The 56,291-nt window shown below is 71.5% G+C and carries 55 protein-coding genes and 1 tRNA gene (2 of these 56 running past the window's edge); 38 read left to right on the top strand and 18 right to left on the bottom strand.

The genetic code is table 11. The features are described from left to right. Both ACFVTX_RS13515 and ACFVTX_RS13510 read right to left on the bottom strand, forming a co-directional pair. Positions 1–605, bottom strand: the 5' end (the start) of a protein-coding gene (locus tag ACFVTX_RS13515; RefSeq protein ID WP_386900907.1) for a bifunctional o-acetylhomoserine/o-acetylserine sulfhydrylase. The gene continues 718 nt to the left of window position 1, outside the view; the window shows 605 of its 1,323 coding nt (coding positions 1–605); its start codon is at positions 603–605; its stop codon lies beyond the left edge, outside the window. Positions 606–727: 122 nt separating this feature from the next. Continuing rightward, on the bottom strand, positions 728–1,828 hold the full coding sequence (locus tag ACFVTX_RS13510) for an acyltransferase family protein (protein WP_386900905.1): 1,101 nt from the start codon (positions 1,826–1,828) through the stop codon (positions 728–730). Positions 1,829–2,004: 176 nt separating this feature from the next. Between ACFVTX_RS13510 and ACFVTX_RS13505 the strand changes: the two genes are divergently transcribed. From ACFVTX_RS13505 to ACFVTX_RS13445, 13 genes are all read left to right on the top strand, one after another. Continuing rightward, on the top strand, positions 2,005–3,531 hold the full coding sequence (locus tag ACFVTX_RS13505) for an agmatine/peptidylarginine deiminase (protein WP_386900903.1): 1,527 nt from the start codon (positions 2,005–2,007) through the stop codon (positions 3,529–3,531). Between the two features lie 56 nt (positions 3,532–3,587). After that, positions 3,588–4,373 (top strand): SDR family oxidoreductase, encoded by a 786-nt coding sequence (locus ACFVTX_RS13500; protein ID WP_386900901.1) that lies wholly within the window; start codon positions 3,588–3,590, stop codon positions 4,371–4,373. 2 nt (positions 4,374–4,375) lie between these two features. Then, positions 4,376–5,155: a potassium channel family protein gene (locus ACFVTX_RS13495; RefSeq protein WP_386900899.1), complete on the top strand. Its 780-nt coding sequence runs from the start codon at positions 4,376–4,378 to the stop codon at positions 5,153–5,155. A 40-nt stretch (positions 5,156–5,195) separates the two neighbouring features. Continuing rightward, positions 5,196–5,711: a phosphoribosyltransferase gene (locus ACFVTX_RS13490; protein ID WP_386900897.1), complete on the top strand. Its 516-nt coding sequence runs from the start codon at positions 5,196–5,198 to the stop codon at positions 5,709–5,711. Then, a complete protein-coding gene (locus ACFVTX_RS13485) occupies positions 5,708–6,421 on the top strand; it encodes a Type 1 glutamine amidotransferase-like domain-containing protein (RefSeq protein ID WP_386900895.1) in 714 nt (237 codons plus the stop codon). Before ACFVTX_RS13490 ends, ACFVTX_RS13485 begins: the two co-directional genes overlap by 4 nt. 40 nt (positions 6,422–6,461) lie before the next feature. Beyond that, positions 6,462–7,181, top strand: a complete 720-nt coding sequence (locus tag ACFVTX_RS13480; protein ID WP_386900893.1) for a Type 1 glutamine amidotransferase-like domain-containing protein — start codon at positions 6,462–6,464, stop codon at positions 7,179–7,181. Continuing rightward, positions 7,178–7,960, top strand: coding sequence for a uracil-DNA glycosylase (locus ACFVTX_RS13475; RefSeq protein ID WP_386900891.1), 783 nt, complete (start codon positions 7,178–7,180; stop codon positions 7,958–7,960). Before ACFVTX_RS13480 ends, ACFVTX_RS13475 begins: the two co-directional genes overlap by 4 nt. A 54-nt stretch (positions 7,961–8,014) precedes the next feature. Continuing rightward, positions 8,015–8,593, top strand: coding sequence for a GNAT family N-acetyltransferase (locus ACFVTX_RS13470; RefSeq protein WP_386900889.1), 579 nt, complete (start codon positions 8,015–8,017; stop codon positions 8,591–8,593). Positions 8,594–8,736: 143 nt separating this feature from the next. After that, positions 8,737–10,161, top strand: coding sequence for an amidase (locus tag ACFVTX_RS13465; protein ID WP_386900887.1), 1,425 nt, complete (start codon positions 8,737–8,739; stop codon positions 10,159–10,161). Positions 10,162–10,219: 58 nt separating this feature from the next. Beyond that, positions 10,220–11,089, top strand: coding sequence for an ABC transporter ATP-binding protein (locus ACFVTX_RS13460; RefSeq protein WP_386900885.1), 870 nt, complete (start codon positions 10,220–10,222; stop codon positions 11,087–11,089). A gap of 76 nt (positions 11,090–11,165) precedes the next feature. Continuing rightward, complete coding sequence (locus ACFVTX_RS13455) at positions 11,166–12,134, top strand: ABC transporter substrate-binding protein (protein WP_386900883.1); 969 nt, start codon at positions 11,166–11,168, stop codon at positions 12,132–12,134. Next, positions 12,106–14,217, top strand: a complete 2,112-nt coding sequence (locus ACFVTX_RS13450; protein WP_386900881.1) for an iron ABC transporter permease — start codon at positions 12,106–12,108, stop codon at positions 14,215–14,217. Before ACFVTX_RS13455 ends, ACFVTX_RS13450 begins: the two co-directional genes overlap by 29 nt. A gap of 41 nt (positions 14,218–14,258) precedes the next feature. Then, positions 14,259–15,212: a siderophore-interacting protein gene (locus ACFVTX_RS13445; RefSeq protein ID WP_386900879.1), complete on the top strand. Its 954-nt coding sequence runs from the start codon at positions 14,259–14,261 to the stop codon at positions 15,210–15,212. Here ACFVTX_RS13445 and ACFVTX_RS13440 read toward each other — a convergent pair. The 8 genes from ACFVTX_RS13440 to ACFVTX_RS13405 form a co-directional block, all read right to left on the bottom strand. Then, a complete protein-coding gene (locus ACFVTX_RS13440; protein WP_386901153.1) occupies positions 15,175–15,591 on the bottom strand; it encodes a Fe-S oxidoreductase in 417 nt (138 codons plus the stop codon). The two genes, ACFVTX_RS13445 and ACFVTX_RS13440, sit on opposite strands and share 38 nt — an antisense overlap. Positions 15,592–15,656: 65 nt before the next feature. Beyond that, a complete protein-coding gene (locus ACFVTX_RS13435) occupies positions 15,657–16,505 on the bottom strand; it encodes an arginase family protein (protein WP_386900877.1) in 849 nt (282 codons plus the stop codon). A gap of 162 nt (positions 16,506–16,667) precedes the next feature. Then, positions 16,668–17,402, bottom strand: coding sequence for a PspA/IM30 family protein (locus ACFVTX_RS13430; protein ID WP_386900875.1), 735 nt, complete (start codon positions 17,400–17,402; stop codon positions 16,668–16,670). A 67-nt stretch (positions 17,403–17,469) separates the two neighbouring features. Further along, complete coding sequence (locus ACFVTX_RS13425) at positions 17,470–19,461, bottom strand: TPM domain-containing protein (RefSeq protein ID WP_386900873.1); 1,992 nt, start codon at positions 19,459–19,461, stop codon at positions 17,470–17,472. 42 nt (positions 19,462–19,503) lie between these two features. Continuing rightward, positions 19,504–21,099 carry a hypothetical protein gene (locus ACFVTX_RS13420; RefSeq protein ID WP_386900871.1) on the bottom strand — a complete coding sequence of 532 codons (1,596 nt, stop codon included), beginning with the start codon at positions 21,097–21,099 and terminating at the stop codon, positions 19,504–19,506. A 146-nt stretch (positions 21,100–21,245) separates the two neighbouring features. Beyond that, positions 21,246–21,318 (bottom strand) — tRNA-Arg (locus ACFVTX_RS13415). A gap of 99 nt (positions 21,319–21,417) precedes the next feature. Continuing rightward, positions 21,418–22,629, bottom strand: a complete 1,212-nt coding sequence (locus tag ACFVTX_RS13410) for an ROK family protein (protein ID WP_386900869.1) — start codon at positions 22,627–22,629, stop codon at positions 21,418–21,420. Then, the gene (locus ACFVTX_RS13405; protein WP_386900867.1) at positions 22,629–23,252 is read right to left on the bottom strand and encodes an iron ABC transporter ATP-binding protein; all 624 of its coding nucleotides are present in this window, start codon (positions 23,250–23,252) and stop codon (positions 22,629–22,631) included. The genes ACFVTX_RS13410 and ACFVTX_RS13405 overlap by 1 nt, the downstream gene beginning before the upstream one ends. Before the next feature lie 40 nt (positions 23,253–23,292). Between ACFVTX_RS13405 and ACFVTX_RS13400 the strand changes: the two genes are divergently transcribed. From ACFVTX_RS13400 to prfA, 8 genes are all read left to right on the top strand, one after another. Continuing rightward, positions 23,293–24,966, top strand: coding sequence for an arginine--tRNA ligase (locus ACFVTX_RS13400; RefSeq protein WP_386900865.1), 1,674 nt, complete (start codon positions 23,293–23,295; stop codon positions 24,964–24,966). Between the two features lie 34 nt (positions 24,967–25,000). Beyond that, the gene (locus tag ACFVTX_RS13395; protein ID WP_386900863.1) at positions 25,001–25,804 is read left to right on the top strand and encodes a DUF2993 domain-containing protein; all 804 of its coding nucleotides are present in this window, start codon (positions 25,001–25,003) and stop codon (positions 25,802–25,804) included. Between the two features lie 143 nt (positions 25,805–25,947). Further along, positions 25,948–27,390, top strand: coding sequence for a diaminopimelate decarboxylase (lysA, locus tag ACFVTX_RS13390; protein ID WP_386900861.1), 1,443 nt, complete (start codon positions 25,948–25,950; stop codon positions 27,388–27,390). Further along, positions 27,387–28,697 (top strand): homoserine dehydrogenase, encoded by a 1,311-nt coding sequence (locus ACFVTX_RS13385; protein WP_386900859.1) that lies wholly within the window; start codon positions 27,387–27,389, stop codon positions 28,695–28,697. Before lysA ends, ACFVTX_RS13385 begins: the two co-directional genes overlap by 4 nt. Then, positions 28,694–29,794 carry a threonine synthase gene (gene thrC / locus ACFVTX_RS13380; protein WP_386900857.1) on the top strand — a complete coding sequence of 367 codons (1,101 nt, stop codon included), beginning with the start codon at positions 28,694–28,696 and terminating at the stop codon, positions 29,792–29,794. The genes ACFVTX_RS13385 and thrC overlap by 4 nt, the downstream gene beginning before the upstream one ends. Next, the gene (gene thrB, locus ACFVTX_RS13375; protein WP_386900855.1) at positions 29,791–30,738 is read left to right on the top strand and encodes a homoserine kinase; all 948 of its coding nucleotides are present in this window, start codon (positions 29,791–29,793) and stop codon (positions 30,736–30,738) included. Before thrC ends, thrB begins: the two co-directional genes overlap by 4 nt. A gap of 439 nt (positions 30,739–31,177) precedes the next feature. After that, complete coding sequence (gene rho / locus ACFVTX_RS13370; RefSeq protein WP_386900853.1) at positions 31,178–33,379, top strand: transcription termination factor Rho; 2,202 nt, start codon at positions 31,178–31,180, stop codon at positions 33,377–33,379. Positions 33,380–33,386: 7 nt separating this feature from the next. Then, positions 33,387–34,460 carry a peptide chain release factor 1 gene (gene prfA / locus ACFVTX_RS13365; protein WP_386900851.1) on the top strand — a complete coding sequence of 358 codons (1,074 nt, stop codon included), beginning with the start codon at positions 33,387–33,389 and terminating at the stop codon, positions 34,458–34,460. Positions 34,461–34,562: 102 nt separating this feature from the next. Here prfA and epsC read toward each other — a convergent pair whose 3' ends face one another. Together epsC and cysK are read right to left on the bottom strand one after the other, a co-directional pair. Further along, positions 34,563–35,135, bottom strand: coding sequence for a serine O-acetyltransferase EpsC (epsC, locus tag ACFVTX_RS13360; protein WP_386901151.1), 573 nt, complete (start codon positions 35,133–35,135; stop codon positions 34,563–34,565). A gap of 10 nt (positions 35,136–35,145) precedes the next feature. Beyond that, positions 35,146–36,081, bottom strand: coding sequence for a cysteine synthase A (gene cysK, locus ACFVTX_RS13355; protein ID WP_386900849.1), 936 nt, complete (start codon positions 36,079–36,081; stop codon positions 35,146–35,148). 118 nt (positions 36,082–36,199) lie between these two features. On the opposite strand from cysK, the gene prmC reads away from it, so the two are divergent. Beyond that, positions 36,200–37,048 carry a peptide chain release factor N(5)-glutamine methyltransferase gene (gene prmC / locus ACFVTX_RS13350; RefSeq protein WP_386901150.1) on the top strand — a complete coding sequence of 283 codons (849 nt, stop codon included), beginning with the start codon at positions 36,200–36,202 and terminating at the stop codon, positions 37,046–37,048. Positions 37,049–37,060: 12 nt separating this feature from the next. On the opposite strand, the gene ACFVTX_RS13345 is transcribed toward prmC, so the two are convergent. Continuing rightward, positions 37,061–38,044, bottom strand: coding sequence for a TetR/AcrR family transcriptional regulator (locus ACFVTX_RS13345; protein WP_386900847.1), 984 nt, complete (start codon positions 38,042–38,044; stop codon positions 37,061–37,063). A gap of 151 nt (positions 38,045–38,195) precedes the next feature. Here ACFVTX_RS13345 and ACFVTX_RS13340 point away from each other — a divergent pair, with 151 nt between their 5' ends. From ACFVTX_RS13340 to ACFVTX_RS13270, 15 genes are all read left to right on the top strand, one after another. Continuing rightward, complete coding sequence (locus tag ACFVTX_RS13340) at positions 38,196–39,131, top strand: ATP-binding cassette domain-containing protein (RefSeq protein ID WP_386900845.1); 936 nt, start codon at positions 38,196–38,198, stop codon at positions 39,129–39,131. Continuing rightward, entirely contained in the window at positions 39,128–39,937 is an 810-nt protein-coding gene (locus tag ACFVTX_RS13335) for an ABC transporter permease (protein ID WP_386900843.1), read from the top strand. The genes ACFVTX_RS13340 and ACFVTX_RS13335 overlap by 4 nt, the downstream gene beginning before the upstream one ends. Positions 39,938–40,026: 89 nt before the next feature. After that, positions 40,027–40,878: an L-threonylcarbamoyladenylate synthase gene (locus ACFVTX_RS13330; protein ID WP_386900842.1), complete on the top strand. Its 852-nt coding sequence runs from the start codon at positions 40,027–40,029 to the stop codon at positions 40,876–40,878. Then, a complete protein-coding gene (locus tag ACFVTX_RS13325; RefSeq protein WP_386900840.1) occupies positions 40,875–42,104 on the top strand; it encodes an MraY family glycosyltransferase in 1,230 nt (409 codons plus the stop codon). The genes ACFVTX_RS13330 and ACFVTX_RS13325 overlap by 4 nt, the downstream gene beginning before the upstream one ends. Before the next feature lie 27 nt (positions 42,105–42,131). Continuing rightward, positions 42,132–42,614 (top strand): hypothetical protein, encoded by a 483-nt coding sequence (locus ACFVTX_RS13320; protein ID WP_386900838.1) that lies wholly within the window; start codon positions 42,132–42,134, stop codon positions 42,612–42,614. Between the two features lie 163 nt (positions 42,615–42,777). Beyond that, positions 42,778–43,575, top strand: a complete 798-nt coding sequence (gene atpB, locus ACFVTX_RS13315) for a F0F1 ATP synthase subunit A (RefSeq protein WP_386901148.1) — start codon at positions 42,778–42,780, stop codon at positions 43,573–43,575. Positions 43,576–43,619: 44 nt separating this feature from the next. After that, entirely contained in the window at positions 43,620–43,853 is a 234-nt protein-coding gene (atpE, locus tag ACFVTX_RS13310) for an ATP synthase F0 subunit C (protein ID WP_022888426.1), read from the top strand. A 28-nt stretch (positions 43,854–43,881) separates the two neighbouring features. Then, on the top strand, positions 43,882–44,448 hold the full coding sequence (locus ACFVTX_RS13305; RefSeq protein WP_386900836.1) for a F0F1 ATP synthase subunit B: 567 nt from the start codon (positions 43,882–43,884) through the stop codon (positions 44,446–44,448). A 3-nt stretch (positions 44,449–44,451) separates the two neighbouring features. Next, positions 44,452–45,246 (top strand): F0F1 ATP synthase subunit delta, encoded by a 795-nt coding sequence (locus tag ACFVTX_RS13300; protein ID WP_386900835.1) that lies wholly within the window; start codon positions 44,452–44,454, stop codon positions 45,244–45,246. Between the two features lie 90 nt (positions 45,247–45,336). Next, positions 45,337–46,977, top strand: a complete 1,641-nt coding sequence (gene atpA, locus ACFVTX_RS13295; protein ID WP_386900833.1) for a F0F1 ATP synthase subunit alpha — start codon at positions 45,337–45,339, stop codon at positions 46,975–46,977. Between the two features lie 47 nt (positions 46,978–47,024). Beyond that, positions 47,025–47,921 (top strand): F0F1 ATP synthase subunit gamma, encoded by an 897-nt coding sequence (locus ACFVTX_RS13290; RefSeq protein WP_386900831.1) that lies wholly within the window; start codon positions 47,025–47,027, stop codon positions 47,919–47,921. A gap of 20 nt (positions 47,922–47,941) precedes the next feature. Continuing rightward, positions 47,942–49,396, top strand: coding sequence for a F0F1 ATP synthase subunit beta (gene atpD, locus ACFVTX_RS13285; protein WP_386900829.1), 1,455 nt, complete (start codon positions 47,942–47,944; stop codon positions 49,394–49,396). A 2-nt stretch (positions 49,397–49,398) separates the two neighbouring features. Further along, positions 49,399–49,659: a F0F1 ATP synthase subunit epsilon gene (locus tag ACFVTX_RS13280; RefSeq protein WP_386900827.1), complete on the top strand. Its 261-nt coding sequence runs from the start codon at positions 49,399–49,401 to the stop codon at positions 49,657–49,659. A gap of 10 nt (positions 49,660–49,669) precedes the next feature. Further along, positions 49,670–50,242: an AAA family ATPase gene (locus ACFVTX_RS13275; RefSeq protein WP_386900825.1), complete on the top strand. Its 573-nt coding sequence runs from the start codon at positions 49,670–49,672 to the stop codon at positions 50,240–50,242. Then, positions 50,242–51,003 carry a YaaA family protein gene (locus tag ACFVTX_RS13270; protein WP_386900823.1) on the top strand — a complete coding sequence of 254 codons (762 nt, stop codon included), beginning with the start codon at positions 50,242–50,244 and terminating at the stop codon, positions 51,001–51,003. Before ACFVTX_RS13275 ends, ACFVTX_RS13270 begins: the two co-directional genes overlap by 1 nt. Before the next feature lie 91 nt (positions 51,004–51,094). Here the strand turns inward: ACFVTX_RS13270 and ACFVTX_RS13265 are convergent, their stop codons facing one another. From ACFVTX_RS13265 to ACFVTX_RS13255, 3 genes are all read right to left on the bottom strand, one after another. Then, the gene (locus ACFVTX_RS13265; protein WP_386900821.1) at positions 51,095–51,910 is read right to left on the bottom strand and encodes a M57 family metalloprotease; all 816 of its coding nucleotides are present in this window, start codon (positions 51,908–51,910) and stop codon (positions 51,095–51,097) included. Positions 51,911–52,076: 166 nt separating this feature from the next. Further along, entirely contained in the window at positions 52,077–52,667 is a 591-nt protein-coding gene (locus tag ACFVTX_RS13260; protein ID WP_386901146.1) for a DNA-3-methyladenine glycosylase I, read from the bottom strand. A gap of 5 nt (positions 52,668–52,672) precedes the next feature. Next, complete coding sequence (locus ACFVTX_RS13255) at positions 52,673–53,164, bottom strand: methylated-DNA--[protein]-cysteine S-methyltransferase (protein WP_386900819.1); 492 nt, start codon at positions 53,162–53,164, stop codon at positions 52,673–52,675. A gap of 211 nt (positions 53,165–53,375) precedes the next feature. On the opposite strand from ACFVTX_RS13255, the gene ACFVTX_RS13250 reads away from it, so the two are divergent. Beyond that, complete coding sequence (locus ACFVTX_RS13250) at positions 53,376–54,536, top strand: DUF4192 family protein (protein WP_386900818.1); 1,161 nt, start codon at positions 53,376–53,378, stop codon at positions 54,534–54,536. Positions 54,537–54,622: 86 nt separating this feature from the next. On the opposite strand, the gene ACFVTX_RS13245 is transcribed toward ACFVTX_RS13250, so the two are convergent. Further along, positions 54,623–56,008: an aspartate aminotransferase family protein gene (locus tag ACFVTX_RS13245; protein WP_386900817.1), complete on the bottom strand. Its 1,386-nt coding sequence runs from the start codon at positions 56,006–56,008 to the stop codon at positions 54,623–54,625. Positions 56,009–56,020: 12 nt separating this feature from the next. Continuing rightward, on the bottom strand, positions 56,021–56,291 hold the 3' portion of the coding sequence (locus tag ACFVTX_RS13240) for an Lrp/AsnC family transcriptional regulator (protein ID WP_386900815.1). Its footprint extends 212 nt past the window's final position; the window shows 271 of its 483 coding nt (coding positions 213–483); its start codon lies beyond the right edge, outside the window — the gene reads right to left on this strand; its stop codon occupies positions 56,021–56,023.

Here is a 56,291-nt window from a genome sequence, read left to right as displayed (position 1 = left end):
GCGCCGTGCTCGAACGGACGGATCAGGTACGGCGTCGCGATCGTGTTGTCGACGATGAGGGGGAGCCCCGCCTCGTGGGCGACGTCGGAGACGCCGCGGATGTCGAGCACGTTGATCTTCGGGTTGCCGATCGTCTCGGCGAAGAACAGCTTCGTGTTCGGGCGCACCGCGCGACGCCACTCTTCCGCGTCGTCCTGGTTCTCGACGAAGGTCGTCTCGATGCCGAGCTTCGCGAGCGTGTACTTGAAGAGGTTGTACGTTCCGCCGTAGATCGACGAGGACGAGACGATGTGGTCGCCGGCCTGGGCGATGTTCAGCACCGCGAAGGTCGACGCCGACTGGCCCGAGGCGAGCAGCAGCGCGCCGGTGCCGCCCTCGAGCGCCGCGATGCGCTCTTCGACGACGGCCTGCGTCGGGTTCTGGATGCGGGTGTAGATGTTGCCGAACTCGGCGAGCGCGAAGAGGTTCTGCGCGTGCTCGGCGCTGTCGAACACGTACGAGGTGGTCTGGTAGATCGGGGTGGCCCGCGCCTTCGTGACGGGGTCGGGGGCAGCGCCCGAGTGGACCTGCTTGGTCTCGAAACGCCAGGCGGCGGTGTCGCTCATGGGTGGCTCCTCAGAAGTCGGGTGGGCGGCCGGGCCGCGGGTGTTGCAGTCACGTTAGGCGGGCGCGCCTGCGCGGGCAACGGATGCCGCAACACGGCGTCACGGGCGGTGGGGCGAGCCGCTCAGTGCCGGTCGGGCTCGGGCGGCAGCACGAGCGTGCCGGTCGCGGTCGAGGGCTCCGGCCGGAACATCCAGCGGGCGCGCGGTTCGACGAGCGGCCGGAACACCCGCCGCACGGGTTTCAGCGAGAGCACGATCGAGATGCCGATGCAGAACAGGATCATCGCGGGCAGCACCCAGAACGGCTGGTCGCCCGCGAGGACCTCGGTCTCGCGGAAGGGGAACAGCACGAAGCTGTGCAGCAGGTAGATGTACATCGTCGCGCCGCCGAACTGGGTGAACCAGTGCGCGCCGCGGGGCATGAGGAGGAGGAAGGCGACGGTGAGCACCATCGCGAGGAGGAGGAGCACGAGGCGGATGCCGCCGGACCAGGGCTCGTCGTAGCCGATGGCCTCGTACGACTCGTCGTAGAGCATGAAGCGGCGCAGCTTCAGGTCGCGGAGGGTCTCGATGGTCATCGGCATGAACGCGAGCACGAGCGCGAAGAGGGCGATCGCGCCCGCCCGCCACCGCCAGGCGACGGCGGGGCGCAGCTCGAGCCAGCTGCCGGTGAGCTGCCACTGCCGGAGCTTCCACCCGAACACGAAGAACGGCAGCATGCCGAAGGTGCGGGTGAGCGCGAAGGTCGAGTCGATCGTCTCGGCGTAGCCGGCGCCGATCGAGATGGCGATCGCGATGAGGAGCGGGGCGCGCAGCAGCACGAGGTAGGGGAGCACGATCCGCCAGATCGCGAGGGCGATGAGGAACCACAGGGTCCAGGATGCGGTCGTGTAGTCGAGGGAGAACTCGCCGCCGAGCACCCATCGGAGGATCGTCCAGATGGTCTCGAAGATGAGGAACGGGAAGACGATGTCGGTGAGCACCTGCTTGAGTGCTCGGGCGTTCGGGGGGCCCGATTTCGCGAAGTAGCCGCTGACGGTGACGAACACGGCGACGTGGAACGAGTAGATGAACAGGTAGACGCTGTACGCCGAGTCGGATTCGGCGATGAGCGGCAGGATGCCGTGGCCGATCACGACGAGCGTGATCGCGATCCATCTGGCGTTGTCCCAGAGGGGAACGCGCCTGCGCGTCGGCTTCGGGTGGTCGAGCCTCGTGTGCATCGTTCCATTCAAGCGCAAGCGATGGCCGACCGTCGAAACGGCCGGTCGATCGGCCGGACCGCTTGACATCGGCGCGCGGGGGCGTCAGATTGTGAGTCTTGGATGAAATCCAAGAAATGGCGGAAGCCGTCGACGATCGAGTTCCACGACGAAGTGGACGAGGGAAGGAACCGAGTGTGAGCGAACACGGAAGCACGGAGCAGACGCGGACGGGGCATCCGCGCAGGCAGTTCTTGGCCGGGGCCGGCTTCGCGGCCGCGGGCCTCTTGGCCGCGGCGACGAGCGCGCGGGTCCTGGGCGCGCCCGAGGCCGCGCTCGCCGCGGGCACGGCGGCGGCCTCGTTCGCGGTGCCGGGCGAAGGCGGCGCGCTCAAGCGGATCTGGATGGCGTGGCCCTCGAGCACCTCGATCTGGGGAGGCCTCCTGTCGGGCATCCAGGGCGACATCACGAAGATCGCGAACGAGATCGCGAAGACGACGCCCGTCCTCATGTGCGCCGACGGCGCGAGCGCGGCGAGCACCGCCCGCAGCCGAGTCGGCGCGAACGTCACGGTCATCGACTCGATCCCCGTGAACGACTGCTGGATGCGCGACTCGGGCGCCGTGTTCCGCACCGACGGCGCCGGCGGCATCGACGCGATCGGCCTGAACTTCAACGGCTGGGGCGGCGAGCAGACCCACGCGAAGGACGCGCTCGTCGCCCAGCGCATGGCCGCCCGCAACGGGGTCGTGTTCGCCGCGGCGAACGTCGTCGGCGAGGGCGGCGGCGTCATCGCCGACGGCGACGGACTCCTCATCGCGAACCGCAGCTCGTGGATCGACCCCGCACGCAACCCCGGCAAGAGCGAGGCGCAGATCGAGGCCGAGCTCCTGCGCGTCTACGGCGCGACGAAGATGATCTGGTGCCAGGGGATCTCCGGCAAGGACATCACTGACGACCACATCGACGCCACGGTGCTGTTCACCGGCCCCGGCAAGGTCATCGTGCAGCTCGCGAACCCGGCCCGCCCCGCGACCGACTGGTCGCGCTCGGCGCTCGCGACGCGCGACCTCCTCGTCGCGTCGACCGACGCGAAGGGGCGGCCGATGCAGGTCACCACGATCTACGGCCCCGCGAGCCTCCCGCGCGTCCCGGCCGCGCAGCAGCCGACGTTCTTCGACGGGTACCTCAACTGCATCGTGACGAGCGGCGCGGTCATCACCGCGCAGTTCGGGGATGCCACGACCGACGCCGCAGCACGAGACGCGCTGTCGGCCGCGTTCGGTCGCCCCTGCGTGCAGCTCAACCTCGACGTGCTCATGGGCGAGGGCGGCGGCGGGGCGCACTGCGTCACCATGGAGGAACCGCTGGCCGCCGGCGGGCCGACCCCGACGCCCACGCCGACCCCGACCCCGACCCCCGGTGCGACCGTCACGGCGTCGCGCACCTCGGTGAGCCGTGGCGGCACGATCCGCGCGAGCGTCGCGGGCGGGCCCGGCGGGCGGCTCGACTGGGTCGGCCTCTACCGGACGAGCGACGCCGATAGCGTCGGCGGCTACTCCGAGAAGTACCTCAACGGCCAGAACACCCCGCCCTCGACGGGGCTCGCCTCGGCGACGATCTCGTTCACCGCGCCGTATTCGCGCGGCACCTACGAGTTCCGCTTCTTCGCCGACGACGGGCTCACGCGGCTCGCCACGAGCGCGAGCTTCCAGGTCACCTGATCCGCCCGAGGGCCGCGGTGCTGCCGCCGCGGCCCTCCACGCGGCAGAATGAGCGCATGGCGAATCTGCGTGCGGTCGTGACGGGTGCGAGTTCGGGCATCGGCAGGGCGACCGTCGTCGCCCTGCGAGGCGCCGGATGGGACGTGGTGGGCGTCGCCCGCCGCGAAGACCGTCTCCGCGAGCTCGAGGCCGAGACCGGGGCATCCGTCTTCGTCGCCGACCTCACGCAGCAGGGCGACGTCGACGCCCTGCGCGACCACCTCGAGGCCACCGGCCCCGTGCACGCCCTCGTGAACAACGCGGGCGGGGCGAAGGGGCTCGACTCGGTCGAGGCGAGCGACCCCGCCGACTGGGCGTGGATGTTCGAGGTCAACGTGCTCGCGCTCCAGCGGGTGACGGCCGCGCTGCTGCCGCTCCTCCGCCGCGGGGCCGAGGGGCGCGGCGTCGCCGACATCGTGAACGTCACCTCGATCGCCGGCCACGTCGCCTACCTCGGCGGCGGCGGGTACAACGCGGCGAAGTTCGCGGCGCACGCGATCACCGAGGTGCTGCGGCTCGAACTCAACGGTGAGCCGATCCGGGTGATCGAGGTCGCCCCCGGCATGGTGAAGACCGACGAGTTCGCGCTCGTGCGCTTCGGCGGCGACCGCGCCCGTGCCGACGCCGTCTACGACGACGTGCCCGAGCCGCTCACGGCCGACGACATCGCCGCGGTGATCCTCGACGCCGTGCAGAAGCCGCGGCACGTCGACCTCGACCTCATCGTCGTGAAGCCCGTCGCGCAGGCGGCGCCGCACCGGCTCACGCGCGGACCGCTGCGGGTGCGCGGGGAGGGCGACTGACCGTGGCCGCCGAAGCAGTGCCGGCACCGCGCCGGGAGGCGTGGGAACGACGCACCACCGTTCCGCTCGTCGTGCTCGGCGTCGTCTTCATCGTCGCGTACACGATCTACGTGCTCGCCCCGTGGATCCCGCGGGGCCCGGGCTCGCTGCTGTTCTTCGCGCTGCTCGCCGCCTGGGTGGTCTTCGTCGTCGACGTCATCGTGCGCATCTCGCTGACGCCCCGCGGCGGCCGATGGGCGTTCGTGCGAACCCACCCGATCGACGTGCTCTCGGCGATCGTGCCGTTGTTCCGTGCGTTCCGCGTGCTGGCGCTCCTTCGCAACGTGCCCTACCTGCAACGTCGCAGCGGTGCCGCCGTGCGGGCGAACATCATCATCTACGGATCGACCTACGCGATCGTGTTCGTGTACTTCATCGCGCTCGCCACGCTGCAGGCCGAACGCAACGCCCCCGGCGCGACGATCACGACGTTCGGCGACGCGATCTGGTGGGCGATCGTCACGATCGCGACGGTCGGCTACGGCGACATGTACCCGGTCACCGCCGAGGGGCGCTTCTACGCCGTGTTCCTCATGGTGGGCGGCGTCGCGATCGTCGGCACCGCGTCGGCGACGATCATCTCCTACATCGGCGAAAAGGTGAGCGAGGTGCACGCGCGTCACGGCAACAGCGGGTCGGCGGCATCCGACCAGGAGAAGGGACCGATCATCGAACCGCCCGGTCGGGCGATCCAGGACGCGATCGACGAGGCCGGCGCGGTCGACGACGAACACGGCGGATGACGGTCGGGCGCCGGACAGGTGCGCCCGGTACGATCTCCAGATGACGTTCGACGCGAATGACGCAGGACTCGGCGATCCCGAGATCCGGCGCGAGATCCTCGATTGGGACCAGTTCGGCGAGGCGGCGCGCACACTCGCGCACGACGTGCTCGCCTCGGGCTTCACGCCCGACGTGGTCATCGCGATCGCCCGCGGCGGGCTGCTGCTCGCCGGCGCGATCTCCTACGCCCTCGGCACGAAGCAGTGCGGCTCGATCAACGTCGAGTTCTACACCGACATCGAGAAGGTGCTGCCCGAGCCCGTCGTGCACCCGCCGATGCTCGACGCGCCGGCGCTCGCCGGCAAGCGAGTGCTGCTCGTCGACGACGTCTCCGACTCGGGACGCACGCTCGCGAAGGTCGTCGAACTCCTCGGCGACGCCGGTGCCGAGGTGCGCACCGCCACGCTCTACTCGAAGCCGCGCACGATCCTCGTGCCCGACTTCAGCTACCGCGACACCGACGACTGGATCGTCTTCCCGTGGTCGTCGCTGCCGCCGGTGAAGGTCGAGGCGTGAGCGTCCACCTCGCGGGCGGCGGTGCGCTCACGGCCGCGGATGCCTCGCTGTACGCCCCGTTCCTCGGCGAAGCCGCAGACCGCGCCCGCGCGGCGGGACGCGCCCGCCCGCGCATTGCGGTCATCTCGATCCACCCCGAGGCCGACGAGCGTTCGCGCCTGCTCGTCGAGATCCTCTCCGGTGCCGGCGAGTTCGACGCGCACGTGACGGCGACGCCGGGCGGCGTGCCCGTCGCGCCGACCTCGCTCGGCGAGGTCGACGGCATCCTCGTCGGCGGCGGCATCGTCGAAGAGGTGCGGGCGGGGCTCGAGCCGGTGTTCGGCGAGCTGCGCCGGCAGGTCGCCGGCGGCGTTCCGTACCTCGGGGTCTCCGCCGGGGCGATGATCGCCGCCGAGGGCTCGCTCGGCGGCGGTACGCGCATCGACGGGGTGCAGCTCGCCCCCGAAGGCGAGGGGCCGGGCGAGGAGTTCGAGGTCGAGTCGGGCATCGGGCTCGTCGACGTCGCGATCGACGCGCACGTCGCCCAGCGCGGCTCGCTGTCGCGCCTCGTCGCCGCGGTCGAGTCCGGCCTCGTCGAAGGTGCGCTCGGCATCGACGAGCGCACCGTGCTCATCGTCGGCGACGGCGGCCTGCGGGTCGTCGGCTCGGGGAGCGTCTGGCGCGTGCTGCCCGCCGAGGGCGGGGTCCTGGTCTCCACGATCGGCGCCTGATGCGCGCGCCCCGATGCCGCTCGTCCATGCGGGTCGCGGCGTGAGCGTCCACCTCGTGGGCGGCGGTTGGCCCGAGTCGGGCGACGCACGCCCGTACTCGGAATTCTTCGCCGAGGCCGCCGCGTGCGCCCGGGCCGCAGGCCGTGCGCTGCCGCGCATCGCGATCATCTCGGTGCGCGACGGCGACGAGTCGGCGCACGCCGCGAAGCTCGTCGACGCCCTCGCCCTCGCGGGCCCGGTCACCCCGGTCGTCTCCGCGGTGCCGCACGGCGGCGTCGTGCCGTCGACGGCCCTCGCCGAGATCGACGGCGTCGTCGTGGGCGGCGGGCTCGTGCCCGCCTACCGCGATGCGCTCGAGCCGCGTTTCGGCGAGCTGCGCCGGCTCGTCGCCGACGGCACCCCCTATCTCGGGTTCTCCGCGGGCGCGATGATCGCCGCCGAGCGCGCGATCATCGGCGGCCGTGCCATCGGCGGTGTGCAGGTCTCGCCCGAGCAGGGCGATCAGGGCCTCGACGAGGTGACCGTCGCGCCCGGCATCGGCCTCGTGGACGTCGCGATCGACGTGCACCTCGCGCAGTGGGGCGCGCTGTCGCGGCTCGTCGCCGCCGTCGAGGCGGGTGTCGCCGACGGTGGGCTCGGCATCGACGAGGAGACGGTGCTCATCGTCGGCGAGGGCGGCTTGCGGGCGGTCGGGCGCGGAAACGTCTGGCGCGTGCTGCCCGACGAGCGCGGGGTGCGGGTCGGCACGGTGCGGGCATGACGGGGGAGGAGACCGCAGTGCCCGACCGCCGACCGGGCGGCCCGCTCGCCCGGTTCGACGAGCTCGGGGGCCTCGACGAGCTCGCCACCGCGGGCGGCATCGACCCGGGATGGGCCGCTGCCCTCGCCCCGGTCGCCCCCGAGCTCGCCGAGATGAACGAGTTCCTCCGCAGGGAGGAAGCCGCCGGCCGCGGGTTCCTCCCCGATGGCGAGCACGTGTTCCGCGCCTTCGCCGCGCCGCTCGACGGGGTGCGGGTGCTCATCGTCGGCCAGGACCCGTACCCCACCCCGGGGCATCCCATCGGGCTCTCGTTCGCCGTCGACCCGCACGTGCGCCCGCTGCCGCGAAGCCTCCACAACATCTACCGCGAGCTCCGCGACGACCTCGGCGTCGCCCCGCCCGCCCACGGCGACCTCACCGCGTGGAGCCAGGGCGGCGTGATGCTCCTCAACCGGGTGCTCACCGTGCGCCCCGGCGAGGCCGCCTCGCACCGCGGCAAGGGGTGGGAGGCGGTCACCGATCACGCGATCCGCGCGCTCGTCGCCCGCGGCACGCCCCTCGTCGCGATCCTCTGGGGCCGCGACGCGCAGCAGCTGAAACCGCTCCTCGGCGACACCCCGGTCATCGAGTCGGCCCACCCGAGCCCGCTCTCCGCGTCGCGCGGTTTTTTCGGTTCGCGCCCGTTCAGCCGGGCGAACGCCCTGCTCGAGGGGCAGGGGGCCGCGCCGGTCGACTGGAATCTGCCGCACGAGGGGCAGCCGGAGGCATCCCTGTTCTGAGCCGTTCTGAGGCTCCGAAACCTGCGCGTCATCTGCGCGTCGTAGGCTGACGCCATGCTCGAAGAGGAATACCAGGAGCGGCGCGTGCTGCCGCGGCACCTCCGCCCGGTGCCGTCGGCCGAGGCGCCGTTCGAGTACGCGATCCGCGACGCGACCGCCGCCGACCTGCCCTCGGTCCGCGAGATCTACAACTACTACGTCGCGAACTCGACGGTCACCTTCGACGAGGACGCCATGACCCTCGCCGAGTGGCGGGCGAAGTTCGCGCAGCTGACCGAGCTCGGCATGCCGTTCCTCGTGGCCGAGTCGCCCTCGGGGCAGCTGCTCGGCTACGCGCTCGTCGCCCCGTGGAAGCCGAAGCGCGCCTACCGTTTCACCGTCGAGAACTCGATCTACCTGGGGCCTGCGGCCTCGGGCAAGGGCCTCGGGCGGGTGCTGCTCGCCGAACTCATCGAGCGTTCGAAGGCCGCCGGCCTGAAGGAGATGATCGCGGTCATCGCCGATCAGGGCGCCGAGGCGTCGATCGCGCTGCACGAGAAGTTCGGGTTCACCGAGATCGGCCGCATGGGCCGGGTGGGCTTCAAGTTCGACCGTTGGCTCGGCACGGTGCTGCTGCAGCGATCGTTGAAATAGGGCGCTCCGCGGGTTGAGGAGCGCCGACGCGACGCGGCGACGCGTCCCGAAACCTCTGCTGTTCGGGATGTGTCGGTTTCGAGACGCGTCCGACTTCGTCGGGCGCTCCTCAACCAACGAGTAGGGCGCCGTAGGCTCGAGGGATGAGCGAGCTGCACGAGCGAACCGCCCTCGAACTCCACCAGTCGTTGCAGCGCGGCGAGGTGTCGCCCGTCGAACTCGCGACGCACTACCTCGAACGCGTCGAGCGGTTGAACCCCGAGGTCGGCGCGTTCGTCGAGGTGACGGGGGAGCGGGCGCTCGAGCGTGCGCGCCTCGTCGAGCGCGAGGTGCCGCGCTCGAGGCCGCTCTGGGGCCTGCCGCTCGGCGACAAGGATCTGCAGCAACGCGCAGGGGTGCCGGCGCGATTCGGTTCGCGGGCCTTCGCCGACTTCGTGCCCGACACCAGCGACGATCTCGTGCAGGCGGTCGACGCGGCAGGCGCGGTGAGCCTCGGCAAGACCGCGACCCCCGAGTTCGGGCTCCCGTCGTACACTGAGGGGCTCTCGGGGCCGCCCGCGCGCAATCCGTGGGATCTCGGGCTCGGCGCGGGCGGATCGAGCGGGGGAGCGGCGGCCGCGGTCGCCGCGGGGCTGCTGCCCTTCGCACCCGGCTCGGACGGCGGCGGGTCGATCCGGATCCCGGCCGCGGCCTGCGGACTCGTCGGGGTGAAGCCCTCGCGCGGGAGGGTGCCCGGCGGATCGGGGCTCGGGAGTCTCGCGGGGCTCGGCGTCGCCGGGCCGATCGCACGCACGGTGGCCGACGCGGCGCTCCTCCTCGACGGACTGATCGGCCCCGAGGGGTACCCGGCGGCGCACCCGTTCGCGGTGCGGGCGCCGGGCGACGACGGGCCCTACCTCGGCGCGGCGGTGCGCGGTGAGGGGCGGTTCCAGCTCGGGGTGCTCACCGAGTCGCCCTGGGACGAGGGGTACGACATCTCCATCGCCCCCGAGGCGCGCGCCGCGCTCGACCGGGCGATCGCGGTGCTCGACACGGGGCGGCACGGCATCGAAGAGGTGCCCGCCGCACCCGAGCCCGGCTACCCCGAGGCGTTCCGCACGATCTGGCAGGCCGGGGCCGCGACGATCCCCGTCGACGGCGAAGGTCTCGAACTGCTCGAACCGCTCACCCAGTGGCTCGTCGAACGCGGGCGGGCACTGCCCGCGCGGCAGCTCGCTGAGGCGCTCTCGTGGCTCAGCGCGTTCGAGCGCCGGGTGATCGCGCGCTTCGCCTCGTACGACGCGGTGCTCACCCCTGCGCTCGCGCTCACCCCGCGCCCGGTCGGCTGGTACGACGCGCGCGACGGCGAGCGCAACTTCGCCCAACAGGTGCAGTTCACCCCGTTCACCTCGTTTGTGAACGTGTCGGGGCTTCCCGCGATCACGGTGCCCGTCGAGTTCACCGCCGAGGGCCTGCCGATGGGGGTGCAGCTCATCGGGCGACCCGGCGGCGAGGCGACGCTGTTCTCGCTCGCGGCGCAGCTCGAGCGTCGTCTGCGGCGTGCGCCGCGGCATCCGGCGCTCTGGTGACGTCGCGCGACCGCTGCCGAGTTGACGAATTTAGGTAAGCCTCACCTATAGTGGAGGCATGCTCGGTCTCGACCTCACGATCTCCTACAACGGCACGCCCGTCGTGCACGGTGCGGAGCTCCACCTCGAACCGGGCAAGGTCACCGCGCTCGTCGGGCCGAACGGCAGCGGCAAGTCGACGCTGCTGCGCGCGCTCGCACGGCTCCACCAGCCCGACTCCGGGCGGGTCCTCCTCGCCGGCGGCGACGTGCACACGGTCTCGGAGGGGACGGTCGCAGGCGCGCAGGAGCTCGCTGAGCACGGCGTCGACGCCGCCACGCTGAGCGCGCGCGACTTCGCCCGCCGGGTCACGCTGCTCGCCCAGAGCCGCCCGACCCCCGGCGGCCTGACCGTGCGCGAACTCGTGGAGTTCGGCCGGCACCCGCACCGCGGTCGCTTCATCGCGGGCGACGCGGGCGGCGCCGCGATCGTCGACCGCGCCATGGAGCTGACCGGCGTCGCGAACCTCGCCGGCAACGCCGTCGACCAGCTCTCGGGCGGTCAGCTGCAGCGGGTGTGGCTCGCCGCCTGCCTCGCCCAGGACACGGGGGTCTTGCTCCTCGACGAGCCGACCACCTACCTCGACCTCCGCTACCAGGTCGAGCTGCTCGACCTCATCCGCGAACTCGCGGACGAGCACGGCGTGACCATCGGCGTCGTGCTGCACGACCTCGACCAGGCCGCGGCGATCGCCGACCGCATCGTGCTGCTCGAGTCGGGTCGCGTGCGCGCCGTCGGCACCCCCGCCGAGGTGCTCGTGAGCGACGTGCTGAGCTCGGCCTACGGCATCCGCGTCGACGTCGACATCGACGAGCGCGGCTGCATCACCACCTGCCCGATCGGCCGCTACAACACGCGTCAGCGCACCGAACGACTCGTCGTCGCCTAGCGGCGTCGTCACCCCCACCACCCCCTCGCGCGGGTCCGTCATGCCCGCGCGCCGATCCGTGAGGAAACCTCCCCCCATGAGAACATCCGCCATCACCCTGGGCGCGGTCGCTGCGGCGTCCGTGCTGCTGCTGACCGGCTGCGGCACGACCGAGGCTCCCGAGGCTGCAGGCGGCGGCGCCGGCGCGATCACCGTGACCGACGACCGCGGCGAGCAGATCTCGCTCGACGCACCGGCCGAGAAGGTCGTCGCGCTCGAGTGGAACACCGCCGAGAACCTCGTCGCGCTCGGCGTGATGCCGACCGGCGTGGCGGACATCGAGGGGTACAGCGACTGGGTCCAGTCCGAGCCGCTCGACGAGGGCGTCACCGACGTCGGCGGGCGCGGCGAGCCCTCCGTCGACGCGATCGCGGGCCTCGCGCCCGATCTCGTCGTGACCACCACCGACCTGCCCGAGACCGTGATCTCGCAGATCGAGGAGTTCGCCCCCGTCCTCGTCGTGCGCGGCGCCGACGCCTCGAACCCGATCGGCCAGATGGAGTCGAACCTCGAGCGCATCGCCACCGCGACCGGCACCGAGGAGGAGGGCGAAGCGCTGCTCGACGGCTTCCACGCCAGGATCGACGAGGGCAAGGCCGCACTCGAAGCGGCCGGTCTCGCGGGCACCCCGTTCATGATGAGCGACTCGTGGGCGAGCGGCGGCCAGGTCTCGATCCGTCCGTTCACCGAGGGCGCGCTGCTCACCGCCGTCACCGAGGAGCTCGGTCTCGAGAACGCCTGGACGGGTGAGGGCGACGCCGACTACGGCCTCGGCGAAGCCGACGTCGAGGGTCTGACCGTGCTCGACGACCTCGAGTTCCTCTACATCACGAACGGCGAAGCCGACGCGTACGCGGTCGACCTGGCCGACAACGCGGTGTGGAAGTCGCTGCCGTTCGTCGCGAACGGGAACGTGCACCGCCTGCCCGACGGCATCTGGATGTTCGGCGGCCCGTCGTCGATGAACGATTACATCGATGCGGTCGTCAGCACCCTCGCGGGCTGAGACGGCCGCGGCGCCGACCGGGGGCGAACGCCGCCCCCGGCTCGGCGCCGTGCTGCTCATCGCCCTGGGGGTCGTGCTCGCGACGCTGCTCGCCGCCGTCCACGTGACCCAGGGATCGGCCGACGTCGGTCTTCCCGAACTCCTCGGCCTCATCACCGGCACCGGCGACGAGCAGTCGGCTGCCGTGTTCCTCGCCTCGCGGATGCCCCGGATGGTCGCGGGCGTCGTCGTCGGCGTCGCGCTCGGCGTCGCGGGACTCGTGCTGCAATCGGTGTCGCGCAACGTGCTCGCGTCGCCCGACACCCTCGCGGTGAACGCCGGTTCGTACCTGGCGGTCGTCGTGGTCGCGGCATTCGGGATCTCGCTGCCGGTGCTCGGCGGCGGTACGGTGGCGTTCCTCGGCGGACTCGCCGCGGCCGGACTCGTGCTGGCGCTCTCCGCGGGCGGTTCGCGCTCCTCGGGCACGGGCGGCGGCACCGTCCGGCTCGTGCTCGCCGGTTCGGCCATCGCGCTCGCGCTCAGCGCGCTCACCACCATGCTGCTGCTGCTCTTCCCGGAGCGGACCAACGGGCTCTACGCGTGGAGCCAGGGCACCCTCGCCCAGACCGGGATCGGGCCCGCCGCGCAGCTCGCACCCGTCGTGCTGATCGCCGTCGCGGTGCTCCTCGTCTTCGCGCGACAGTTCGACCTCGTCGCCCTCGGCGACGACACGGCGACCGTCCTCGGCGTGAACGTGCGCCGCACCCGGCTCGTCGGCGTCCTGATCGCCGTGCTGCTCTCGGCGGCCGCCGTCGCCCTCGTGGGCCCGATCGGCTTCGTCGGGCTCTCTGCGCCGGCGATCGTGCGGCTCATCGCGGCGCGCGTCCCCGGCATGCAGAAGCACGTGCTCCTCATCCCGGCCGCCGCGATCATGGGCGTCATCGTCGTGCTCGGAGCCGACGTGCTGCTCCGCCTCGCGTTCGGCGGCCAGGCCGGCGTCGAGGTGCCGACCGGCATCGTCACGACGATCTTCGGCGCGGTGTTCCTCGTGGCGCTCGCACTGCGGTCGCGCGCGACCTCCGAGGCGGCGAGCGGCTTCGTGATCGGCGCCGGACTCTCACGTCGCGGACGCCGCCTCGTCATCGGGGGATCGGTCGTCCTCCTCGTCGTCCTCGCCTTCGTCTCGCTCTTGCTCGGCGACGCGAAGCTGCTCGGCGGCGACGTCATCAACTGGGCCACCGGCCAGGCGGGTCCGCTCGTCGAGATCGTCATGAACACCCGCGCGCCACGGGTCGCCGCCGCGATCTTCGCGGGCGCCGCGCTCGCCGTCGCCGGCACCGTGGTGCAGGCGGTCTCGCGCAATCCGCTCGCCGAACCGGCGATCCTCGGTGTGACCGGCGGCGCCGGGGTCGGCGCCGTGCTCGTCATCACCTTCTGGCCGCTCGCGAGCTTCGTCGGCATCACGACCGGCGGACTCGTGGGCGCCGCGGTGGCGGCCCTCATCGTCTTCGGGCTGTCGCTCCGCGGCGGGCTCGCCTCGAGCCGGCTGATCCTCATCGGTCTCGGCGTCTCGGCGGCGTCGTCCGCGATCGTCGCGATGCTCATCATCGCGACCGACCCGTACAACGCGGCGAAGGCGCTGACCTGGATGTCCGGGTCGACCTACGGCCGGACCTTCCCGCAGCTGATCCCGCTGCTCGTGATGCTCGCGGTCTCGTTGCCGGTGCTCGCCGGCATGCGCCGGGAGCTCGACCTGCTGGCCTTCGACGACGATACGCCGCGCGTGCTCGGCGTCCGGCTCGGGAGCGCCCGGCTCGGCCTCCTCGCCATCGCGGTCGCGCTCACCGCGACCGCGGTCTCCGCCGTCGGCGTCGTCGGCTTCGTCGGCCTCGTGGCGCCGCACGCCGCTCGTGCCCTGGTGGGCGCGCGGCACGGGCTCGTGCTGCCGCTCGCAGCCCTCCTCGGCGCGCTGCTCGTCACCGTCGCCGACACGCTGGGCCGCACCGTGATCGCACCGGGCCAGCTGCCCGCCGGCCTCGTCACCGCGGTCGTCGGCGCACCGTACTTCGTCTGGCTGCTCTGGCGCTCGCGCCGCACGGCCTGACCCGCACGCCCTCCACCGACCCCTACGACAGGAGCCCCAGCATGGCCAAGCCCGGATACCGCGTCTTCGACACCTCCGTGGGGGCGGTCCGCCGACTCAGCCCGCACTTCGTGCGCGTGACCTTCCGCAGCGACGACCTCCGCGAGCTCGGCTGGGACGGCCCCGACCAGCGGATCAAGGTCATCCTGCCGCTGTCGGGCGACGACGGCGACCGTTTCGGCCATTTCCCGAACGGTGCCGACTGGTTCGGGGCCTGGCGCGCGCTCCCCGACGAGCGGCGCAATCCCATCCGCACCTACACGATCCGCGACGCGCGACCCGAGCAGGGCGAGCTCGACGTCGACTTCGTCGCGCACGGCGACAGCGGTCCCGCCTCGCGGTGGATCGCCCAGGCCGAGCTCGGCGAGCGGATGCTGCTCATCGCCCCCGATGCGACGAGCGACGAGCCGTCGGGCGGGTGGGAGTGGCATCCCGGTGATGCGCGCACCCTGCTGATCGCGGGCGACGAGACTGCAGTGCCCGCGGTCTCCGCGATCCTCGAACAGCTGCCCGACGACGCGCAGGGCGCGGTGTTCCTCGAGGTGCCCGACGCGGCCGACGTCCTCGAGCTGCGGACCCCCGTCGGCGTGACGGTGCAGTGGTTCGATCGCGGCGGCGACGCGCTGCCCGCACCGGGCTACGGCGGCTGCCTCGTCGAGGCCGTGCGCACCTGGGCCGATGCCTGGGCTGCGGAGGCACGACGACACGACGCCGCGGCGCTCGCGCCGGTCGCCGCGACCGATGCCGACCCGGACGCGGAGCTTCCGACGATCGCGGACGACGAGATCCTCTGGGAGGTGCCCGAGCCCGCCCGCGACGGCGGCTTCTACGCCTGGCTCGCCGGTGAGGCCACGGCGATCACGACGCTGCGCCGGCACCTCGTGAAGGGCCTCGGCGTCGACCGCAACCGAGTCGCGTTCATGGGGTACTGGAAGCTCGGTCGCGCCGAGGGGTAGGGCGCCGATGGGGAGGGCGCCGAGGCAGGTACCCGCCGTCCTCCAGCCCCGCCTCGATCTCGAAACGGTTGCGCAGCGGGTTGCGCCCGGCGATGAAGTAGAGCAGCGGGAAGAGCATGCCGTACCGCCGCCACTGCTCGCGGTGCACCCGCTCGTGCACGAGCACCCGCTCGCCGTCGTTCGAACCCGTCAGGTAGCAGCCGCCGACGCATGAGCCGCCCCGACCGTACGTCCAGTTCGGCATGCCGGTGAACACGATGAGACCGTCGCGGCGACGGATCGGCCCTGTGCTCCAGATGAAGCCCCACGTGAAGCCCACGGCGGTCGCCCACCAGTAGCCGAGCCGACTGATCGGCGAATCGGTGAGGCGGATGCGCAGGGTCGGGTTCGAGGTCGGAGTGCGGTTCGGGGCAGCGGTCGGGTTCGAGGTCGGCTTCGCGTCGGTCACGAGCGGCGCGATCCCGAGGTGAGCGCCCCGACGAGGCGCAGGATCGTCGGCAGGTCGTCGACCGCGGCCTCGGGGCTCGACGGGGTGAACCCGGCGATCGACGCGCCCGCCACCGGGAACCGCGCCACCACCTCGCGCACGAGCGCGACGAGCTCGGCGGCCCCGATGCCGAACGGCATCGGATACGACAGCCCCGCGAGCGCCGAGGGATCGAGCACGTCGAGGTCGATGTGCACGTAGACGTTCGACGCCCCGGTGGCCTCGAGCTCGCCGATGACGACGCTCGGGTCGGAGAGGTCCTCGACGGCGAGCACCGAGACGTCGTGCTCGTCGATGAAACGGCGCTCCTCGGCGTCGATGGCGCGGATGCCGCCGAGCACGAGCCGCCCGGGCGCGACGCGCGCCGACTCGCCGAGCGCGAGGCCGTCGGCGCCGTCGCCGGTGATCGCGCGCAGCGTCATGCCGCCGAAGCCGCCCGACGGCGAGCTCTCGGGGGTGTTGAGATCGGGGTGCGCGTCGAGCCAGAGCACCGCGAGGTCGCCGCCGACGCGGTCCGAGGCGTGCGCGACGGCCGCCAGCGCGCTGCCGCAGTCGCCGCCGATCGTGATCGCCTGGTCGGGCACCTGGGCGAGCGCCTGCGTCGTCGCCTCGTGCACCCGTCGGATCGTGCTGTACCGGCTGACGCCCGTGCCGAGCGATTCGCCCGCCTCGACGGGCACCTCGACGGTGACGGTCGCGGCCGACGGCAGGTCGCCGCGGATCGCCTCGGCGCCGTCGGCGAGGCTCATTGCGCGTGCGGAGACCGACCCCTGCCAGAGCGGGACGACGACGAAGGTGGCGGGCATGTGTCCAGTATCGCGCCACGTCGGGCGCCCGACCACCGCGACCGTCGTTGCGTTCGCCGACGGCGGAGACGACGGCCGAGACGGGCGCGGAAACGGGGCCGAGACGACGGATGCCGCGACCGGCGTGCGGTCGCGGCATCCGAATCGTGCCCGGATCGGTGCTCAGCCGCCGATCGCGCCCTGCGCGCCGCCCGCCTTCAGCGCGGCGAGGCGCGCGTCGACCTCGGTGAGCTCGCCGAGGTCGTCGAGCTCGTTGAACTGGGCGTCGAGGCTGGATGCTGCGAGCTCGGCCTGACCGCGCACGACGGCCTCCTCGCGGCGGATCTTGTCCTCGAAGCGACCGATCTCGCTCGTCGGGTCGAGGATGTCGATCGACTTGACCGCGTCGTGCACCTGCTTCTGCGCCGCCGCCGTCTTCGCACGGGCGACGAGCTCGGAGCGCTTGTTCTGCAGCTGGACGAGCTTCTCCTTCATGCCGTTGAGGCCGGCCTTCAGCTTGTCGACGACCTCGGTCTGCGCGGCGATCTGCGGCTCGGCGGCCTTCGCCTCGTTCTCGGAGGAGATCTGACGGCTGAGCGCGACCTTCGCGAGGTTGTCGAACTTGTCGGCGCCCGAAGCGTCGCCCGCCGAACGCAGTTCGTCGCCCTTGCGGCTCGCCGCGATCGCCTTCTCGCCCCACTCGCGGGCCGCCTCGACGTCTTCGCGGTGGTCGTCTTCGAGCAGGCGCAGGTTGCCGATCGTCTCGGCGATGGCGGCCTCGGCGTCGGCGATCGAGTTGGTGTAGTCGCGCACCATCTGGTCGAGCATGAGCTGCGGGTCTTCGGCCTGGTCGATGAGGGCGTTGATGTTCGCGCGGACGAGCTGCGAGATGCGCCCGAAGATGGACTGCTTGGTCATGGTTACTCCCTGTCGGTGGTGCTGCGGTCGGTCGGTGGTCGGTGGTCGATTCGGGGGCCGGTGCGGGTCAGAAGCGTCCCCCGCTTCCGCGGCGGGAGCGGGTCGACGAACCGCCGAAGCTGCCGGGGGAGCGGCGTCCGCCTCCGCCGAAGCCTCCACCGCCGAAGCCGCCTCCGAAGCCGCCTCCTCCGCCGCCTCCGCCTCCGCCGAGCATCGAGTTGATGAGGATGCCGCCGAGCACTGCGCCGAACATGTCGCCGCCCGAACCGCCCGAACCGCCCTGGCCGCCCTGACCGCCCTGCATGCCGCCGTACCCGCCGAAGCCGTTGACGTCCTGTTGGGCGAGTTCGATCGCCTGCCGGGCGAGCTGCTCGGCGCGCTGCGCGGTCGCGAGGGCCGCCGCAGCGTCGCCGCCGCTCGCCGTCTGCTCGGCCTGCACGAGCAGACGTCCGGCCTCGGCGAGGCGCGTGCGCGCCTCGGAGCCGACGGCGCCGCGACGGGCGACGAGGTAGTCCTCGGCGGCCTGCACCTGGCTGCGTGCGGCCTGCAGGCTGCGGCCGAGCTGCGCCTGCGCGCGCGCCGCCTGCTCGGCGGCGTCGCGGGCGCCCTGGATGGCGGCGTCGATCTCGGCGTCGACCTGCTCGAGTCGCGTCTGCAGGGCGATCGGGTCGCGGCCCGGCGCGGCGATCGCGGTGCGCAGGGCGGATGCCTCGCCCGCGACCCGATCGGCCAGCGGGCCCATCGCGGCGTCGAGACCGCGAGCGGTCTGCGCGTCGAGGTCGAGCTCGTCGGCGCCCGCGGCGACGGCGCGGTCCGCGGTGGCGAGCTCGGCGGCGAGCCGCTCGATCGCGACCGAGAGCAGTTGCGCCTGGTCGACCGCCTCCTCGGCGGCGCGGATCTCGACGGCGGCGGGGCCGCCCTCGCCGCGCGCGACCGCGCCTTTCGCCTCGGTGAGCGCCTCGCGGGCGAATCCCATGCGGGTCTGCGCCTGCGCGGGGTTGTCGGCGACGGGGGCCAGTGCGGTCGCGGCGTACTGCGACTGCAGCGCGGCGAGCCGCTGTGCGGCCGGGGCGATGCCGCGCTCGACGGTCGCCGCGGCGGCCTCGACGCGGGCGAGCGCTTCGGGGGCGTTGCGTTCGAGGTCGCGGAGGGCGTCGAACCGTTCGGCCTGCGCGTCGAGCAGGGCGTCGGCCTCGCCGGTGAGCGCGACGATGCCGCCGTACCAGGCGCGCCGCTCGTCGTCGGTGTCGGGTTCGGCGTCGTCGAGGCGCTGCTGCAGTGCGAAGGCCTCGGCGATCTTCGCCTTCGCGCCCTCGAGGGCCGCGCGGAAGTCGGCCGTCGCCTCCTCGCCGTAGGAGGCGACGGCGAAGCCGAGCTCCTCCTCGCTCGTCTTCAGGGCGTCGTCGGCCTGCACGAGCGCGCCGCCGGCCTGCCGGCGGAGCTCGTCGATCGACGGCTGGGGCGCACCGGCGGCGCCGCCCCCGACCTGGCGCTTCTTGCGTCTCGCGAGCACGAACCACACGATCCCGACGACGACGGCCGCGATGATGAGGAACCAGAAGAACCCCGAGCCCCAGAACCCGCCGCCGGTGTCGCCCGCGATCGCGGAGGAGCCGGCGATCGCGGCGCCCGCCCAGTCCTCATCGCGCAGTTCGGGCTCGATGACCTCGAGGCTGATGCGGTCGAGCTCGGCGTCGCTGAGCGAGGCGTCGCTCGCCGCGGAGAGGAAGTACTGGCGGCCCTCGACGGCGACGGCGAGCAGGTAGTCCTCGGCGCCGAGCCCGTTGTCGATCGCGGTCTGCTCGGCCCAGGCATCGGCCGCGGCCGGGTTCTCGAACTCGTCGACGTAGGCGACGAAGAGCTGTCGGCCGCTGCGTTCCGCGTCGGCGTCGAGCGCGGCCTCGACCTCGGCGGTGCGCGAGCCGAGCGCGCCGACCGTGTCGACGACGGGGGAGGAGCCGAACCCGACGGGGTCTTCAGCCCACGCCGGCGCCGCTCCGGCGCCGAGCAGCCCCACCATCATCGCGGCCGTCGCGAGCCATCTGCGTCGTACCCGCATGCACCAGTGCCTTTCCCCCTGTCCGGACGGACGATCCCGAGTCTAGGGCGCCCCCGACTCCCACGTCCACGACGAGCCGTTGCGCTCGGGTCGGAGGCCCCCGTCGAAGTTCGGGCGCGGCGTTCCGGCCGGCCCGTCGACGTCGGCCGCGGTGATCGCGTCGTCCATCGCGAGCGAGGCGCGGTCGAGGAGGCCGGCCACGAACTCGGAGATGCGTCCGTCGCCGCCGCTCGCGAGACCGAACATCCTGCCGTCGGCGGCGGGCGTGTCGGCGATGCCGTCGCGCGCGATCGCCATCGCGCGACGGGCGAGGTGCGCCGCCGCGTCGGCCTTGTCGCGCGCGTCAGCGGGAGGCAGGTCCGAGCGGGACGCCTCGGCGAGTGCCATCCGCGCCTCGGCGAGCAGCTTCGTCGCCTCGTCCCGGCGGATCCGGGCCGCGTCGCCCCCGGGTTCGGCGATGAGCGAGTTCGTCGCGGTGCTGACGAGCATGCGGGCGCCCGCGAGCGCGCTCGACCGTTCGGCGACCGCCTGTTCGACGGCCCGTGCCGCGACGGCGGAGGACCGGATCTCCGCATCGATGGCGGCATCGGCCCGGACGACCCGGCGGCCGAGCTCGGCGGGGTCGCGGGGGACCGCGGCGAGTGCGCTGCGGAGCGCGAGCGCTTCGGCGGCGAACTCGTCGGCGGCCGTGGCGAGGCGTGAGCTGCCGATCGATCGGGCGTGCTCGACGTCGCGTTCGAGCGCCGCGATGCCCTCGGCGACCGCGAGGTCCTGCGCCGCGAGCCCGGCGCAGTGCGACTCGACGGCCGAGATGCTCCCCGACGCCGAGTGGAGTGCGGTGCGCGCCGATTCGATGCGCAGTCCGGTCGCCGTGGCCGGGCCGTCGACGGCGGGTGCGATCGCCGCGAGCTGCGCGCGGGCGCGGGCGAGGGCCGCGCGGGCCTCGCCGAGGGCGGCCACGGCCGGTTCGAGCGCGTCGGTCGCGTAGCGTCGCCGGGCGTCGTCGAGCTTCGCCGACGCGGACGCGGCTGCGCGCTCCTGCACGTCGAGCTCGGCGGCGAGGGCGGGCGCCTCCTGCGCGGCCCGGGCGCCGAGCGAGCGGAGCCGTTCGAGCGAGGTGCGTGCACCCTCGATCGAGGAGTCGACCTCGCCGGTCGAGCGGAGGATGCGCTCGTACGCGCTCCGACGGGCCTCGTCGTCGACGGTCGCGTACCCGGCTTCGCGCTGCACGGCGAAGGCGTCGGCGAGCTGCCGCCTCGCGCCCTCGAGGTTCGCGGCGAGCGCTTCCGCGACGTCGTCGCCGTCGATGGCCCTCGCATAGTCGACGTCGGCGGTCGCCGCGGTCACCCGCTCGTCGGATGCCACGAGTGCGAGCCCGGCGCGACGTTCGAGCTCCTCGAGCGGAACGGCCGGCTTCGCCGGGGTGCTCGGCCGCCTGCTCGCGCGGCGCGCGGGCGTGGACGGGAGCGGCAGCGATTCGCTGCGCCGCTTCGCGCGGCGTTCGAGGGCTCGCAGGGCGCCCATCGCGATGAACGCGCCAGCGACGATGATGAAGATCAGCAGCGGGCCCGAGCCCCACTGGTTCAGGAGTTCGGCAGGAGTGGCGGCGACCGCGATCTCTCGGGTGCTGGCGTGCATTCGCGGCGTCCTTCTTCATCGGCGATCGAGACCCGCCGAGTCTACGGCCGACGTCGACGGCCGAGACGCGAAAAGCCTCGGCCGTGGCCGAGGCTTTCTCGAGGTGCGACGTCGCCGTCGATGCGTGACGTCAGGACTTGCAAACGTGCCCCCGGAGGGATTCGAACCCCCGACCTACGGTACCGGAAACCGGCGCTCTATCCCCTGAGCTACGGAGGCGCACAGTTGAAAACCCTATCATCTCCGGGGGCTCGCCCACGTCGCCGGGCGTGCGTCGTCCACGTGGCATCCGGCCCTCGGCGACGTGTGCCGCGCCGATCAGGGAACGGCGAGTCTCGCGACCTTGCTGAGCAGTTCTTCGCGGACCTTCGCCGTGAGGAACGCGTGCGCTCCCTGCAGTACGGCGTCGCCCTCGACATGGGTGGCCACGACCTCGGGGTACCAGCGGCTGAGCCGGCGGATCTCGCGCTCGACGGCGTCGGCGAGGCGGGTGCCGCCGATCGCCGCGGTGGGCCCGGCGAGCACGAGCAGACCGGGGTCGAGCGTCGCGAGCAGGGGCAGCGAGATGTGCGCGATGCGCTCGCCGAACTCGTCGATGATCGCGTCGGCGGAGGGGCTGTCGGCGATCGCGGCGAGAATGCTCGCGAGGTCGGCCGTCGACGGATCGACCCCGGCCACCCGGTGCGCCGCGGCGACCCGTCGGATCGCGGCGGCGCCGACGAGGTCGGTGCTCGTCTCCGCCTTCGGGTCGAGCGCGTGGGCCTGCACCGAGAGCGGGAGGAAGCCGAGTTCGCCCGCGCCCCCGAAGCTGCCGCGGTGCAGGTCGCCCGCGACGTCGAAGGAGGTGCCGACGCCGTTGCCGAGCCAGAGCAGCGCGAAGACGTCGCGGCCCTCGCCGGCGCCCGTCTGCCGTTCGGCGAGGGCGGCGAGGTTGACGTCGTTCTCGACGAAGACGGTGACTCCGAGCTCGCGTTCGAGCACGTCCCGGAGGCCCGTCGTCGGCCAGCCGGGCAGCGTCTCGCTGAAGAGCTGCCCGTCGCCGCGGGGGTCGACGTAGCCGGCGGTGCCGATGCAGACCGTGTGCACCACCCGCGGGTCGGTGCCAGCGGCCTCGCTCGCCGCGCGGATCGCCGCGGCGACCTCGTCGACGGCCGAGCGTTCGGCCGGGTCGCGGGGGAGGTCGATCGTCACGACCGGGCGGTCCCCGCCCGCGGCGTCGACGACCCGCGCCCGCAGCCGGAACGCGTCGAGCGCGATCGCGACGCCGAGCGGACGGTCGGTGCGCGCCTTGTAGAGCGCGGCGTTGCGCCCGGGGCTGCCGGCGACCTGACCGCTCTCCTCGACGACGCCCGCGGCGATGAGCCGGGTCATCATCATCGAGGCCGTCGGCTTCGAGACCCCGACGAGCTCGCAGATGCGGTTGCGGGTGAGGGGGCCGTGGTCGAGCAGCGCCGAGAGGCCGACGCGGTCGTTCACCGCGCCGAGCCAGGAAGGGGTGCCCTGCGACTGGCGGATCGTGCCATCGCTCATCAGGAGGCCTCGGAGAGATTCGCGACGATCGCCGCGACGATCGCCTGCGGGTCGCCGGGCTCGATGAAGTCCGTGGAGGACACGACGACCCAGTACTCGCCCGTGAACACCTGCGCCTCGCCACCCTCGGAGGTCGCCGCGAAGTAGCCCTCGATCTCGGGCGGGGTGCCGTAGGTGGGCACCGGCTTCGAGCCGAGCGCCGCCGCGTTCTTGCGCGACTCGAGCGCGCCGGGAGGGGGCGTGGCGACGCCGAACTCGATGAGCGTTCCGCTGGTCTGGTTGAGCAGGCCGCACGTCGTGCCCGCCTCGTCGGCGACGCCGACGACGCCCGCGGCGGCGGGCTCGAAGTCGGGCGCCTGGCCGTAGTTCGGGTTGTAGGCGTAGAGGTCGTCGGCGCTGAGCAGCGCGTCGCAGTCGACCTCGAACGGCACGGGCTTCTCGGCGGGGGTCGGTTCGGGCGTCGCGACGGCGCCGTCGCTCTCCACGGGCGCATCGCTCGCGGGGGTGCTCGGCCCGGCGTCGGGCGCCGGCTCGGTGCACCCGGTCAAGGCGAACGCGGATGCCACGACGACGAGCGCGAGGCCGGTCGATCGCAGCCGGGGCAGACGGGAGTGGCGCGGCATGTGACGAACCTTAGCAACCGCCACCCGGTAGGATTTGCGGGTGACTCCCACCGACCTCTCCCTCGCCCTGTACGACCTCGTCCTCGCCATCGCCGAGCGACGTCGTGCCGCGGGCGTCGAGGTCGAACTCGCGCTGACACCCGGCGACGTGAAGCTCGAACGTCCGAAGCTCCGCGAGCACGGCGACTGGGCCTCGAACATCGCCATGCGCGTCGCGAAGCCGTTCGGCCAGAACCCTCGCGAGGTCGCCGGCGAGCTCGCCTCGGCCATCGCCGGGCTCGACGGCGTGGCGAGCGCCGAGGTCGCGGGCCCCGGCTTCATCAACATCCGACTCGAGGCCGCCGCCGCCGGCGCCCTCGCGAAGACGATCGTCGACGCGGGCGAGGCGTACGGCCGCAGCGACTCGCTCGCGGGCAACGTGATCAACCTCGAGTTCGTCTCGGCGAACCCGACGGGTCCGCTGCACATCGGGCACACCCGCTGGGCGGCGCTCGGCGACTCGATCAGCCGTGTGCTCCGCGCAGCGGGCGCCGATGTGGCGAACGAGTACTACATCAACGACGCCGGCAACCAGATGGCGGTCTTCGGCGCCTCGGTCCTCGCCGCGGCGAAGGGCGAGCCGACCCCCGAGGGCGGCTACCCGGGCAGCTACATCGCCGATCTCGCGGCGCGCGTGCTCGAGCGCGAGCCGAAGCTCGCCGAGCTCGACCACGACCTCGCGCTGCACACGGCGACCGAGATCGCGTACGAACTGCAGCTCGGCGAGATCCGCGCGTCGCTCGAGCGCTTCAACGTGCACTTCGACGTGTGGACGAGCGAGCGCCGTCTGCACGCCCGCGGCGACGACGGCATCAGCGACATCGACACGGCCCTCGGTCGCCTGCGCGCCCAGGGCCACGTCTACGACGCTGACGACGCCGTGTGGGTGAAGACCACCGACTTCGGCGACGACAAGGACCGCGTGTTCGTGCGCGGCAACGGCGTGCCCACCTACTTCGCGGCCGACGCGGCCCTCTACCTCGACAAGGGCGACCGCGGCTTCAAGCACAAGATCTACCTGCTCGGCGCCGACCACCACGGCTACGTGCACCGTCTCAAGGCGCTCGCGGGCGCGGCGGGCGACGACCCCGAGCGCGACGTCGAGGTGCTCATCGGGCAGCTGGTGAGCGTCAACGGCGCGAAGCTCTCGAAGCGCGCGGGCAACATCATCGAGCTCGACGACCTGCAGGCCTGGCTCGGCACCGACGCGCTGCGCTACACGCTCGCGCGCTACCCGGCCGACTCTCCGCTCACGATCGACCCCGAGATCCTGCAGCGCCGCACGAACGACAACCCGGTCTTCTACGTGCAGTACGCGCACGCCCGCACCTCGGCGGTCGCGCGCAATGCCGCGGCATCCGGCGTCGACCGCTCGTCGTTCGCGCCCGAGCTGCTCGGGCACGAGACCGAGTCGGCGCTGCTCGGCGCGCTGCAGGAGTTCCCGCGGATCGTCGCCCAGTCGGCCGAGCTGCGCGAGCCGCACCGCGTCGCCCGCTATCTCGAAGAGCTCGCGGGCCTCTACCACCGCTGGTACGACAACTGCCGCGTGCTGCCGCTCGGCGACGAGCCGGTGGGCGACCTGCACCGCACGCGCCTGTGGCTGAACGACGCCACCGGCCAGGTGCTGCGCAACGGACTCGCGCTCGTCGGCGTGTCCGCACCCGAACGCATGTAGCCTCCTCGCGAAGACGACTCCGAAAGGCGGGCCGATGTCCGACGAACAGCCGACGCTCGAGCTGGATGTCACCGAGCCCGAGTCCGCGCCCCGCCGACGGCTGAGCCGTGGTGCGCGCATCGCGATCATCGTCGGGGCGAGCCTCGTCGGCGTCGTCGCGCTGCTCGTCGTCGCCGACGTGATCGCCCGCGGCGTCGCCGAGCAGCGCCTCGCCGAGGAGGTGCAGGCGAACCTGCCCGAGACCGTCGAGGGCGACGTCGACGTGACGATCGGCGGGTTCTCGGTGATCGGACAGTACCTCTCGGGCACGATGGAGCAGGTGACGCTGAGCGCGCCCGAGCTCGTCGTCGAGGGGGCCCCGCTCGACGTGCAGGTGTCGCTCGAGGGGGTTCCCGTCGATCTCGCGAAGCCGGTCGACCGCCTCGAGGCGACCATCACCGCCGAGCAGGCGGCGCTCGACACGCTCGTCGACATCCCCGGAGCCACGGGGTCGATCACCCTCGGCGACGCGACCGTCGGCTACGAGGGCGCGCTCGAGTTCCTGGGCCGGTCGATCACCTTCCAGGTCACCGCGACGCCGACCGCGGCGGGCCGCGAGGTGCTGCTGCAGCCGGTCGGCGTCGAGATCGGCGCCGGCGGAGGTTCGCTCGACCTCTCGGGCGTCGTCGACCGCGTGCTCGGCAGCGACCCGATTCCAGTGTGCGTCGCCGAGCACCTGCCCGAGGGCGTCGAGGTGGCGGCCGTCGCGGCGGCGCCCGGCGTGCTGCGCGTCGATCTCGAGGGGCGCGACGTCGTCCTCGACGGGGCGGCGCTGCAGCAGACCGGCAGCTGCGACTGACCGCTCGATTCGGCCTCGACGTTCGCGCTCGGTAGACTCGCGGTACGCCGACCCACAAGGCCGGTACGCATCAGGCTTCAGGAACCGATCCGGGTTCGCTCGCCGCGAGCACCGTCGATTCGTCCCCTCCGTGAGGTTTCTCCGTGGCATCCGCTCTCTCCGACGTCCCCTCGGGCCTCGTCGCGCCCGACGACGTCAACGGACTCGTGCCACAGCTCTGGCCCGAGTCGGCGCACCGCGACGCGGCCGGCCGGCTCGTCGTCGGCGGGCTCGACGCGGCGACGCTCGCCGCCCGCTTCGGCACCCCGCTCTACGTCGTCGACGAAGACGAGGCGCGCGGGCGCGCCCGGCGCACGCGACTCGCGTTCGAGTCCGCGGCGGCGGCGGCCGGCACCGATGTGACCGTCTATTACGCGGGCAAGGCGTTCCTCTCGGGCGCGGTCGTGCGCTGGGTCACCGAGGAGGGGCTCGCCGTCGACGTCTGCACGGGCGGCGAACTCGCGGTCGCGCTCGGCGCGGGCGTCGACCCCGCCCGCATCGGGTTCCACGGCAACAACAAGTCGCTCGCCGAGATCGACGCGGCCGTCGCCGCGGGCGTCGGCGCGATCGTCATCGACAGCGAGATCGAGATCGAGCGGGTCGCTGCGGCGGCCGCGCGCGCAGGTCGCAGGCAGCGCGTGCGCCTGCGGGTCAACAGCGGCGTGCACGCCTCGACCCACGAGTTCCTCGCGACCGCCCACGAAGACCAGAAGTTCGGGGTGTCGCTCGACCGGGCCGCCGAGCTCGGCGCCCGCATCCGCGGCCACGAGAGCCTCGAGTTCCTCGGCCTCCACTGCCACATCGGCTCGCAGATCTTCGAGGCCCCCGGCTTCGCCGAGTCCGCATCGCGGCTGCTCGCGGCCCACGCCGAGCTCTCGGCGGCCGCGCCGGTGCCCGAGCTCAACCTCGGCGGCGGCTTCGGCATCGCCTACACCGCGGCCGACTCGCCGCAGCCGATCGAAGACATCGCCCGTGGCATCCTCGACGCCGTCGTCGCCGGCTGCCGCGAACGCGGGCTGCCGGTGCCGAAGCTCGCCTTCGAACCGGGCCGCTCGATCATCGGGCCGGCCGGCGTCACCCTCTACACGGTGGGCACGATCAAGGCCGTGCCGATCGACGGCGGCGAGCGGCGGTACGTGAGCGTCGACGGCGGCATGAGCGACAACGCCCGCACCGCACTCTACGAGGCCCAGTACTCGGCACGCCTCGCCTCGCGCACCTCCGCGGCGGCACCGGCGCTCTCGCGCGTCGTCGGCAAGCACTGCGAGTCGGGCGACATCGTCGTCGACGCCGAGTACCTGCCGGCCGACACCGGCCCCGGCGACCTCCTCGCCGTTCCCGCCACCGGTGCGTACTGCTGGTCGCTCTCCTCGAACTACAACCACGTGCCGCGCCCGCCCGTCGTCGCGGTGCGCGAAGGCTCGGCCCGCGTCATCGTGCGCGGCGAGACGATCGACGACCTCCTCGCCCGTGATCTCGGGCTCGAGCCGACCGCAATCGACACGGCCGCCACCGGCGACGCCGCGACCGAAGGGACCCCCGCATGATCGAGTACCGCTCCATCCGAGTCGGACTGCTCGGAGCGGGCTCGGTGGGCTCGCAGGTGGCGCGGCTGCTCCTCGAGCACTCCGACGAGCTCGCCCAGCGCGTCGGCGCGCGCCTCGAGCTCGTCGGCATCGCGGTGCGCGACACGAGCGCGAAGCGCGACGCCGAGCTGCCCGCCGAGCTCTTCACGACCGACGCCGAGTCGCTCATCCTCGGCTCCGACATCGTGATCGAGCTCGTCGGCGGCATCGAGCCGGCACGCGGCCTCGTGCTGCAGGCCATCGGCTCCGGCGCCGACGTCGTCACGGGCAACAAGGCGCTCCTCGCCTCGCACGGGCCCGAACTCTTCGCCGCGGCCGAGCAGGTGGGCGCGCAGCTCTCCTACGAGGCGGCCGTCGCCGGGGCGATCCCGATCATCCGTCCGCTCCGTGAGAGCCTCGCCGGCGACCGGGTCGACCGCATCCTCGGCATCGTCAACGGCACCACGAACTTCATCCTCGACCGCATGGACACCACCGGGGCATCCCTGGAGGACGCCCTCGCGACCGCGACCGAGCTCGGCTACGCCGAAGCCGACCCGACGGCCGACATCGGCGGTTACGACGCCGCCCAGAAGGCGGCGATCCTCGCGAGCCTCGCGTTCCACACGAGCGTGCCCGTCGAGGCCGTGCACCGCGAGGGCATCACCGAGGTGTCGGCCGCGCAGGTCGAGTCGGCCCGCAAGGCCGGCTACGTCGTCAAGCTCCTCGCGATCTGCGAGCGCCTCACCGACCCCGAGACCGGCGAGGAGGGCGTCTCGGCGCGCGTCTACCCGGCGCTCGTACCGCGCAGCCACCCGCTCGCCGCCGTGCACGGCGCGAACAACGCCGTCTTCGTCGAGGCATCCGCCGCAGGCCCCCTGATGTTCTACGGCGCGGGCGCCGGGGGAGTGCAGACCGCCTCCGCCGTGCTCGGCGACCTCGTCGCCATCGCCCGCCGCCGTGTGTCGGGGGGCCCCGGCACCGCCGAGTCGACGCAGGCCGAGGTGCCCGTGCTCGACATCGGCCGCATCACCACCCGCTACGCGATCACCCTCGAGGTCACCGACGAACCCGGCGTCCTCGAGCAGATCGCCCGCATCTTCGCGACGCACGGCGTCTCGGTCGAGCAGCTCCAGCAGAGCGTGAGCGAGGGGTCGCAGCGGGCTACGCTGGTGATCGGGACGCACGAGGCGAAGGAGTCCGCGCTCGCCGAGACCGTCGCCGCCCTCGCCCAGAGCCCCGTCGTCGCATCCGTCGCGTCCGTCCTCCGAGTCGAAGGAGCAGTGTGAACCAGCAGCCCACCCCCAAGGCCAACTCCCGCCAGTGGCGCGGAGTCATCCGCGAGTACGCGGACCGGCTCGACGTCACCGACGCGACGCCCGTCGTCACGCTCGGTGAGGGCGGCACCCCGCTCCTGCCCGCACCCGCGCTCTCGGCCCGCACCGGCGCCGACGTCTGGGTGAAGTTCGAGGGCATGAACCCGACCGGCTCCTTCAAGGACCGCGGCATGACGATGGCCGTCACGAAGGCCGTCGAGCACGGTGCGAAGGTCGTCATCTGCGCCTCGACCGGCAACACCTCGGCGTCGGCCGCCGCCTACGCGACCCACGCCGGCATCAAGGCCGCCGTCCTCGTGCCCGAGGGCAAGATCGCGATGGGCAAGCTCAGCCAGGCGATCGCCCACAACGGCGAGCTCATCCAGGTGCAGGGCAACTTCGACGACTGCCTCGACATCGCCCGCGACCTCGCGGCGAACTACCCGGTGCACCTCGTGAACTCGGTCAACAACGACCGCATCGAGGGGCAGAAGACCGCGGCGTTCGAGGTCGTCGAGGTGCTCGGCGACGCGCCCGACTTCCACTTCATCCCCGTCGGCAACGCCGGCAACTACACCGCGTACACCCGTGGCTACCGCGAGGACATCGCGGCGGGCAACGCCACCCGTCTGCCCCGCATGTTCGGGTTCCAGGCCGCGGGTTCGGCGCCGATCGTGCGCGGCGAGCCGGTGCGCGACCCCGACACGATCGCGAGCGCGATCCGCATCGGCAACCCCGCCTCGTGGGACCTGGCCCTGCAGGCGCGCGACGAGACCGACGGCTACTTCGGAGCCATCGACGACGCGAAGATCCTCGAGGCGCAGCGCATCCTCTCGGCCGAGGTCGGCATCTTCGTCGAGCCCGCCTCGGCGATCTCGGTCGCCGGCCTCCTCGAGCGCGCCGAAGCCGGCGTCGTGCCCAAGGGCGCGCGCGTCGTGCTCACCGTCACCGGCCACGGCCTGAAGGACCCGCAGTGGGCCCTCCGCACCGCGGACGGCTCCGAGGTGCAGCCGACGGTCGTCCCCGCCGACACCGCCGACGTCGCCGCGGTGCTCGGGCTCGTCTCATGACGGGCACCCTCGTCGCCCCCGCCGAGACCGTGCTCGCGGGCCGCACCGTGCAGGTGAAGGTGCCCGCGACCTCGGCGAACCTCGGCCCCGGCTTCGACACGCTCGGCCTCGCGCTCGCCCGCTACGACGAGCTCGAGGTCTCGGCGACCGCCGAGCCCGGCGTCGTCGTCGAGGTGCACGGGGTCGGCGAGGGGGAGGTGCCGCTGGATGCCTCGCACCTCGTCGTGCGCTCGATCGCGCACGCCTTCGAACGCGCCGGCGTCGCGCTGCCCGGGCTGAAGCTCGTCGCGCACAACACGATCCCGCACGGGCGGGGCCTCGGCTCCTCCGGCGCGGCGATCGTCGCGGGCGTCGTCGCTGCGAAGGGGCTGCTCGAGGGCGTCGTCGAATTCTCCGCCGACGAGCTGCTCGAGCTCGCGACCGAGCTCGAGGGCCACCCCGACAACGTCGCCCCTGCGCTGTTCGGCGGGCTCACGATCGCGTGGGTGACCCCCGAGGGCCCGCGGCACAAGAAACTCATCGTGCACCGCGGCGTCTCGCCGCTCGTGCTCGTGCCCGAGCACGAGATGTCGACGGCGCTCGCCCGCTCGCTGCAGCCCGAGTCGGTGCCCCACGAAGACGCGGTGTTCAACGTCTCGCGTTCGGCGCTCCTCGTCGCCGCGCTCATCCAGAGCCCCGAACTGCTGTTCCAGGCGACGGAGGACAAGCTGCACCAGCACTACCGCGCAGCGGCGATGCCCGAGACCGACCGGCTCATCCGGGCACTGCGCGAGGCGGGGCATCCGGCCGTCGTGTCGGGCGCGGGCCCGTCGATCCTCGTGCTCGCGAGCGACCCGAGCGAGCGCGCCGCCGCGACCGCGCTCGTCGAGCGCGTCGCCGACACGGTCTGGCAGGCGCTCCCGCTCGCCGTGGACTTCAAGGGCGCGACAGTTCAGAGCGCGTAGCGGTCTGAACTGTCGCGAAAGGCGGCAGCCCCAGCGTCCGCGGCGCCCAGCGCCGCGAGGCGTCCGCGGCAGACTGCGAGGGGTGACGCCGCTCCTCGCGGGAGACCGTGGAGCGAAAGGCGGAAGTCCAGCCGGACGGCCCGTCGAGGTGAGCGTCACGGACGTCAGCGGTCAACGGCGGATGCGACGGACCGAGGTTCTCCACAGGGCGCGTCGCGTGGCGGATCGGGCCGATGCGGAGTGTTAGACTGACACCGCACCCGGCAGGCGATGCACCGCAGTCACCACTGCTCGTACTCCCGGCCGCATCGTGCAATTCCCGGCAATCTCTTGCTTTCGCTCTCGCGCATGTCTGCGCCACCGCGCGCCGACCTCGCTCGAGGCCGCGATCAGCTCTCCTGCCGCGCAGCTCTTGCGCCAGGGGAAAGGACAACACCCAGTGACCAACGCATCCGACCACGCTGCTGGCGTGGCGAACAGCGCCCCCCTCACCGGCCTCAAGGTCGCCGAGCTCCAGGAGCTCGCGGTCTCGCTCGGCATCGTGGGGGCATCCAAGCTCCGCAAGGGCGAGCTCGTCGAGGCGATCACGGCCCGTCAGGCCGAGCAGGCGGGCGACGCAGCCCCGACGCTCGACCTCGACGTCGCCGAGCCCGTCGCGGCTGAGCCCGTCGTGGCCGCTCCGGCCGCCGCCGAGGCGCCCGCGGTCGAGGCTCCGGCCGACGCCGCGCCCGAGGCATCCGCCGTCGAGGCGCCGGCCGAGCAGGCCGCGCCGCGTCGCGGCCGTCAGCCGCGTCGCGCGACGAGCGCGACGACCGCTGCCGCGCAGCACGTGAACGGCGGCGGCGCCGGCCTCGGCCTCGTGCCGAGCGAGGACGAGGCCCGTGAGGCCGCTCGCGCCGCAGTGCGCGAAGAGCTCGCCGCGGCGACCGGTGAGGGCACCCGCCCCGCCGCGTCGGAGGGCGACGGCGAGCAGCCCTCGGGCGACGAGCCCCGCCAGGGCCGCAATCGCAACCGCGGCCGTCGTGGCGGCGAGCGCGGTGAGCGCGGCGGCAACGACCGCAACGGCAACGACCGCGGTGAGCGCGGCGACGACGCCCAGAAGCAGGGCGGCGACCGCCGCCAGGGCGGCCAGAACCAGGGCGGCCAGAACCAGGGTGGCCAGAATGACGGCGCCCAGGGCGGCGAGCCGCGCGGCAAGTCCTCCGAGCGTCAGGCCGACGCCGAGAAGGGCAAGCAGGGCGGCAACCAGGGCGGCGACCGCCGCCAGGGCGGCCAGAACCAGGGCGGCCAGAACCGCGACGCGCAGCAGGGCGAGGGCGGCCAGAACCAGGGCCAGAACCGCGACGGCCAGAACCGCGACGCGCAGCAGGCCGACGGCGAAGGCGGCCGTCGCAGCCGCTACCGCGACCGCAAGCGCCGCGGCCAGGGCGGTGCGGGCGACGAACTCGAGCCCGAGATCCTCGACGACGACGTGCTCATCCCGATCGCTGGCATCCTCGACGTGCTCGACAACTACGCGTTCGTGCGCACGACCGGGTACCTGCCCGGCCCGAGCGACGTGTACGTCTCGCTCGGACAGGTGAAGAAGTACCACCTGCGCAAGGGCGACGCCGTCGTCGGCTCGATCAAGCAGCCGCGCGACAACGAGTCGAACAGCCGCCAGAAGTACAACGCCCTCGTGAAGGTCGACTCGGTCAACGGCCAGTCGATCGACGAGGCGGCGGCGCGCGTCGAGTTCCAGAAGCTCACGCCCCTCTACCCGCAGGAGCGCCTGCGCCTCGAGACCGAGCCGACGAAGCTGACGCAGCGCATCATCGACCTCGTCGCGCCCATCGGCAAGGGCCAGCGCGGCCTCATCGTCGCACCCCCGAAGGCGGGCAAGACGATCGTGCTGCAGCAGATCGCGAACGCCATCTCGATCAACAACCCCGAGGTCCACCTCATGGTCGTGCTCGTCGACGAGCGCCCCGAAGAGGTCACCGACATGCAGCGCACGGTGAAGGGCGAGGTCATCGCCTCGACCTTCGACCGCCCCGCCGAAGACCACACGACGGTCGCCGAGCTCGCCATCGAGCGTGCGAAGCGCCTCGTCGAGCTCGGCCACGACGTCGTCGTGCTGCTCGACTCGATCACCCGCCTCGGCCGCGCCTACAACCTGGCCGCGCCCGCTTCGGGCCGCATCCTCTCGGGCGGTGTCGACGCCTCGGCGCTGTACCCGCCGAAGCGCTTCTTCGGCGCCGCGCGCAACATCGAGAACGGCGGCTCGCTGACCATTCTCGCGACCGCGCTCGTCGAGACCGGTTCGAAGATGGACGAGGTGATCTTCGAGGAGTTCAAGGGCACCGGCAACAGCGAGCTGCGCCTTTCGCGTCAGCTCGCCGACAAGCGGATCTTCCCGGCCGTCGACGTCAACGCCTCGTCGACGCGTCGCGAGGAGATGCTGCTGAACGCCGACGAGGTGAAGATCACCTGGAAGCTGCGTCGTGCCCTCGCCGGCCTCGACCAGCAGCCCGCCCTCGAGGCGGTGCTGGGTCGCCTGAAGGAGACGCAGTCGAACGTCGAGTTCCTCATGCTCATGCAGAAGTCGATGCCGGTCGCCGGCCACGGCAGCTCGCACGGGCACGAGATCGACCACCGCTGAGGCCGTCGTGTTCGATTCGGTTCAGCCGCTGCTCGCCGAGCACGCGCAGCTGCAGGAGGAGCTCGCCGACCCGGCGTTGCACGCCGATGCGGCCCGCGCGAAGAAGGTCAACCGGCGCTACGCCGAGCTGAGCCGGATCGTCGCGGCGAATCAGGCCTGGCACGAGGCGCAGGACGACCTCGCGGCAGCGCGCGAACTCGCGAAGGAGGACGACGCGTTCGCCGAGGAGGTGCCCGCACTCGAGGAGGGCCTCGCGCAGGCTCAGGAGAAGCTCCGGCGACTCCTCATCCCGCGCGACCCCGACGACGGCCGCGACGTCATCATGGAGATCAAGGGCGGCGAGGGCGGCGCCGAGAGCGCCCTCTTCGCCGCCGACCTCCTGCGCATGTACATCCAGTACGCGCAGTCCAAGGGCTGGAAGACCGAGCTCCTCGAGCGCAACGAGTCCGACCTCGGCGGCTACAAGGACGTCCAGGTCGCGATCAAGTCGAACGCGAGCGACCCGTCGCAGGGCGTGTGGGCGCACCTCAAGTACGAGGGCGGCGTGCACCGCGTGCAGCGCGTGCCCGTCACCGAGACGCAGGGGCGCATCCACACCTCGACGACGGGCGTGCTCGTCTTCCCCGAGGTCGACGAGCCCGAAGAGGTCGAGATCAACCAGAACGACCTCAAGATCGACGTGTACCGTTCGTCGGGCCCCGGCGGTCAGTCGGTGAACACGACCGACTCGGCGGTGCGCATCACGCACCTGCCGACGGGCATCGTCGTGTCGATGCAGAACGAGAAGTCGCAGCTGCAGAACCGCGAGGCGGCGATGCGCGTGCTCCGCGCCCGCATCCTCGCGCGCCAGCAGGAGGAGCTCGACGCGGCGGCGTCCGACGCGCGCAAGTCGCAGATCCGCTCGATGGACCGCTCCGAGCGCATCCGCACGTACAACTTCCCCGAGAACCGCATCGCCGATCACCGCACCGGCTACAAGGCGTACAACCTCGACCAGGTCATGAACGGCGCGCTCGACCCGCTCATCGAGTCGGCCATCCAGGCCGACGAGGAGGCGCAGCTCGCCGGTCGCGACGACTGAGCGGCGCGCGGTCCGCCGCGACACGAAACGAGGGGCGGATGCCTCGGGGCCTGCCCCGGAGCATCCGCCCCTCGTCGTTCGTTCTGAAGCGCGACGCGCCGCTCAGATGTGCCAGTCGTGCACGCCGCGGGCGGCGTCGGCGGCGGCGTGCGAGAGCGGGCGCACGGTCGCGGGCACGCCCACGACGAGCGAATGCGGGGGAGCCCCGTGGGTGACGACCGCGTTGGCGCCGACCGCGCTCCACGCGCCGATCGTGATGTCGCCGAGGATCTTCGCTCCGGCGCCGACGGTGACGCCGTCGTCGAGGGTGGGGTGGCGCTTCGTGCCGGGCGGGGTGTTGCGCGGCGCCTTCCCGCCGAGGGTGACGCCGTGGTAGAGCATGACGTCGTCGCCGATGACGGCCGTCTCGCCGATCACGACGCCCATGCCGTGGTCGATGAAGAAGCGGCGACCGATGGTCGCGCCGGGGTGGATCTCGATGCCGGTGAGGAAGCGCGTCAGCTGCGAGATCACCCGAGCGGGGAACCGCCAGCGCGCCCGCCACAGCCGATGGGCGAGCCGGTAGGCCCAGATGGCGTGGAGACCCGAATACACGAGGAAGACCTCGAGGCCGCTCCGTGCTGCGGGGTCGTGCGCACGGGCGGTCGCGAGGTCTTCTCGAAGGCGCTTGAACATCGGCACCTGATCAGTCAAGCAGACCCTCGTAGAGGACGGTCGACAGGTACCGCTCGCCGTAGCTCGCGACGATAACGACGATCGTCTTGCCGTCGTTCTCGGGACGCTTGGCGAGTTCGAGCGCGGCGTAGACCGTCGCACCCGAGGAGATGCCGCCGAGGATGCCCTCTTCGGTGCCGAGGCGGCGCGCGGTGGCGACGGCCTGGTCGATGTTGACGTCGATGATCTCGTCGTAGACGTCGCGGTCGAGGATGTCGGGCACGAAGTTCGCGCCGATGCCCTGGATCTTGTGCGGGCCGGGTGCGCCGCCGTTCAGGATGGGCGACTCGGCGGGCTCGACGCCGACGACCTGGACGCCGGGCTTGCGCTCCTTCAGCACCTGGCCGGTGCCCGAGAGGGTGCCGCCGGTGCCGATGCCGGACACGAAGATGTCGACGCCGCCGTCGGTGTCGTTCCACACCTCTTCGGCGGTGGTGCGGCGGTGGATGTCGACGTTCGCCTCGTTCTCGAACTGGCGGGCGAGGATCGCGCCGGGGGTCGCCGCGGCGATCTCCTCGGCCTTGGCGACGGCGCCCTTCATGCCCTCGGAGCCGGGCGTGAGCACGAGCTCGGCGCCGTAGGCCTTGAGCAGCGACTTGCGCTCCTTCGACATGGTCTCGGGCATCGCGAGGATGACCTTGTAGCCGCGCGCGGCGCCGATGAGGGCGAGGGCGATGCCGGTGTTGCCGCTCGTGCCCTCGACGATCGTGCCGCCGGGCTGCAGCGCACCGGAGGCCTCCGCCGCGTCGACGATGCCGACGCCGAGGCGGTCCTTCACGCTCGCGGAGGGGTTGTAGAACTCAAGCTTCGCGAGCACGGTCGCGCCGGCGCCCTCGGTGAGGCGGTTCAGGCGCACGAGCGGGGTGCGGCCGAAGGCCTGCGTGATGTTGTCGTAGATCTGAGCCATGGGCAGGCCTTTCTGGAAGCGCGGAGCGGGCGTTCTCAGCCTATGGGGACGGTCGTGGCGGTGGGTGTGCGTTACATTCCATTGCGTGGATGCACCAGAGGATCAGCCCGCCCGCCCGCTGCGCGACGTTCGCGACGAACTCGTCGCGCGGCTCGCCGAGGCGGGGGTGCCCGACCCCGAGGTCGATGCAGAACTCCTCATCGGTCACGTGCTCGGGCTGAGTCGCGGCGGCGTGCAGGCACGTCTCGTGATCGGCGGTGCGTTCACCGCCGAGGATGCCGCGGAGCTGGCCTCGCTCGCCGCGCGTCGCGCCCGGCGCGAGCCGCTCCAGCACCTCACGGGGCGCGCCGCCTTCCGTTCGCTCGAGCTCGCGGTGGGGCCGGGCGTGTTCGTGCCGCGCCCAGAGACCGAGGGGGTTGCGCAGATCGGCATCGACGCGCTGCGGGCCGACGCCGACCCCCAGCCGATCGGCATCGACCTCGGTTCGGGCAGCGGGGCGATCGCGCTCGCGCTCGCGACCGAGGTGCCGCACGCGAGGGTGTGGGCGGTCGAGAACTCGCCCGAGGCGTTCCCGTGGACGCGTCGCAACGTCGAGGAGGTCGCGGCGCCGAACCTCGAGCTCGTCTTCGGCGACCTCGCGACGGCGCTCCCCGAGCTCGACGGCCGGGTGTCGGTGATCGTCTCGAACCCGCCGTACATTCCGCTGGGCGCGATCCCGCGCGACCCCGAGGTGCGGCTCTACGACCCCGAGCGGGCGCTCTACGGCGGCGCCGACGGGCTCGACGTGGTGCGGGTGCTCTCGCAGCGGGCGCTCGTGCTGCTGCGGCCGGGAGGCCTGCTCGTGATCGAGCACGGCGAGGCGCAGTCGGCCGACATCGCGGCGCTGCTCGCAGCCGACGGCTGGCGGGCGATCGCGCACCACCGCGACCTCACCGGGCGCGATCGGGCGACGACGGCGCTGCGCTGACGCCCGCTCCGCCTACTTCCGCTTCGCCTGCTGCTCGCGTTCGATCGCGTGCTTGATCGCGTCGCGCTCGCGTTTCTGCGCCTCGCGCAGCGCCTTCTGCGCCTCGCGCACGCCCTTCTCGGCCTCGCGGCGTGCCTTCGCGGCGTCGCGCACCCGCGGGTCGCGGGGGAGGTCGAGCTGCGCGGGCGGTTCGGCGGGCGGTTCGGGCGCGGCGGGTGACGAGGTGCCGCCGAGACGTTCGACGTGGCGCTCGACGCCGTCGAGGATGCGGTGGAGCCCGAACGCGAAGTCGTCGTCGCCGTCGTCGTAGTCGGCGCCGGGCGGCGCGACGTAGCCGCCGCCGAGGAGCAGCGGGCTGAGGTACGGGAACCGTTCGGGCGTGACGAGCTCGGCGAGGGCCGCGAAGGCGCTCTGGCCCGTGACCTCGCCCGGGTCGCTCGCTGCGGCCGCTGCGGCGCCGAGGTCGCGCTCCTGGGCGCTCGTGGCCCGGGCGTAGCTCGTGAGCAGCAGCAGGGTCGACATCTTCTCGCCGTCGTTCAGGGGGAGGTCGCGCACCTCGCGCAGGAACCAGTCGACGATGAGCAGGCTGTTCGGCGTGATCGGCGCACCTGAGATCGGGATGTCGACGAGCCACGGGTGTTCGCGGTAGGCGGCGCGCATGGCGTGCACCCAGGCGGTGACGCCGTCGCGCCAGCCGCGTTCGACGGCGTCGTCGGGCACCGGCGGTTCCACCGCGCCCTCCTGCATGAGCAGGATCAGGTCGTCCTTGCTGGTGACGTAGCGGTAGAGCGACATGGTCGTGAATCCGAGGGATGCCGCGACGCGGCTCATGGAGACGGCGCCGAGCCCTTCGGCGTCGGCGATCTCGATCGCGGCGTCGACGATGCGTTCGATCGAGAGTTCGCGCTTGGGGCCGCGCTGGGGGTGGGCGGCGACGCCCCAGGCGAGTGCGACGGCCCGGGGGAGTTCGGGGTCGGCGCGGAGTTCGTCGCTCATCGGGCTCCAGTTCGTCGGGGTGCTTGACCACAGTCTAGAACTGTGTATTACTTAAACAACAGTGCATGACATAAACAGTTTGCGTCGTACACGACTTCGCTCCTCCTTGGGGCGACGTCGGCGCAGACCTCGAACGAACGGAGCACGAACGATGCAACTCGCCATCGACGTCCGCGGTCTCCGCAAGCGGTTCGGCCGGACCGAGGTGCTCGCGGGGCTCGACCTCGCGGTGCCGCAGGGGAGCGTCTTCGCGCTCCTCGGGCCGAACGGAGCGGGCAAGACCACGACCATCAACATCCTCACGACCCTCGTCGCGCCCGACGACGGCACCGCCTCCGTCGCGGGCTTCGACGTCGCGCGCGCCCCGGGGGACGTGCAGCAGCGCATCGCCCTCACCGGGCAGTCGGCCGCGGTCGACGAGGTGCTCACGGCCACCGAGAACCTCGTCATGATGGGCCGCCTCTCCGGGCTCTCGCGGCGGGCGGCGGCCTCGCGCGCCGCCGAGCTCGTGCGGCGCTTCGACCTCGTGGAGGCCGCAGGCCGGCGAGTCGGCACCTACTCGGGCGGCATGCGGCGTCGGCTCGACCTCGCACTGAGCCTCGTCGTCGACGTGCCCGTCCTCTTCCTCGACGAACCGACGACCGGCCTCGACACCCGAAGCCGCCAGGAGCTGTGGGCGGTCATCCGCACCCTCGCCGATGCGGGCACCACGATCTTCCTCACGACCCAGTACCTCGAGGAGGCCGACCGGCTCGCCGACCGCATCGCCGTGCTCGACCGCGGCCGCGTCGCCGCCGAGGGCACCGCCGACGAGCTCAAGGCCCGCATCGGCGGGGAGGTGGTCGAACTGCGCGACGCCGACGGGGTCCTCCTCCGCGAGATCCCGACCGACGGCAGCGTCCACGGCCTCCGCGCCGCGGTCGACGAGCTCGACCGGTTCTCGGCCGACGTCCTGGCCGGGGCCCGGCCGGCCGGGCCCACCGCGGCCGTCCAGGTCTCCATCCGCCGCCCGAGCCTCGACGACGTGTTCCTCGCGATCACGGGCGACCACGTGGCATCCGCCCCCGAACTCGTGGAGTCGAAATGAGCACCGCGACCATCGCCCCCGTCACGACCGCCGCACGGCGCCCGCGCCTGCGCGGCCTCGCCGCCGAACGCGTCTTCATCGGCCGGAGCCTCATCCACTCGGTGCGGGACGTCGAGGCCCTGCTCATGGCCGTCGTCCTGCCGACGATGCTCATGCTGCTGTTCACCTTCGTGTTCGGCAACGCGATCGACCCCTCGGGCGGCTACGTCGACTACGTGGTGCCCGGCATCATCCTGCTGTGCGCGGGCTTCGGCGCCTCGGGAACGGCGGTCTCGGTCGCACGCGACATGACGACGGGCATCATCGACCGGTTCCGCACCATGCCGCTGCGGAGCGGCGCGGTCCTCACCGGGCATGTCGTCGAGAGCCTCGTGCGCAACCTCGTCGCGACGGCCGTCGTGATCGGGGTGGCGCTCCTCGTCGGCTTCACGCCGAACGCGTCGCCGCTCGAGTGGCTCGCCGCATTCGGCGTGGTCGCGCTCTACATCCTCGCGATCACGTACCTGTTCGCGGCGATCGGGCTCGCGGCCGCGTCGCCCGAGGCGGCGAGCGGCTACGGGTTCATCCTGCTGTTCCTGCCGTACCTCTCGAGCGCGTTCGTGCCGGTCGACACGATGCCCGAGTGGCTGCAGTGGATCGCCGAGCACCAGCCGATCACGCCCGTGATCGAGACGATCCGCTCCCTCCTCGTCGGCACCCCGATGGGCGACTCGGCCTGGTGGGCGGTCGGCTGGTGCCTCGTCATCGTCGCGATCGCGGCGGTGTGGGGCGCGTGGCTGTTCCGTCGCAAGGCGGGCCGCCGCTGACGGGCGTCGCCCGGCGTCGGATGCCTCGGGCTGCACGCCGCCCGAGGCATCCGTTCTGCGCAGCCGCGCTGGTCTAGACTCGGCTGGTCATGACTGCCATCTACGACTGCTCGGTCGACTCCCAGTTGCTCACCGGCATGCGACTCGCGCGGGGCGCGATCGGCCGGGGCGAGCTCGTCGTCATCCCGACCGACACGGTCTACGGCGTCGCCGCCGACGCGTTCGACGCGAAGGCCGTGGCCCGCCTCCTCGAGGCGAAGGGCCGCGAACGCACCTCGCCGCCGCCCGTGCTCATCCCGGGCCTCCCGACGCTCGATGCGCTCGCGAGCGAGGTGCCGACCGCGGTGCGCGACCTCGTCGCCGAGTTCTGGCCGGGCGGGCTCACCGTCATCCTCCGCGCGCAGCCCTCGCTGCAGTGGGATCTCGGCGAGACCCGCGGCACGGTCGCCCTGCGCATGCCCGCGAACCCCATCGCGCTCGAGCTCCTCTCCGAGACGGGGCCGCTCGCGGTCTCCTCGGCGAACCTCTCCGGAATGCCGAGCGCGACCACCGCGGCGGCGGCCGAGGCGATGCTCGGCGAGTCGGTCGCGGTCTACCTCGACGGCGGCGACGCCGGCTCCGGCTACGAGGCGATCGGCGAGCGGCCCGGCGACACCTCGTCGACGATCGTGGATGCCACGGGGCTGACCGAGTCCGGGGGAGTGCTGCGCATCGTGCGCGCGGGGGTCATCTCGCGCGAGCGCATCGCCGCGGTCGTCGGCGAAGCGCTGCTCGCGCCCGAGGGGGCTCCCGCCGAGACGGCTCCCGCCGAGGACGCTGCCGCCGAGGACGCTGCCGCCGAGGACGCTGCCGCCGAGACCGCTGCCGCCGAGACCGAAGCGGACGGATCGCCCGCGGCCGAGGCATCCGACGACGCCGAAGCGGGCACCACCGCCTCATGACCCTCTTCCTCTCGCTCGCGCTGCTCGCCGCCCTCGTCACCTTCGGGGGCTCGATCATCGTCTGGAAGCTCAGCCTGAAGTACCGGCTGTACCCGAAGATCCGCGAGCGCGACGTGCACACGCGTCCGACGCCCCGGCTCGGCGGCATCGCGATGTTCGTCGGCATCGTCGTCGCGATCGGCGCGGCGGCGTTCGTGTCGAGCCTCGGCGTCTCCCGCTTCTCGAACGTGTCGATCATCTTCGAGAACCCGGCGCAGATCCTCGCGATCCTCGGCGCCGCGCTCCTCATCGTGGCGATGGGCGTCGCCGATGACATCTGGGATCTCGACTGGACGACGAAGCTCGCCGGGCAGTTCATCGCTGGCGGCCTGATCGCGTGGCAGGGCGTCACGATCGTGTCGCTGCCGATCGCCGGCATCACGCTCATCCCGTCGTGGCTGAGCGCGACGCTCACCGTCTTCGTCATCGTGCTCGTGATGAACGCGGTGAACTTCATCGACGGGCTCGACGGGCTCGTCGCGGGCGTCTCGCTCATCGCCAACGGCGTGTTCTTCCTCTACACGTACCTGCTCGTGCAGCAGACCTCGCCGCTCAACTACTTCAACCTCGCCTCGCTCCTCGCCGTCATCGTGGTCGGCGCCTGCGCGGGGTTCCTCCCGCTGAACTGGCACCCGGCGAAGCTCTTCATGGGCGACGCGGGCGCGCTCCTCATCGGGTTGCTCACGGCCACCGCCGCGATCGCGGTGACCGGCACGATCAACCCGGGCAGCGTCGGCTTCGAGAACCTGTTCGCCGCGTTCATCCCGATCCTGCTGCCGTTCGTCGTGCTCGTGATCCCGCTGCTCGACTTCGGGCTCGCGGTGGTGCGGCGCGTGAGCGCCGGCAAGTCGCCGTTCGCCGCCGACCGCAAGCACCTGCACCATCGTCTGCTCGACATGGGGCACTCGCACCTCAACGCCGTGCTCATCCTCTACGGGTGGACGGCCGTGGCTTCCGTCGGGTGCCTGCTCACCTACGTGCTGCCGACCTACTTCGGCAGGAACAGCATGTGGGCCTTCGTCTTCCTCGGCGTCGGCTTCGTCGTCTGCGCCGTGATCACCCTCGCCCCGCTCGGCCGTCGCAAGCGCCTCACGATCGCCGCGGAGGAGCGCCCCGCCGCCGCCGTGGCCGCCGACGCCCCGCCCTCGACCGTGGCATCCGACGAACTCGAAGGCGACGCTCGGTAGAATCGGGCGACCCCCGACTGGAGCATGATGACCGACGCACGTCCCGCACAGCCCGCCGACCGCACCCCGACCTCGAACCCGGTGCTCCGACGCGCCCTCGCCTGGGGCGGCCTGCTCGCCGCCGTGATCCTCGTGGTGAGCTCGGTGCTCGGCCTCGTCTTCGCCGGCCTCCCCGGCCTCTGGGGCGCCCTCATCGGCACGACCATGGCGGTGGTGTTCATGGGCATCACCGCGGCGAGCATCCTCCTCGCCAACCGCTTCTCGGGCAGCGACCTCTTCGTGGGCGCGTTCTTCGGCATCGTGCTCGGCGGCTGGCTCGTGAAGTTCATCGTCTTCATCGTCCTGGTGGTGCTCCTCCGGGATGCCGCGTGGCTCGACACGACGGTGCTGTTCCTCAGCCTCGTGGCGGGCGTTCTGGCCTCGCTCGTGGTCGACGTCCTCGTCGTCGCGAAGTCGCGTCTGCCGTACGCGAGCGACGTCGAATTGCCGAAGGCACCCGAAGACGACTGATCTGCGATCTGAATTCGTCTGCTCGTAGAAGTCTTGCTAGAGTATTCCCGATCCCCCCACGGTTCTGCCCTCATCCTGCATGGGCGAATCGTGGTCCATGTTCGTCGCCGCGAGAGCCGAGCTCCACGCCCCGAAACAGGAGAAAGCGCTGCTAGCACACGCTCTGAACCTGCTGGTTCCGACTGCCACCGAAGACGGTGAGTTCCACGGTCCGTCGATCGACGAATTCTTCCCCGGCCCGCTCTTCTTCGAGGGCACGGACTTCGAGATCAACCGCATCATCCTCGTGCGCTGGGTCGCGGTCATCGCGCTCGTCCTGGTCTTCTGGCTCGGCACGCGCCGGATGAAGATCGTCCCCGGTCGATTCCAGAGCCTCGTCGAGATGGGTCTCGACATGGTGCGCGTCAACATCGCCGACGACCTGCTCGGCAAGAAGGACGGCAAGCGGTTCCTGCCGATCCTCACGACGATGTTCTTCATGATCCTGTTCATGAACATCACGGGTGTCATCCCCTTCCTGAACATCGCCGGCACCTCGGTCATCGGCGTGCCGCTCGTGCTCGCGATCGTCGCGTACATCACCTTCATCTACGCGGGCGTCAAGAAGAGCCCCAAGAACTTCTTCAAGAACTCGCTGTTCCCCTCGGGTGTTCCGTGGCCGGTGTACATCATCGTCACGCCGATCGAGTTCATCTCGACCTTCGTGATCCGGCCGATCACGCTGACCCTGCGACTCATGATGAACATGATCGTCGGTCACCTCCTGCTCGTGCTCTTCTTCGCCGCCACGCAGTTCTTCGTCTTCCAGCTCAGCGGCTGGTGGACCATCCTCGGCGCCGGCACCCTCGCCTTCGGACTCGCGTTCACGCTGTTCGAGGTCCTCGTCGCCGTCCTGCAGGCCTACGTCTTCGCACTTCTCACCGCGGTCTACATCCAGCTCGCGGTCGCAGAAGAGCACTGAGCCCGGGCACCCGCCCAGAACATCCCTAGGAAAGGAAACCCAACGTGGACGCAACCACCGTTCTCGCTGAGATCAACGGCAACATCGCGACGGTCGGCTACGGCCTCGCGGCGATCGGCCCGGCCATCGGCGTCGGCATCGTCGTCGGCAAGACGATCGAAGGCGTCGCTCGCCAGCCCGAGCTGGCCGGCCGCCTCCAGGTCCTGATGTGGATCGGTATCGCCTTCACCGAGGCGCTCGCCTTCATCGGTATCGCGACCTACTTCATCTTCGTCTGATCCACCCGCCGCAACTGAGGAGGCCAACGTGCTTCATGCAGTACTGAGCGCTGCAACCGAGGGTGGCGAGTCGAGCCCGAGCCCGGTGATTCCGGAGTCGTACGACATCATCTGGTCGTCGGTCTGCTTCATCATCATCCTCATCTTCTTCTGGAAGTACGTGCTCCCTCGCGTCCAGAAGCTGCTCGACGAGCGTGCTGAGGCGATCGAGGGCAACATCGCGAAGGCCGACGAGGCCCAGCGCAAGGCCGAGGCCGCCCTCGAGGAGTACACGGCGCAGCTCGCCGACGCCCGCACCGAGGCCGGTCGCATCCGCGAGACCGCTCGTGAGGACGGCAAGAAGATCGTCGCCGAGGCGAAGGACACCGCGACGGCCGAGGCCGCTCGCGTCACGGCCACCGCACAGGCGCAGATCGAGGCCGAGCGCCAGACCGCGCTCGTCACGCTCCGCTCCGAGGTGGGCACGCTCGCGATCGACCTCGCCTCCGGCGTGATCGGCGAGTCGCTCTCCGACGACGCCAAGGCGACCGCCGTCGTCGACCGTTTCCTCGCCGAACTGGAGGCCTCCGAGGCCACCGCCGGAGGGAAGAAGTAACCCATGGGTAGCGCTACGAGAGAGGCCCTGGCCGGGTCGCGGGCTGCGCTCGCCGAGCTCGGCCGGGCCGAGCTTGACGTCGCCGAGGGCCTCCTCGCCGCCGGCCGCGTGATCGGGTCGTCGTCGCAGTTGCGCACGGCGCTCACCGATGCCGAGGCGGATGCCACGCAGAAGCGCGCGCTCGTCGAGCGCGTCTTCGGTGCGCAGCTGCCCGCGGCCGCGGTGACGCTCATCGTGACCGCCGCGTCGAGCCGCTGGTCGAACGGTGGGGACTTCCTCGCCGGCATCGAGGAGCTGGGTTACCGCATCGCGGCCGACTCCGCTGCGGAGGGCGTCGACATCGACGCCGAGCTCTTCGCCGTCGACCGTGCGGTCGCGAGCGACTCCGAACTCGAGCTCGCGCTCGGGTCGAAGCTCAGCGCGGTCGACGTGAAGTCGAAGCTCGTCGACCGTCTGCTCGTCGGCAAGGCCGCTCCGCAGACGGTGACGATCGTGCAGAACCTCGTGCAGCAGCCTCGCGGCCGCCGCATCGGCGAGGCCCTGCGTCACGCGGCCGCCATCGTGGCCGACCAGCGCGGCTTCGACATCGCGACCGTCACCTCGGCGGCACCGCTCTCGTCCGAGCAGCTCGCCCGGCTCGAGCAGGGCCTCCAGGCCCAGTCCGGCCGACCCATCCGATTCGACACGATCGTCGAACCCGCCCTCCTCGGCGGTGTTCGCGTTCAGATCGGCGACGACGTCATCGACGGCAGCGTCGCCAGCCGCCTCAGCTCGCTGCGGCAGAAGCTTGCCGGCTGACGCCGGTTGACATCGACCGGCGTCCAGCGCCGCCAGACAAACACACTGCATCCGGTGTCCGTGAGGCCCGGCCCAGAAAAGGAAATGGCAATGGCAGAACTCTCCATCAGCCCCGACGAGATCCGTTCGGCTCTCTCGGAGTTCGTCTCGTCGTACGAGCCGGGCCAGGCGCAGAAGACCGAGGTCGGGTACGTCACCGACGCAGGTGACGGCATCGCGCACGTCGGGGGCCTGCCCTCCGTCATGGCGAACGAGCTCGTGCGCTTCGCGGACGGCACGCTCGGCCTCGCGCAGAACCTCGACGAAGACGAGATCGGCGTCGTCGTGCTCGGCGAGTTCACCGGCATCGAAGAGGGCATGGAGGTGACCCGCACCGGCGAGGTCCTCTCCGTCCCCGTCGGCGAGGGCTACCTCGGCCGCGTCGTCGACCCGCTGGGCAACCCGATCGACGGCCTCGGCGAGATCACCGGCATCGAAGGCCGCCGCGCCCTCGAGCTCCAGGCGCCCGGCGTCATGCAGCGCAAGTCGGTGCACGAGCCGCTCCAGACCGGCATCAAGGCCATCGACGCGATGATCCCCGTCGGCCGCGGCCAGCGCCAGCTCATCATCGGCGACCGCCAGACTGGCAAGACGGCCATCGCGATCGACACGATCATCAACCAGAAGGCCAACTGGGAGTCGGGCGACGTCAACAAGCAGGTTCGCTGCATCTACGTCGCCATCGGCCAGAAGGGCTCGACCATCGCCTCGGTGAAGGGCGCCCTGGAAGACGCCGGCGCGATGGAGTACACCACCATCGTCGCCGCCCCGGCCTCCGACCCCGCCGGCTTCAAGTACCTCGCGCCGTACACCGGCTCGGCCATCGGCCAGCACTGGATGTACGACTCGAAGCACGTCCTCATCATCTTCGACGACCTGTCGAAGCAGGCCGAGGCCTACCGCGCCGTGTCGCTGCTCCTCCGTCGTCCGCCGGGACGCGAGGCGTACCCCGGTGACGTCTTCTACCTGCACTCGCGTCTGCTCGAGCGTTGCGCGAAGCTGTCCGACGAGCTCGGCGCCGGCTCGATGACGGGTCTGCCGATCATCGAGACCAAGGCGAACGACGTCTCGGCGTACATCCCGACCAACGTGATCTCGATCACCGACGGCCAGATCTTCCTCCAGTCCGACCTCTTCAACGCGAACCAGCGCCCGGCCGTCGACGTCGGCATCTCGGTCTCGCGTGTCGGTGGCGACGCGCAGGTCAAGTCGATCAAGTCGGTCTCGGGCACGCTGAAGCTCGAGCTCGCACAGTACCGCTCGCTCGAGGCCTTCGCGATGTTCGCGTCCGACCTCGACGCCGCGAGCCGTCGTCAGCTCGCCCGCGGTGCGCGCCTGACCGAGCTGCTCAAGCAGCCGCAGTACTCGCCGTTCCCGGTCGAGGACCAGGTCGTCTCGATCTGGGCCGGCACGAAGGGCCACCTCGACGAGGTGCCCGTCGAAGACATCCTGCGCTTCGAGGCCGAGTTCCTCGACTACCTGCGCCGCAACACCGATGTCCTCGACGTGCTGCGTTCGACGAACAAGCTCGAGCCCGAGACGATCTCGCAGCTCGAGTCGTCCGTCGCGACGTTCAAGAGCGAGTTCCAGACCGGCGAGGGCAAGCCGCTCGCCTCGGTCGGCTCGGAGCAGTTCGAGGCCATCGCCGCTGAAGACGTCAACCAGGAGAAGATCGTCAAGGGTCGCCGCTAAGGCGCCTGACGATCCGAACCGCTGACGTTTAGGGATACAGGAGAGACATGGGAGCGCAACTTCGGGTCTACCGGCAGAAGATCAAGTCTGCCCAGACGACGAAGAAGATCACCAAGGCGATGGAGCTCATCGCCGCCTCGCGCATCCAGAAGGCGCAGGCACGGGTGTCGGCTTCGACGCCGTACTCGCGGGCGATCACCCGTGCCGTCTCGGCGGTGGCGACGTACTCCAACGTCGACCACGTGCTGACGACCGAGCCCGAGAAGATCGAGCGCGCGGCGATCGTGATCCTCACGAGCGACCGCGGCCTCGCCGGTGCATTCAACTCGCAGGTGCTGCGCGAGTCGGAGGAGCTCGCCGAGCTCCTCCGCTCGCAGGGCAAGGAGGTCGTGTACTTCCTCGTCGGGCGCAAGGCGGTCGGGTACTTCCAGTTCCGCCGCCGCGAGTTCGAGCGGCAGTGGACGGGCAGCTCCGAGAACCCCGAGTTCGAGCTGGCGAAGGAGATCGCCGACGCGGTGCTCGAGTCGTTCCTCCGCGACGCCTCCGACGGCGGCGTCGACGAGATCCACGTGGTCTACAACACCTTCGTCAGCATGATGACGCAGACCCCCACGGTCGTGCGACTGCTGCCGCTCGAGGTCGTCGAGGGCGTCGAAGAGCCCGACGCGACGGTGCAGCCGCTGTACGAGTTCGAGCCCGACGTCGAGACGGTGCTCGACGGGCTGCTGCCGGTGTACATCGAGAGCCGCATCTTCAACGCCCTCCTGCAGTCGGCCGCTGCGAAGCACGCCGCCACGCAGAAGGCGATGAAGTCGGCCTCCGACAACGCCGACAAGCTCATCACCGACTACACCCGCCTGGCGAACAACGCGCGCCAGGCCGAGATCACGCAGCAGATCTCCGAGATCGTGGGCGGCGCGGACGCGCTCGTCGCCGCCAAGTAAATCCAGAAAGAGTGAGCAGAATGACTGACACCATCGACATGGTCGCCGACCAGACCGTCGCCGTCGGCCGCATCGCCCGCGTGACGGGCCCCGTCGTCGACATCGAGTTCCCGCACGACTCGATCCCCGAGATCTACAACGCCCTCCAGACCGAGATCACCATCGGCGAGGAGACCTCGACCCTGACCCTCGAGGTCGCCCAGCACCTCGGCGACGACGTCGTCCGTGCGATCGCCCTCAAGCCGACCGACGGCCTCGTCCGCGGCCAGGAGGTGCGCGACACCGGCTCGCCGATCTCCGTGCCCGTCGGCGACGTCACCAAGGGCAAGGTCTTCAACGTCATCGGCGAGGTCCTGAACCTCGAGCCCGGCGAGACCATCGAGGTCACCGAGCGCTGGCCGATCCACCGCAAGCCCCCGGCATTCGACCAGCTCGAGTCGAAGACCCAGCTCTTCGAGACCGGCATCAAGTCGATCGACCTCCTCACCCCGTACGTGCAGGGTGGAAAGATCGGCCTCTTCGGTGGTGCGGGCGTCGGCAAGACCGTCCTCATCCAGGAGATGATCCAGCGCGTCGCGCAGGACCACGGCGGTGTGTCGGTGTTCGCCGGTGTCGGCGAGCGCACCCGTGAGGGCAACGACCTCATCCACGAGATGGAGGAGGCGGGCGTCTTCGACAAGACCGCCCTCGTCTTCGGCCAGATGGACGAGCCGCCCGGGACGCGTCTGCGCGTCGCCCTCTCGGCCCTCACCATGGCCGAGTACTTCCGCGACGTGCAGAAGCAGGACGTGCTCCTCTTCATCGACAACATCTTCCGCTTCACGCAGGCGGGCTCCGAGGTGTCGACGCTGCTCGGCCGCATGCCCTCCGCGGTGGGCTACCAGCCGAACCTCGCCGACGAGATGGGCATCCTCCAGGAGCGCATCACCTCGACGCGCGGCCACTCGATCACCTCGCTGCAGGCGATCTACGTCCCCGCCGACGACTACACCGACCCGGCGCCGGCGACCACCTTCGCGCACCTCGACGCGACGACCGAGCTCTCGCGCGAGATCGCGTCGAAGGGCCTCTACCCCGCGATCGACCCGCTGACCTCGACGTCGCGCATCATGGACCCCCGCTACCTGGGCGAGGACCACTACCGCGTTGCGACCACGGTCAAGCAGATCCTCCAGAAGAACAAGGAGCTCCAGGAGATCATCGCGATCCTCGGTGTCGACGAGCTCTCCGAGGAAGACAAGATCACCGTGGCCCGCGCGCGCCGCATCCAGCAGTTCCTCTCGCAGAACACCTACATGGCGAAGAAGTTCACTGGTGTCGAGGGCTCGACCGTCCCCCTGAAGGACACCATCGAGTCGTTCGACGCCATCGCCCGCGGTGACTTCGACCACGTCGCAGAGCAGGCCTTCTTCAACGTCGGCGGCATCTCGGACGTCGAAGAGCAGTGGGCTCGCATCCAGAAGGAGAACGGCTGAACATGGCCGCCCTCAACGTGAGCGTCGTCTCGGCCGACCAGGAAGTCTGGTCGGGCGAGGCGGCCATGGTGGTCGCGAAGACCGTCGAAGGCGAGATCGGCATCCTGCCGGGTCACGAGCCGATGCTCGCGATCCTCGCCGGCGGCGAAGTCCGCGTGACCCTGCCCGGCGGTGAGAAGATCACCGCGACCGCCGAAGACGGCTTCCTCTCCGTGCAGTCGAACTCGGTGCAGGTCGTCGCTTCGCGCGCCGAACTCTCCTGAGGAGGAGCGGATGCAGGGGGAGCAGCCGTTCGACCGCCAGTTCGGTGATCTGAGCATCACCCAACTCATCGTCATGGCCGGGCTGCCGGGCGCGGGAAAGTCGACGATCGCACAGATCGTCGGCGCCCGCCTCGGCGCCACGGTCGTGTCGGTCGACCCGATCGAGTCGGCGATCCTGCGTGCCGGGATCGACGCCGACCAGCCGACGGGTCTCGCGGCGTACCTCGTCGCCGAGGAGATCGCCGAGAAGGAGCTCGACTCCGGACGCACGGTGATCGTCGACGCGGTGAACGCGGCCGAGGCCGCTCGCCTGCAATGGCGCGACCTCGCAGAGCGCGCCGATGTCCGCCTGCGGGTCATCGAGGTCGTCTGCTCCGACGAGGAGCTGCACCGTGCTCGTCTCGAGAAGCGCGAGCGCAAGCTCCCGCACCTCGAGGAGACCACCTGGCGGGCCGTCGAGCAGAGCCTCGAGGGGTACGCCGCCTGGACGGGCCCCTCGTCGGCACTCCCGCGCGTCACCATCGACAGCATCGAGACGCTCGGCACGAACGTCGACGCCGCACTCGCCTTCATCGGTTCGTAGTGCTCGTCCTGCTCCCGCCGTCCGAGACGAAGCGCGACGGCGGCATCGAGGTGCCGCTCGCGCTGGATGCGCTGTCGTATCCCTCGCTCGGCTCGGCACGCCAGGAGACGGTGGCCGTGCTGCGCGAGCTCGCCGTGGACGGTGAGGCGATGATGCGCGCGCTGAAGCTCGGACCGCGGCAGGCCGCGGAGGTCGACCGGAACCGCGTGGTCGCCGAGTCGTCCACGATGGCCGCCATCGACCGCTACACGGGCGTGCTGTTCGATGCGCTCGACGCGCCGACGCTCGACGCCCCGGCGCGCGAGTTCGCCGCTCGCACAGTCGTAGTGCATTCGGCGCTCCTCGGCCTCGTCGGCGCGCTCGACCCGATCCCCGCATATCGGCTCTCGCACGACTCGCGCCTCCCAGGGCTCCGCCTCAAGGCGCACTGGCGCGAACCGATCTCGGCGGTGCTCGAGAACGAGCCCGGGTTGATCGTCGATCTGCGTTCCGAGGGCTATGCCGAGCTCGGCCCCGCTCCCGCTCGTGCGGGCAGCGTGTACGTGCGAGTCGTCTCGCTCGGCGCCGACGGTCGCAATCGCGCCCTCAACCATTTCAACAAGCAGGCCAAGGGCCGCTTCACCCGAACGCTCGTCGAGGCGCGTCCTGAGCTCGGCACCGTCGACGAGCTCATCGACTGGGCGGCGTCGGCCGGGCACACGCTCACGTTGGGTGCCGACCACGGTGCGGCGAAGCCGCGCGAGCTCGAGCTCGTGGCCTGAGCGCCGCCGGCGCCTCGCGAACAGACCGCTGGGCCCGGTCGGACGACCGGACCCAGCGGATGATTCCCTCAGTCGTGGGTGCGACAGCCCCTCAGTTGCCGTACAGGGCCACGACGCCTGCGCGGTCGACGTTCGTCATCGACAGGTCGTCGGACGAGCCGTTGCACTGCGGGTAGTGCATGATCGACGCCGAGTCGTACGGAGTCAGCGGACGCCAGTTGTTGTCTTCGAAGCACGTGCCCGATTCGGGACGCGTGTGTTCGTGGCGGAAGCCGAGGGTGTGGCCGAGCTCGTGGCCGATGATGTTCGTCGGCGTCCACGAACCCGAGCTCCAGATCGAGTCGTCGATGAGCACGTTCTGCTGACGGTCGGGGGAGCTCGGGAAGAACGCCCGTGCGATGTACTGCGTGGTCGCCACCGGTTCGACGGAGAAGACCACCGAGTTGTTGCGCGTCGTGCACTTGCTGTCGGCGCTGCTCACGTACACGAAGTCGATCTTCGACGAGGCGGACTCCCAGAGCGCGGCGCCGCTCGCCATCGCGTTGACGACGTCGGCGTGACGGGTGCCGAACTTCGTGCTGACGCAGTAGGTGAGGTTGCCGACCTTCGAGGCCGCCCACTTGTCGTCGGCGCCGTTGACGGTGTTGACGATGAGGCCGTCGGTCGGGATCTCGGGGCCGACGAGCACGTCGTAGAACTTCCGCAGGTCACCGTGGTTCGCGATCACTTCGTCGCCGTTGACGATGTACGCGCCGTCGACGTCACGATAGGTCGACGCGGAGAACTCCTGGTAGGAGGGGATGTCGCCGTCGTCGAGCGTGGCCGCGCCGGCGGCCGGGACGGCGGTGCCGAGCGCGAGCGCACCCGCCGCAGCGGCGGTGATCGCGAGCGTTCTCATGGTTCGCATGCATGCTCCTTCTGTGAGCGTTTCCGCACGCCTTGTGGGCGCGCGGCTCCGGACGTGAGTGACGAGCGTCGTTGCTCGTGACCCCCGAAGTGGGGCCAACGTAGCGGGCGCGAATCGAGCGTGTCAAGGAAACTGTTGGCGCGTCTCGCGCCGTACTCCGAAGTGCTCAGACGGGAGAGCGGTCTCTCGCCCTGAAACACCCGGCGACGTGGTCGTCGACCATTCCGCCGGCCTGCATGAGCGCGTACATCGTCGTCGGGCCGACGAACGCGAAACCCAGGCGCCGCAGTTCGCGGCTCATCGCGTTGGATTCGGGCGTCGTCGCGGGGACCTCGGCGAAGGAGGCGGGCGGCGTCGCGCGCGGGGGAGGGGCGAAGCCCCAGAGGAGCTCGTCGAGCGGCCGGTCGAGGGCGAGCGTCGCCTTCGCGTTCGTGATCGTCGCGCGGATCTTGCCCGCGTGGCGGATGATGCGCGCGTCGCCGAGCAGGCGTTCGACGTCGTCGTCGCCCATCTGAGCGACGAGGTGCGGGTCGAAACCGTGGAAGACCTCGCGGAAGGCCGGCCGACGGCGGAGGATCGTGATCCACGACAGCCCTGCCTGGAAGCCTTCGAGGCAGACCTTCTCGAAGAGGCGCTGCGGATCGTGCTGGGGCGTGCCCCACTCCTCGTCGTGGTAGCGGCGGTACTCGGGGTCGGCGGCGCCCCAGGCGCACCGGGCGATCCCGTCGTCGCCGACGACGACGTCGGGCCGGGGGATGACGCTCACGCGGCGAAGCCGATGCGTTCGTGCCCGAGGAGCCAGAGCTTGGTGGGGATGCCCTGCCCCGCCGAATAGCCCGTGATCCGGCCGTCGGAGGCGAGCACGCGATGGCAGCCGACGATGATCGGCACGGGGTTCGCCCCGACCGCACCGCCGATCGCTCGTGCTGAGCCGGGGCGGCCGACGGCGGTCGCGAGCGCGCCGTACGAGATCGCCTCACCCCAGCCGAGGCGGGCGAGCTCGGACCAGACCGCCCGCTGGAAGGGGGTGCCGTCGAGACGGACGGGGATGTCGAAGCCGGTGCGGGCGCCGGCGAAGTACTCGGTGAGCTCGTCGCGGGCACGCTCGAGCACCGGGTTGAGCTGCTCGGGCAGGCCGTCGTGGGGGAGGGCGCCGTCGCGCTCGATCGTGAGGGCCGTGACGGCGTCGTCGTCGGCGACGACCTCGATGCGCCCGATCGGGCTGTCGAGTCGGAGGAGGAAGACGTTGGACATGACTCGAGCGTAACCGCGGCCGCCGACACGATCTCGCGAGAATCGGACATCGCGGAATCCTCACGGCATCGGTGCGCTGTGGAGGAGGAGTGCGGGGCCCGAGAGCGCGCGAAGCGGCGACTCATCCCCAACACCTCGGTTCGCGCGGCTCGTCGGCGTCTCATTCGCCGACCGGGCCGATCGCATGCGGCTGCGACGGCACCCTCGGTGCATGACCACGACCCTCCGCGCCGGATCGGCGCACGAATTCCTGGCCCTCGTGCCGCACCTCGCGGGCTTCGCACCCGAGCGCTCACTCCTCTGCGTCGCCTTCGAGGGCGGCCGGAGTGTCGGCGTGCTCCGCCACGACCTTCCGCGCCGGGCACGCGACCGGGCCGCGCTCGTCGCGGTCGTTGTGTCGACCCTCTGCCGGATACCGGGCGTCGACGGCGTCGTCCCGGTCGTCTACACCGACGTTCGATTCGAGGCGCGGCGCTCGGCGCCCGAGCGACGCCTCGTCGAACTCCTCGTCGACCGGGCCGACGAGGCCGGCTTCGTCGTCCGCGACGCGCTCTGCGTCGCCGCCGACGCCTGGGGCTCGTACTTCGACCCCGCGCTCCCGGCCACGGGGCATCCGCTCGAACTCATCGAGCAGTGCGCCGCGACCGAGGCGGTACCCGAGGCCGATCGCCCCCGTGGCGGGGCGGCATCCGCAGGGTCGATCCCCGAACCCGATGCCGACCGCGCGCGTGCGATCGCGCGCGAGCTCGGCGCGCTGACGGCGGCGGGGCCGGGCGCGGGGGAGTTCGCCCGGCTCGGCGACGCGGTCGATCCCGTCGAGCTCGTCGAACGGCTGCTCGAGCACGGCCGCGAGCCGGCGCACCTCGCGGCGTGGTTCCTCCACCTGGCGTCGCGGCCCCCGTTCCGCGACGGCATGATGCTGCAGTTCGCCTTCGGCCCCGTGGTCGGCGCGGCCGCCCACGACGACGCCGGCGACCTCGGCACGCGTGCAGAGGCGGGCGGCGTCACCGTCGACGAACTCGTGCGCCGAGAACTCGCGGACGGACGCTTCGACGAGGTGCAGGAGATGCTCGCCGGCCTGATCGTCGGCTGCACGACGCTCCGACCCGAGCGCGCCCGCCTCGAGCGGGGAGCCGAGGTCGTGCTGCGCCTCATCGCCGACGCCCCCGACCGGTACCGGGTCGGGCCGCTCTGCATCGCGGCGTGGCTCAACTGGGCGCTCGGGCGGGGCTCGGCCGCCGGCGCGCTGCTCGATCGGGCGCTCCGCCTCGAGCCCGAGCACACGATGGCCCGGCTGCTCGAACGGCACCTCGGCAGCGGGGCCCTGCCCGACTGGGCGTTCCTCCGCCCCGACCGGCGCGGCGTCGCGTGAACCCACGGGAACGGAAACGCCCACCCGGCGCCGGCCTCGGAAGCCTCCGAGGCCGACCGCCGGATGGGCGGGGTGATCCGTACGGATCAGAGGCGGTTCGACGCCTCGGTGAGCACGCTCCGGAGGATCTGCTCGATCTCCTGGAACTCGGGCACGCCGATCGTGAGCGGCGGCGAGAGCTGGATCACGGGGTCGCCGCGGTCGTCGGCACGGCAGTACAGGCCGGCGTCGAAGAGCGCCGTCGACAGGAAGCCGCGGAGCAGTCGCTCCGACTCGTCCTCGTTGAAGGTCTCGCGGGTCGCCTTGTCCTTCACGAGCTCGACGGCGAAGAAGTAGCCGGCACCGCGCACGTCGCCGACGATCGGGAGGTCGTTGAGCTTCTCGAGCTCGGCGCGGAACAGCGGCGAGTTCTCGCGGACGTGCCCGAGGAGGTTCTCCTCCTCGAAGATGTCGAGGTTCTCGAGCGCGACGGCCGCCGAGACGGGGTGACCGGCCCAGGTGTAGCCGTGGTAGAAGGTCGTGTCGCCCTTCGAGAACGGCTCGTAGACGCGCTCGTTGATGATCGTCGCACCCATGGGGGCGTAGCCCGAGGTCATCGCCTTCGCGCAGGTGATCATGTCGGGCACGTAGCCGTACTCGTCGCACGCGAACATGTGACCGATGCGGCCGAAGGCGCAGATGACCTCGTCCGAGACGAGCAGCACGTCGTACTTGTCGCAGATCTCGCGGACGCGCTGGAAATAGCCGGGGGGCGGCGGGAAGCAGCCGCCCGAGTTCTGGACCGGCTCGAGGAAGACGGCCGCGACGGTGTCGGGGTCCTCCATCAGGATCTGCTCCTCGATGCGGTTCGCGGCCCAGATGCCGAACTCCTCTTCGCTGCCCGTCGGGGCGCCCATGTCGGCTGCGCGGTAGAAGTTCGTGTTCGGCACACGGAGGCCGCCGGGGGTGATCGGCTCGAAGGGGGCCTTGATCGGCAGGCCGGTGACGGCGAGGGCGCCCTGCGGGGTGCCGTGGTAGGCGAGGGCGCGCGAGATGACCTTGTACTTGCTCGGCTTGCCCATGAGCTTCCAGTAGTTCTTCGCCAGCTTGTAGGCGGTCTCGACCGCCTCGCCGCCGCCGGTGGAGAAGAACACGTGGTTGAGGTCGCCCGGCGCGTAGTCGGCCAGACGGTCGGCGAGCTCGATCGCCTTGGGGTGGGCGTACGACCAGATCGGGAAGAAGGCGAGCTCCTCGGCCTGCTTGGCGCCGGCCTGCGCGAGACGCGAGCGGCCATGACCGGCGTTCACCACGAAGAGGCCTGCGAGACCGTCGATGTAGCTCTTGCCGTTGATGTCGAACACGCGGTGGCCCTCGCCGCGGGTGATGATCGGCACGCCCGAGGTCTCCATCGTGGACTGCCTGGCGAAGTGCATCCAGAGATGGTCCTTCGCCTTCTGCTGCAGAGCGGCGTTGTCGTAGACCGTGTCGGTCATGATCTTCCCTTCTTAGCGAGTGCCCCAGTTGTAGAACTGCTTCTGGAGCTTGAGGTAGACGAACGTCTCGGTCGAGTTCACGCCGTCGAGATTGCGGATGCGCGAGTTCAGCAAGGAGATCAGCTCCTCGTCGCTCTCGCACACCACCTCGGCGAGCAGATCGAAACTGCCCGCGGTGAGCACGACGTAGTCGATCTCGGGGATCTCGGCCAACTGCTCGGCCAGCACCCGGGTGTCGCCCGATGCGCGGACGCCGATCATCGCCTGCCGGGTGAACCCCAGC

Origin of the sequence: Agromyces sp. NPDC058136 (assembly GCF_042884375.1) — a bacterium.
Lineage (GTDB): Bacteria > Actinomycetota > Actinomycetes > Actinomycetales > Microbacteriaceae > Agromyces.
The sequence above is the reverse complement of the archived record's forward strand: the minus strand, read 5'-3'. Positions and strand labels throughout refer to the sequence as shown.

Bases quoted from the DNA above. Each gene is read 5' to 3' on its own strand.
- ACFVTX_RS13510 (WP_386900905.1), bottom strand. From the start codon at position 1,828: ATGCACACGAGGCTCGACCACCCGAAGCCGACGCGCAGGCGCGTTCCC.
- ACFVTX_RS13500 (WP_386900901.1), top strand. From the start codon at position 3,588: ATGGCGAATCTGCGTGCGGTCGTGACGGGTGCGAGTTCGGGCATCGGC.
- ACFVTX_RS13490 (WP_386900897.1), top strand. From the start codon at position 5,196: ATGACGTTCGACGCGAATGACGCAGGACTCGGCGATCCCGAGATCCGG.
- ACFVTX_RS13475 (WP_386900891.1), top strand. From the start codon at position 7,178: ATGACGGGGGAGGAGACCGCAGTGCCCGACCGCCGACCGGGCGGCCCG.
- ACFVTX_RS13470 (WP_386900889.1), top strand. From the start codon at position 8,015: ATGCTCGAAGAGGAATACCAGGAGCGGCGCGTGCTGCCGCGGCACCTC.
- ACFVTX_RS13465 (WP_386900887.1), top strand. From the start codon at position 8,737: ATGAGCGAGCTGCACGAGCGAACCGCCCTCGAACTCCACCAGTCGTTG.
- ACFVTX_RS13460 (WP_386900885.1), top strand. From the start codon at position 10,220: ATGCTCGGTCTCGACCTCACGATCTCCTACAACGGCACGCCCGTCGTG.
- ACFVTX_RS13455 (WP_386900883.1), top strand. From the start codon at position 11,166: ATGAGAACATCCGCCATCACCCTGGGCGCGGTCGCTGCGGCGTCCGTG.
- ACFVTX_RS13450 (WP_386900881.1), top strand. From the start codon at position 12,106: ATGCGGTCGTCAGCACCCTCGCGGGCTGAGACGGCCGCGGCGCCGACC.
- ACFVTX_RS13445 (WP_386900879.1), top strand. From the start codon at position 14,259: ATGGCCAAGCCCGGATACCGCGTCTTCGACACCTCCGTGGGGGCGGTC.
- ACFVTX_RS13435 (WP_386900877.1), bottom strand. From the start codon at position 16,505: ATGCCCGCCACCTTCGTCGTCGTCCCGCTCTGGCAGGGGTCGGTCTCC.
- ACFVTX_RS13430 (WP_386900875.1), bottom strand. From the start codon at position 17,402: ATGACCAAGCAGTCCATCTTCGGGCGCATCTCGCAGCTCGTCCGCGCG.
- ACFVTX_RS13425 (WP_386900873.1), bottom strand. From the start codon at position 19,461: ATGCGGGTACGACGCAGATGGCTCGCGACGGCCGCGATGATGGTGGGG.
- ACFVTX_RS13420 (WP_386900871.1), bottom strand. From the start codon at position 21,099: ATGCACGCCAGCACCCGAGAGATCGCGGTCGCCGCCACTCCTGCCGAA.
- ACFVTX_RS13410 (WP_386900869.1), bottom strand. From the start codon at position 22,629: ATGAGCGATGGCACGATCCGCCAGTCGCAGGGCACCCCTTCCTGGCTC.
- ACFVTX_RS13405 (WP_386900867.1), bottom strand. From the start codon at position 23,252: ATGCCGCGCCACTCCCGTCTGCCCCGGCTGCGATCGACCGGCCTCGCG.
- ACFVTX_RS13395 (WP_386900863.1), top strand. From the start codon at position 25,001: ATGTCCGACGAACAGCCGACGCTCGAGCTGGATGTCACCGAGCCCGAG.
- ACFVTX_RS13385 (WP_386900859.1), top strand. From the start codon at position 27,387: ATGATCGAGTACCGCTCCATCCGAGTCGGACTGCTCGGAGCGGGCTCG.
- thrB (WP_386900855.1), top strand. From the start codon at position 29,791: ATGACGGGCACCCTCGTCGCCCCCGCCGAGACCGTGCTCGCGGGCCGC.
- epsC (WP_386901151.1), bottom strand. From the start codon at position 35,135: ATGTTCAAGCGCCTTCGAGAAGACCTCGCGACCGCCCGTGCGCACGAC.
- cysK (WP_386900849.1), bottom strand. From the start codon at position 36,081: ATGGCTCAGATCTACGACAACATCACGCAGGCCTTCGGCCGCACCCCG.
- ACFVTX_RS13345 (WP_386900847.1), bottom strand. From the start codon at position 38,044: ATGAGCGACGAACTCCGCGCCGACCCCGAACTCCCCCGGGCCGTCGCA.
- ACFVTX_RS13340 (WP_386900845.1), top strand. From the start codon at position 38,196: ATGCAACTCGCCATCGACGTCCGCGGTCTCCGCAAGCGGTTCGGCCGG.
- ACFVTX_RS13335 (WP_386900843.1), top strand. From the start codon at position 39,128: ATGAGCACCGCGACCATCGCCCCCGTCACGACCGCCGCACGGCGCCCG.
- ACFVTX_RS13330 (WP_386900842.1), top strand. From the start codon at position 40,027: ATGACTGCCATCTACGACTGCTCGGTCGACTCCCAGTTGCTCACCGGC.
- ACFVTX_RS13325 (WP_386900840.1), top strand. From the start codon at position 40,875: ATGACCCTCTTCCTCTCGCTCGCGCTGCTCGCCGCCCTCGTCACCTTC.
- ACFVTX_RS13320 (WP_386900838.1), top strand. From the start codon at position 42,132: ATGACCGACGCACGTCCCGCACAGCCCGCCGACCGCACCCCGACCTCG.
- ACFVTX_RS13300 (WP_386900835.1), top strand. From the start codon at position 44,452: ATGGGTAGCGCTACGAGAGAGGCCCTGGCCGGGTCGCGGGCTGCGCTC.
- atpA (WP_386900833.1), top strand. From the start codon at position 45,337: ATGGCAGAACTCTCCATCAGCCCCGACGAGATCCGTTCGGCTCTCTCG.
- ACFVTX_RS13290 (WP_386900831.1), top strand. From the start codon at position 47,025: ATGGGAGCGCAACTTCGGGTCTACCGGCAGAAGATCAAGTCTGCCCAG.
- atpD (WP_386900829.1), top strand. From the start codon at position 47,942: ATGACTGACACCATCGACATGGTCGCCGACCAGACCGTCGCCGTCGGC.
- ACFVTX_RS13280 (WP_386900827.1), top strand. From the start codon at position 49,399: ATGGCCGCCCTCAACGTGAGCGTCGTCTCGGCCGACCAGGAAGTCTGG.
- ACFVTX_RS13275 (WP_386900825.1), top strand. From the start codon at position 49,670: ATGCAGGGGGAGCAGCCGTTCGACCGCCAGTTCGGTGATCTGAGCATC.
- ACFVTX_RS13265 (WP_386900821.1), bottom strand. From the start codon at position 51,910: ATGCGAACCATGAGAACGCTCGCGATCACCGCCGCTGCGGCGGGTGCG.
- ACFVTX_RS13255 (WP_386900819.1), bottom strand. From the start codon at position 53,164: ATGTCCAACGTCTTCCTCCTCCGACTCGACAGCCCGATCGGGCGCATC.
- ACFVTX_RS13250 (WP_386900818.1), top strand. From the start codon at position 53,376: ATGACCACGACCCTCCGCGCCGGATCGGCGCACGAATTCCTGGCCCTC.
- ACFVTX_RS13245 (WP_386900817.1), bottom strand. From the start codon at position 56,008: ATGACCGACACGGTCTACGACAACGCCGCTCTGCAGCAGAAGGCGAAG.